The following is a 51,304-nucleotide window of genomic DNA, read 5'->3' as shown; positions in this document are numbered from 1 at the left end:
ACCACCAGGATGCACACGCCGGCCAGATACGGAGCGATCACCAACGCGCCAAGGCCTCCCAGGCCTGCTCCGAGACGCGACCACCGAGGCATCATGCCCATTCCTGCTTCGTCCAAAACGCGGATGCTGCCACGGGCACGTAGCTCACTCTCGGCGAGGACGATGCCAGGCCGGAAAATACGGTGTCTTGCTGCGGCGACTGCCAACACAAAGGAGGCGACGTGCTGAGGACTTTCGGACGTTGCCGAGCTCACGACATAGTGGGCGTTGCTTCAGCGGTGGTGGCTCGTGGCCTGACCCATCGCCGGCATAGCCGGCTCCCACACGAGGCGCGCCGCTGTTTATTCGGTCGCCGGGCGACGGACGTATACGTAGCGGTGCGCGAGCCACTGCCGCGCGGTGCCGTCGGCCAGGATGAAGTGCTGGTCTTTACGGGTCTCGTCGGCGGAAACCGTCTGGATCACTTCGTCCATACGCAAGAGCTGACCCACTCCCGTGGAAGCGCTACCCGGCATGGCGAACGGCAGGAAGGTCACTTGTATCCGGTTGGTCGGATCGCGTTCGAAGCTGTTGGCCGTCATGATGCCGACGGCCGCTACCCGCGTGTCCATGGACACGTAGTTCCAGCGGCCCTCTAGCCGATTGAAACCGAGGTAATCGATCCGGCTGACCGTCTTGTCCGAGAGGTCGTCCGACACGTGCAAGGTCTCCTCGAGCAGCGAGCCGATCATCCTGCGCAACGCGACGCCGTGCGTGACCGTGGGCTTGGCGCCCGGTGACGGCCATACGGTTTCGGTGACATCCCAAACGCCGACCTGCGTAGCGAGCGCTCTTGCTTCGACACCCCAGGCATTGAGGTCTTCCGGCTCCTGCTGGGTGCTCGCGTGAGCGGGAAATAAGAGGGTCGCGGCGGCTATCGCTCCAACGTGCACAAGCGTCTTTCGGTACCCGGCCATGTCGGCTCCTTCATCGAGGTGGTCCGCAGCATTGCGGTCGGACTCACTGTAGATTGACGCCGGTGAGCGATAAATCACCTAATTGGCGCGTCTTCTTCAACCAAGGGTGGATAATGGACCGGTTAACGAGCATGGCGACCTTCGTGAAGACCGTGGACCTCGGTTCCTTCACCGCAGCGGCCGAGGTCATGGGCATGTCCGCGCAGATGGCGTCCAAGCACATTCTGTCGCTGGAGAGCCGGCTGAAGACGAGGCTCCTCCTGCGCACCACCCGAACCCAACATCTCACCGACTTCGGACGCATGTATTACGAGCGCTGCAAACTCGTACTCGCCGAGGTGGACGCGGCAGACTCGCTGGCCGCACAGGCGCGCGTCGCGCCAATCGGCCGGCTTCGGGTGACCGCTCCGGTGAGCTTCGCGCAGGCGTTGGCGTCGATGGTGGCGACTTACCTTCGTCAATACCCCGAAGCGGAAATCGATCTGATACTGAACGATCGATTCGTCGACCTTGTCGACGAGGGATACGACGTCGGTTTTCGCATCGGCGCGCCCGCGTCGTCCGCCCTGGTGGCACGACCGTTGCGGCCTTTCAGGCTGGTCGCCTGCGCTTCGCCTGCCTACCTCGAAGCACGCGGGCGTCCCGTCGAGCCGAACGACCTCACGAAGCACGACTGCCTGCAGTATGCGTTCTTGTCGCGTCCCGTGGCCGACGAGTGGCGCTTCGAACGCGATGGTCGCACCTACGATCCACCAGTATCGGGACAGTTCCGTACGAACGACGCGCACGCGCTTCTTGCTGCCGCGGTCGGAGGGTTCGGCATCGCCTATCTCTCGGAAGATCTGGTCGGACCCGCGCTGGCCGAGGGACGTCTGCTGCGTGTTCTCGAGGACTATGCGACGCACGCGCGTCCGATGCATTTGTTGACGGTCGCCGATGCCCGGCCAACGACGAAGCTACGCACCTTCGTCGACGCCGCGTTGCTGGCGTTCGGCGCCGCGTGACGCGCGCCGCCCGGCGATCGGGCCAACGCACCAACGTGAGCAAGGCCTCGGCGACACGGTCTGTTATCTCGCATCATCGTGCGGCGTGAGGAGCTGGCTGCGCTTCGATGCGTCCTTTCAGACGCCTTCGATCATGAAGACCCGATAATCCGCGCCCTTGAACCGGTGCTCCTTGGCTTCGGTGTAGAGAGGACTGTCGTACCAGGCGAGGGCTTCGTCCTTGGTGGGAAAGCTGAGGATCACCGCTCCCTCGACGGGACTGCCTTCCAGGGTCTGGATATCGCCGTAGAAAGCGAGCGGCGTCAGCGGATGACCTTCGCCCGCATGGTGGGCCTTCTCGGCATAGACCGCCATTTCCTGCGGGTCGTTGGTGCGCTCACGGGTGAATACGACATAGGTCGTCATGGCTGCATTTCCTGGTGTGACCTCGGATAGATGGCTGGCCGTGCGCCTTGCACGGCCAGCCGGGAAAGCATTACCAGGGAAGCGTCTTGCCGAGATAGGAGAAGCTTCCCGTGGGGCCATCGGCTCCAATCAACGCCATGCCGACGCTGCTCTTGGCGCCTGTCGGCACGTCGATTTCACCTTGACCGCCGTTCATATCGGTCTGCACGTAACCGGGATGGATCGCGTTGACCTTGATCGGCGTGTCGCGCAGCTCATAAGCCAGATGCACGGTCCACGAGTTGATCGCGGATTTCGACGCGTCGTACGCCGGGATCTTGAAGTTGTAGATCGGGGAATTCGGATCGACATGCATGGCGATCGAGCCCAGTTGGCTCGACACATTGACGATGCGTGCCGCCGGTGCCGCCTTGAGCAACGGGAGGAAGGCCTGGGTCACTTCGACCACGGCGAACAGGTTGGTGTCGAACGTCTCGCGCCAGGCTTTCAGTGTCTGCGCCGACGGCGCCTTGCTCATGTCGTCGACGACGATGCCGGCGTTGTTCACCAGGATGTCGAGCTTTCCGTAGCGCGAGCTCACTTCGGCCACTGCCTTCGCGATGCTCTCGCTGCTGGTGACTTCGAGCAGGATCGGCTCGACCGGAAGGCCTTCGGCCTTGAGCTTCTCAGCGGCTTCCTTCGTGCGACCTGCGTCGCGGCCGGCGAGGAGCGTGGTCACCCCGGTCTGGGCGAGCTGACGAACCGTTTCAAGGCCGATGCCGCGTGTAGCCCCCGTAACGAGGGCGACTTTCTGTGTAGCGTTCATGGCGTGTCCCTATCGAAGAATGGCGAGGCGTCCCGGTAGGTCCGGGACACTGACAATCGACATAGGGACACCCTCCGGTCAGATAAAGGGGGCGCGGCGAAGACCCGGCGTGGACTCAGGCAGATAGCTGCTTCATCAGCACCGCCGCCGCTTCCGACGACGAGGCGGGATTCTGTCCGGTGATCAGCAGGCCGTCCGTGACGACATACGAACCCCAGTCCGGGCCCTTCGAGTAGCGGCCGCCCTTGGCCTTGAGTTCGTCTTCGACAAGGAAGGGCACGATCTCCGTGAGACCGACGCCTGCTTCCTCGGTGTTGGTGAAACCCGTGACCTGCTTACCGTCGACCAACGGCTTGCCGTTCGACGCCATGACATGGCGGAGTACGCCCGGCGCGTGACACACCAGAGCGACCGGCTTGCCGGCTTCGATGAACGACTCGATAAGCGCGATGGAGTGCTTGTCTTCGGCGAGGTCCCACAACGGGCCATGGCCACCCGGATAGAACACGGTGTCGAAGTCGGCCTGCGATACGCTGTCCAGGCGAACCGTGTTGGCGAGTTGGGCGTTCGCGGCGGCGTCGGCTTCGAAGCGACGTGTAAGGTCGGTCTGGAACGACGGCTCGTTGCTCTTCGGATCCAGCGGCGGCTGACCGCCCTTGGGCGAGGCGAGCACGATCTCGGCGCCGGCGTCCTTGAACGTGTAATACGGCGCGGCCAGTTCTTCCAGCCAGAAGCCGGTCTTGCGGCCGGTGTTGCCGAGTTCGTCGTGCGAGGTCAGAACGATGAGGACTTTCATGGTGGTTCTCCTGCATGCGGATGTGAAGTAGACCAGTCGTCTAGATGGAACGTACAAAAATAAGCACGTCTCGGTGGCGTGCTTTGAGCGACCCTCGCCCGTCAGGGCGAGAGCGCGAGCATGTGGCGCGTGGTCTTCATCGCCTTATCGAACGGCTCGGTGTTGCGGACGATCTTCACCATGACGCTCGCGCCCAGCCAGAGTTGATACAGGCTCTGCGCGACGTCTTCCGGCGCGTCGTCGACCGGCAGCGAACCATCGGCCGCGCCGGCCTGAATCGCCTGGGCAAGCTGCTCGATGATTCCCGAGGTGCCGCGCTGAAGCGACGTGCGCATGGCTTCGGACAGGTCCGCGACCTCTGCGCCGAGCTTCACCGCAAGGCATTTGCCCTGGCAGTCATGGAAGGATTGGTTGTCCTGCCAAGCCTGGAAGTAGTTCTCGAGTCGACGGGACATCGGACCGCCGGCCTGGCGCAGCGTCCGGTCCATGTCGGCCAGGTAATCCTCGAAGTAGTCCTCGAGTAGCGCCTCACCAAAGGCTTCCTTCGAGCCGAAGTAGTGATAGAACGAGCCCTTCGGCACGCCAGCCGCCGTCAGGATTTCGTTGAGACCAACCGCCGAGAAGCCCTTGCCGCCCATGATCCTCTGGCCGGTAGCCAGGATCCTGTCGCGGACGTCGGAGGATTCGGTGAAGGCGGCGGAAGGGCTCATGGGGAAAGGAGTGTACGGTGAATTAGACCGGTCGTCTAGTGTCGTGCCGACGAGCTGTTCAGTGCCGGAATGGTTGGAGGTTATAACGGGTCGCGCCCTGCGTGCACCAGGGCGTGACCACGTGCAGCCCACGCGTGTCCTGCTCGTCCACCCGTTGTGGATGACACGGAAACGACAGTGCGATGCCCAGGCTAAGGCTAAGGCTGTCGTCTTCCCATTTCTCTCAAGGAGACGCGCCTTGTTGTCACTCGGTCGCGAGGAATGCGCGTGTGTGACTTACATATTCAACGTGATGCTGGAAAAGAGCGCCATGACCCGCGTTCGGATAGATGATGAGCATTGCGTTCGGAAGGTGCGCAGCGAGAGTGAACGTATTGGCCGTCGGAATCATGCCGTCATCGATTCCGTTCGTGACGAGCACGGGGTGCCGTATCTTCGCGAGCTTTGCTGCAACGTCACCCTTCCAATTCGCCCATTCGATCATCGCCTGGAGCTGAGCCGGGGCAACGGCCGGAGTCGGAGCGAGGTCGGCCTCGGCCACACGCGACGCAAGGCGAGAAAGAAATGCGTCGGCAGCCTCCAGGGCTACGGGTGTCGTCGGAAAGAACAGACGCTTGAGTTTCTCGGACGGGGAGATTGCTGCGTCCGTATAGATTGCAATGAGCTCCGGGCGATCCATGCCGGCTCCCGGTCCGCCCTCCGGCGCACTTCCCGATATAACGAGACGGCCAACGAGGTCGGGCCGGGCAATTGCAATTTCCTGCGCAAGGAAACCACCGAGCGAGTAGCCGAGGATATGCACTTTCGACAGGCGGAGCGCATCGAGGAAGTGCAGTACGTGCTCGGCCATACCCGCGATGGTCGAAGATACCTCACCTCCCGAACGGCCCACGCCAGCGTTTTCGAACAGGATGACCTCGCGGTCCACAGCGTGCGCATCGACGATCGCCGGATCCCAGTTGTCCAACGTGCCCGTGAAATGCTGCAGGCAAAGCAGCGGCGTCCTTCCTGCCTTACCGAATCGGCGGTAGGCATAGCGCACTCCATTCGCTTCGATATAGAGGTTGTCGGCCGTCGCCGCAGTCATCTGACTCATGCTTATTGCTCCAGAATTGAAGTTGATTGGCGACTGTGGGTCAGCGAAGGGTGATGTCACTGAGCTCGATGGAGACGACCAGAGGCTCACTGAGCGACGTACCGTCAGGAAGTCGCGGGAAGATGCGTCTACGGGTCGGAATTCGAATACCTGAAACGTCGGCATAGTTGTCGACGTAGTGCGCGCCGGGCGTGTTACCCGCGATCTCCACGTCGTAATCAAGACGGCGCACCAGGCCGTCCGGGCCCACATAGATCGCCTGCGCCTTGCTGAAGACTTCGAGCGAGTCTGGATAGTGGACGCCGATCTTCCGCCAGGTCTCTCCGTTTTCCTCCCACGCGCCGGCATCCTCGGCAACCACACCATCCCAGGCAAGCACAAAAGGCGTGTTCAGATAGGTCCACATGGCGCAGCCGGCGAAGAATGCGAGTTGGATGTCGTTCCACTCCGTTTCGAGGGTGTGACCTGCGAACGAGGCGCGGGGATGGTCGGACGCGTCGATCACGGCGCCCGATGGATCCAGTAGTGCGATGCGTCGACCCGTGAACTCTGACCGCGCGGCAATGACACCAAAGGGGGCGTGCGACGCCCATTGCCGATCTGTCGCGACGGTGACGGACGTTTGGTCGAGCACCCCGGCCTTGCCTTTCAACCCCCAAAGCGCACCGCCCTGGGCGAGCGTCGCCTGAATCGTCCTGAAGCTTCGCCAGCGCTCCAGGCCGCCGTGTGCCCGAAGGACGTCATCGACGAGGGCGCTCATGGCCGCACCCCATTACCGTGCGGGCTCATCACGAGAACGGCGCGAAAGCGAACTTCTGCATTCATCATGAGCTTGTAGGCCTCGGCTGCGCGCTCGAGTGGAAAGACCTCGACCATCGGCTTGATGTCCTGCATCTGCGCGAAGGCGAGCGCTCGCTCGTTGTCGACGACCGTACCCGTCAGCGTGCCCTGGATGTGACGGCCGCCGAAGACCAACGTGACCGTATCGGCCGACACCGGATCCGCGGCTACTGCAACGACCATGAGGGTGCCCCGCGGAGCAAGACCCGCGATGATCTCGGACATGCCTTTGCCTGTCGGAGCCGTCGCAATGATGGCTTGTGCGCCACCGAGCTTCTTGAGGGCTGTGGCCGCATCCTCGGCCGACGAGTCGATGTAGTCGTGGGCACCAAGACCTTTGGCAAGCTCGTCCTTGTCGCCGCCGCAAGCGATGACGACGGTACGAAAGCCCATCTTCCGCGCGAACTGCACGGCGAGGTGGCCGAGGCCGCCAAGGCCGAGAATGGCCACGACGTCACCGGCGCGGGCACCGCTGTTTCGTAGTGCATTGAACGTCGTGAGCCCGGCGCACAGCAACGGTGCAGCCTCGGTTGCGTCCAGCGACTCCGGCACGCTGACCAGGCCGCGAGCTTCGGCAACCATGACTTCGGCATAGCCGCCGTCGATCGTCATGCCGGAAATCACGGGATTGTCGCAGGTGACGAAGTCGCCTCTTCGACAGGACGGACAGCTCCCGTCTTCTCCTGCGAGGAAGCCAACGCCGACGCGGTCTCCCACCTTCCAGCCGGCGACGGTGGCGCCGAGCGACGCAATGCGCCCGACGACTTCGTGGCCAGGCACTCGGGGAAATGGTATGCCGGCCGTACCCTCGACCGTGGCGCTGTCGGAGTGGCAGACACCGCATGCTTCAACGCGAATGAGTACCTGGCCCTCGCCCGGTGTCGGAACGGGGCGCTGCTGAATCTCGAGGATGCCCGGCGCGACCGCGACAGCGGCTTTGTAGGTCGTCATGGGAGGCACCTCAGCTGAAATGGAAGTTCGAGAGATCGACGCCGACAATCAGCGGCTCCGGGAGCGCAACGTTGTCCGGCGTGCGTGGATAGATGCGGAACCGGGTCGGCATCTTCATTCCCTGAACATCGATGTAGTCGCTGACGTACCGAGCCGCAGCGTTGCGTCCCTGTATGTCGACCTCGTAGTCGTGGCGACGCAGGAGGCCGTCGACGTCGAAGTAGAACGTCTGGACGGTGCTGTGGGTGCCAATGTCTACGGGAAACACGACCCTCAGACGGCGCCACGGAAGGCCATCGACCGTCCAGGGCGACATTTCCTCAGCCTCCACTCCTGCCCTCGCAAGCAGGAAGGGCGAGGTGAGATACGTCCACATGGTGTAACCCGCGAAATAGGCGAGTTGGGTATTGGTCCACGGCGTTTCCATCTCGAACCCCTCGAAGGAAGCGCGTGGATCATCCAGTGCCTCGACGAGAACGTCTTCCGGCGTACGCAACTCGACCCTTGACGGCGTGTAGATCGAATGGTCCTGACTGGGTGCGAACGGACCGTGGGAAACGCGCTGCTCGTGGAGTTGGACGGTGACCTTGCTGTCGGTCAACACACCGTCGCGCTGCTTCAGACGCCAGATGAGCCCCGAATGGTGCAGGCTCGCTGTCAGCGTGTTGAAGCTGTCGAAGCGTTCCATGCCACCTGCGGCATCCATGGCGAACTGGAGAAGACTGTTCATATGTAACCGATTCCTGTGCTCGAAGGGCTTCTTCCGGTCATGGTGCCGACGCACCGTCCGGCGGCAAAGGACAAAGACGTCCGCGTTTCCGGACACCTAAGCGCCGTTTCTACGAGTCCAGGGGAACAATCACACTGCTGCCGTGCAGTCATGCAATGGTGCGACGTCGAGCGGTGCACGGTCGGGTACACGTCTCCGCCACGCTCGTGGCGACACCCCCTCAAAACTTACGAAGGCTCGAACGAACTGCACCTGCTCAGGGAATCCGCAGACGGCAGCGACTTCGGCCAGTGATTTCGTGGTTTCCGCGAGCGTCTTCTTGGCGAGCTCAATGCGTCGCCATTTTCCCCATTGCATCGGAGTCACCCCATGGGTCAAGCGGAATGCCCGGCGGAAATCCCGGGCTGATAGTCCGCAGGCGCTGGCGATGGCACCGGTGTCGAACCCCGCGATCAGTTGCTCATTCATCAAGCGGATCGCCAGGTCATTCATGGTTGTGGTCAGCCCACGCTGCGCCCTGACCGATGCTGGGACGTGAGCGGCGCCGTGGGCAGCGCGCAGCGCCAGTGCGACCTCGGCAAACACCTGAGAGGGGAAGGGCTCCAGTGCGGCGATACGCGACAGCAAGGAGCAAAGCCTCGAAACGATCGAGCAGGACGGCCGCGCGCTGGCCGGTGCCACCTCTTCATCGATTGGGTGGATGGCATAACCGAGGTCCGGTCGCGTGCCGCGCCGTTCGGCATAGGCGATGAAAAGTGGGGTTCGCGAATCGGTATCGAGAGCGGTGAAGCGGACGTCGACGATACCGCTCCGACGCTTGATCTGTCCGGCGGCGCGCTCAAGCGTGTCACCGGACAGAGGGTCCGCTGCCGGGTACGTGCGATCGACACGAAATCCGTCGAACCCCATCTTGGACAGACAACCCGTCATCAGAACCCCGAAAGAACCAACTTCCCGCGCGCACGATGGCTATCGAGAAGCTCATGGGCCCTGCGCAGGTTCTCGGCGTTGATGACGCCTATGTGCTCGCCAAGCGTGGTCCTCAGCACACCTTCGTCGATGAGCGCGGCGACGCGCGCCAATAGCGCTTGCTGCTTACTCATATCGATCGTTCGGTACATCGAACGAGTGAACATGAACTCCCAATGCAGTGATATGGACTTGCGCTTGAGCGGCATCGCGTCGAGTGTCGCTGGATCGTCGATGAGAGCGAACTGCCCCTGGGGCTTGAGGAGCTCGACGATCTGGCCGTAGTACTGTTCCGTGTGCGTCAGGCTGATGACGTGGTCGACGACCGGGTGGCCCAGCGCAGCGAGTTGCGGCTGCAGCGGCTGCGCGTGGTCCACCACAGCGTGCGCACCGAGCTCGCGAATCCATGCCTGGGTTTCGGGGCGCGATGCCGTACCAATGACGGTCAGCCTGGTGAGCTTTGCTGCCAGCTGCACGAGGATCGAACCGACACCGCCGCCTGCGCCGATCACCAAGAGGGACTCGCCCTCTCCCCCCTGCTCGGGTATGCGCAGCCGATCGAACAGTAACTCCCACGCCGTGATGGTCGTCAAAGGCATCGCTGCGGCCTGGGGCGCCGACAGCGAGATCGGCGCGCGTGAGACGATGCGATGGTCCACGAGCGTGTATTCCGCATAGGTACCCGGGCGTGTGATATCGCCTGAAAACCAGACAACGTCGCCGATCCTGAAGTCCGCCACGGCGGCTCCTACTGCCTCGATCGTGCCCACGCCGTCCCAGCCGAGGGTACGCGGACCAGCGGGCTGAACAGCCGAACGAAGCTTGGCATCGACCGGATTGGCGGCGATGGCGGAGATGTGGACCAGGAGGTCGTTGTCGCCCGGAACGGGCGTGGGAAGATTTGCTTCGTAGAGAGAAGCGGGGTCGGACAGCGGGAGACCCGCCTTGTCGTAGACGATTGCCTTCATGGTTCGCTCCTGGGAAGAGGGTGCTGTGTAGTTCAGAAAACGACGATGGACGCCTGAAGGAGCCGAGCGTCCCGGCCGCGATGCCGGATGTCGGATGCCGCCCGACATATGAGCTGTCCATCCTGGAAATTTCTTGCGTCGTAGGCATCCGAAAGGTTGACGAGCAAGGAAATGCTCTCGTCTTCCTGAATCTTCCTCACGATCGCCGTGATCGCCACGGGACAGCTCGTATCAGCCTGGTAAACCTCGACCGATCTGCGGGTCCGGGTGGTCAGATCGTCGGCCAAAGCGTTCAAGCGACGTCGGTCCGCATCGATTAGGATGAGGTCGTAACCTTGCAAGGCGAGATGTTCGGCGCATGCGATACCCAGGCCCGAAGCTGCCCCGGTCACCACCGCTGTATGACATGGCGTAGACATCTCGTGCTCGTAGGCGGCAACTGCAATTCCTTGTGCCCGTGGACAAATGCTGCACTCAAGGGCCGGTTCCGCCAATGACACAGACCGCCCGTTTTTCGGACATTCCCCAGGTAATCGTGATGCATAAAATTGGGTATTTTCTGCCTGAAGGCTTTCAGGTCATGGCGATGGGAACGCAATCCGTTTTCGAGATGGCCAATATCGTCGCCCGCGAGCAGGCCTATCAGGTGGTCGACTATTCCCTCACGGGCGGGAAGGTGCGGTCGTCGCTTGGCACCATGGTCCTTACCGAACCTGCCCGGGACGCCGCGGTCGTCGACACGTGGATGATCTGCGGCGTGGTCAACCCATTGTCTATCGACCATTCGCCGGCACAAACGGACTTCATCGGCCACGTCGCGCGTAGCGCCCGGCGCCTGGCGGGACTCTGCACTGGCGCCTTTGCCCTCGGCGATGCCGGCTTGCTCGACGGGCGGCGAGTGACAACACACTGGGCGTTTGCAAATCAATTGCGTAAGCGTTATCCGGGCGCGCAGGTTGAGGAAGATCGGATCTTCATCGTCGACGGCTCGATCTGGACATCGGCCGGGCTCACCGCGGCCATGGATCTCTCGCTGGCCATGGTTGAGAAGGACCTTGGGCCCGAGGTCGCGAGCTCGGTCGCGCACGTTCTGGTCATGCACTACCGGCGCTCGGGCGGACAGTCGCAGCATTCCGAGGTGCTTCGGCTCGGCGCAAAGTCAGAGCGTATCCAGGCGGCGCTCGACTACGCCCGAAGGAATCTTTCTCAACCCCTGACGGTCGACGAGCTCGCGCAGACCGTGCACCTCAGTCCCCGTCAGTTCAGTCGGATTTTCCAGCTTGAGACGGGGCGCTCCCCACGCAAAGCCATAGAGCAGATGAGACTCGAGGAAGCCCGCAACATGATCGAGCGCGGGCGTCATTCGCTCGAGATTGTCGCGCGCGAAACAGGGTTCCGGGACAGGAAACATCTTCGGGAGGTCTTCGTACGGGGATACGGAATCACCCCCCAGGTGCTCCGGCGGGAGCGGCGGCCACTCCGAGGCCGTCAAGTCGAGGGCGCTCGCGCAGACATGCCCCGTGAGTCTGGTTCACGCGACACTTGAGCTCGTATGCCTTTCCCTAACGTGCCGCTCCGCTGTCGACCGGCGGCAGGAGTGTGCCCTGCGCCGCGCGGATCAGCGTGCCGATCATCACGGTGGCAAGAGCCAGATTCGTCATGACGAAGAGCGGCAGGCCAAGCTGCGGGATTGCGCCGACAACGCCACGGGAGGTCATTGTCATGGCGGTCCCCGAAAGCGCTGTCAGGCCGAAAGTAAAGGCCCAGTAACTCGGTGCAAATGGCTGCTCGGCTATCCACGGCATCAGGCGCAGCAGCACCAACAGTTGCAACATGCCGTAGCCCCAGGTTGCCTGGGCCAGCATCTCCGGAACGCCTTGGGTGTTCGCCAGCCATGCGGCGACGGCGACGACGGGAGGAGCCAGCTGTATGCCAAGCGTGGGACGAAGCGCTGTCGGCAGGGGCTGGGCGTGGAACAGCCGGTTGACAATGACGGACTCGAGGCCGAGCCACGCGAACAGTCCAGCGCCGAAGAACAACACTCCCCACGAAGGAAGGCCAAGTGTCCCGGCCGCGATGGCGGTGATGAAGTTGCCCGCGACCGAAGGCAGGTAGATAACGGGCGTCACCGTGGTCACCTCACGACCGCCCTTGAGCATGCCGCCCACACGCCAGACGCTGAAAAGTACATGACCGGCCCCTCCGACGATCAATGCAACCAGGGCGAGTAGATGCGCGTGCGGCGCGAGCACCACCGCCATCAGTGCTGTGGTTGCGGGTGCAAGCCCGATGAAGCAACACTGCACCGGATGGCTCGCCTCCTCGATCGCCGCGTCGCGGTGGGCGATCCATTTGAATGTGTAGGAAACGCTCACCGCGAGCCAGACAACGAAGGCGACCACCATGATGCCCTCACCAATCTCGGGAGGCAGTCCCCACAGGTGACTGGCGATGCGCCAGTTGCTGCCGAGCCCCACAAGGCCGAGGACCATGCCGAAGAACGAAGCGGGGATCGGGCGCAGCGAGGCCATGACACATCCAATGCGGAAACCGTTGTCAATGTCGCGGTGTATGGTCCCCGCGTATTGGAAATCCTTCAGGTCAGAAACCAAAGGGATCAGCAGGTGACGATGTCCCACATCCGTTGTTCGCTAGAACAGCTCCCCCTGCGGCGAAGCGACCCTCGGCGGCACGAACCGCGACGTATCCAACACCGTATCCCAAGCCCGATCCAATCCCGCCTTCCGCGTCGCCACCTGCACCCGCTTGCGGATAATGTCCGCAAGCACCCCCTGACCGCGCATGCGCGTCGCAAAGTTCGAGTCGTAGTCCTTCCCACCATTCATCTGCTCGCCAGGGCGGCGCGCGTCAGTCGCCACTTCTTTCGATCGGCTGGTACGGGTCGGTGTTGCTGCCATGTTGATCGGCTTGCACACGTAGCTGCGCTTCGCCAACTCGCCGCGGAGCACTTCCTCCAGGGTGGTCTTTGCGAAGAGCTTGGTCTCGAAATCCAGTCCAGCGGAGAGGTTGGGGTAGCCTTGCGATGTACGGGCGTAGCAGTAGATGCACCAGCACTTTATGACGATCTAGAAAGTGTTCAGTTTTTAGGTCGTGCTGCTTGAAGTAGCCAGCGGGCCCGTTCGCGTGATTCATTCACGCGCGCAATCAGCCTTCGAGCGGGGCCGCCCGGCGAAAACATGCGGCCGACGACTACTTAGAACACACACGAAACCGCAGCGCGGCTTGCCCCCTACGGCGCCTCGCGATCAGACCTGGAACAAGATGATAAAGAGCCACCCCAAGGTTACTGTGAGGCACAGGGCGATGATCGCCCAAGGCCTCGCCCGAGGGGAACCACCAACGTCATCCTCTCCAAACAACGGAAGACGCTTAAATGTGAAAATTTCATAATCAGGCTTCAGTTTCATTCGCCGAACATATTCCCCTGATCAACCGGGTACTAACTTACTTGGAAAACGCCATGGCTGCCCCCGTGTACTGCCGCGAGTGGTCATAAGCAATCGCTATCCCCCAAACCGCGACGACAAGAAAGAAGATGATCAGATCGATGCGGAGCGCGCGCCCGCCTTTTCGAGCTACTGCAATCAATAGGCCGGTCAACCAGGCCGAGTTGAAAACAAGCATGACGGCCATCAAAGGGACCAGATAGAAGGTCGTGATGATCGCATCGCCGGCCCCAGGGGGGAGTACTTCTTCGCCCCGCGGAGCCCAGCCCAGCGACGCAAGGACGATAGCGATGATGAATCCGACTAGATTGGCGAGGAGGAACCACCACACGGCACGGATGCTTCGTTTCTTAGTCATGGATATCCCGAGGGTAGATGGCCAGACGCCGCGGAATTCCAACCCTCGGCCCACCACTGGGACTGCGACGTCGAGCCCGCGTTGGATGACCTGATGATTGAGAAGCCGCCACCGATGCGCATTGTGTCACGCAAAGAATAACCCGCCCCATTCATGTAGACGCCCACAGCAAAGTTAGACGCATCGGTATATGACGGTAGAAAGTATCTACCCATCACCCCCGCATCAACTCGTTGAAAATCAAACTTTCCATAATGACCAACCGCCCCGTTGGTCGCGAATGGGTTCTTGCCATTCGCACGTCCGGTTGCGAGTACAACCGCGAAGTCCGCGAACTCCGGCGCGTAGAAGCTACGCCCGTCGGGCAGTACGTACAGTTTTGCACCGGGGCCCATCCCGTTTATGATGATTAGTCCGTCCTTTGCAACGCTTCGGACGTTGGCGACGGTAACGCCGCCTATCGTCATCGTCGTACCGCCCTGCGAGTTAGCATTCGCCAGTCCGCCACCATGATATGGCTCGTTGTTATGATCGTGACGCTCCTGTTCACGCGCCCGTTTGCACTCGACGTCGCATTTTTCCGAGCTGTCCTCCGAGTCACGACCGTCGGGGTCGATGAATCGAAATGGATTCAATGACGCATAGGTGTAGAGCCCCGCATCGCCTGTACTGATAGGGTCGACGGACAGGAATCGTCCGATTGAAGCGTCGTAGTACCGCTGCTGCATATAGATCAAGGCAACGTCGTCATCCCGGACGTGCCCGGCAAAGCCGACGCCACCGAAATCCCAACCCAATACCGACTCCCCGAAAGGACGATAGTCGTCCGAGCTGATGACATTGCCGGCGATATCCGCCGTCGCCAGGATGCTACCTTGCATATCGGTGTAGAAGTAAGTTACTTGCGTTCCTGCGTGAGCCTTGGCACTCAGAAGAAAAATCAGGATGAAGGCCGCGTATGGCGAGCAGACGTTTCTGCGCGCTCGGCCTTCTCCGGAAGTGATGCTTTTCTCTTGCATTCTCTTATTGCCCATCGAATATCGGCTCAGGCCACACGCTCCGTCGTGGTGGCTAACGGAGCGAGGACCGACGCTTCAGGGATTCGCTGACGCTGCAGCGCTCCAGGCGGAACAACCAACAGTGTTGCAGGCTCGAACGATGTAGATAAGCTGAGTCCCTGCCGCTTGCAAGCTGCTGTAGGTCAACGCCGTTCCGCTATAGACCAGCACGTTGTTCTCCATCAGTTCGTACCGCGTCGCGTAGGACTGCGCGACCCAGTCGACCTTCACCGTACGCTTGACTGTGTTGATCACGTGGATGGTCGTCGTCGGTCGCGGGGGCGGCGGCGGAATGTTCGCAACCGTGACCGCGACCTGATTGCTCCAGTTGGTACAGCCCGAACCGTTGCAACCCTGGACGAGGTAGTAGTACGTGCCGTCGGCCTTTCCCGCGGTGGACCACGACTGAGACGCGGAGTACTGGACCGCCGTCCAGCCAGTACCGTTCACGTTCTCCAACAGGTTGTAGACCGTCGCCCCCGGCGAGGCTGACCAGTTCAGGCCATACGCGCCGTTGTTGCTCGTGCCGCCGCCATTGAGTGTTGGAGGTGTCGTTGGGGGTAGGAGCACGGATACCGCCCCGCTTGTCGTATACCCACTGCAGCCATTGGCGTTGCAGGCGCGAACGCGGTAGTACCACCCGCCAGATGCGCCCTCGTTGAGGGTCGCCGACGTGGCTGCCCCGGCATACACCTCAGTCCAGGCGCCATTGCTCGTGTGCTCAAGACGGTAGACCGTTGCATAGGCGGACGCTGGCCAGCTGACGGGCACGGCGCCCGTGGACGTCGGCGGGACGGTGATGCTAGACGGCGCAGGCGGGATATGCGCGACCGTAACCGTGTTCGTGGGCGTTGGATCCCCGCAGCCGATGGCGTTGCAACCTCGTGCGCGGAATGTATATGTGCCGTCGGCCGGGTTGCTGATTGCCTTGTTCGTGGCCGTGCCAGTGTAGGCCGATGTCCATGTGGAGCTGCCGTTGTATTGCTGCTCGAGCTTGTAACTCGTGGTATTGGTCGTCGCCGTCCAGCCCACCGTGATGGTCGCAAGGTCTCCCGACAATGCCGCGCTTGCCGACGCGGGGGGAACCGGTGCCCGAACTGACGCCGGCATGTTGTACGTTCCCGAGCCGGTCAACTGGGTATCGGCACCACCGGTGATAGACATGCCGTTGACGTAAAGCGACTGCCCGACGAACGCGATACGATCCGCTTCGGCAAAGGCAATGCTGAAGCGATACGCGGTGCCGCTGGCGTGGCATGCCGTTTGGAGAGCCGCTTCGCTGGCCACGTTAGCGTGGTACACGCCCACGGACGTGCCCGTTCCCGCCGGCCCGCCCGCGTAGAGGTGGACGTCGAGCGAGGTGGGCAACCCTGTCGAGCAGGTCCATCCACTGAGTGACGCGCTTGCACCGTCGGTGAAGCCATCAATTGCGCCGATCACGACCGAGTTTGATGCCTTGCTGCTCGCGATGAGCTTCTTGCCGAGATAGATATAGTTCGTGCCATTCGTGGTCGCTGCGTCGTATTCGAACATCAGCTGGCCGGCAGCGTTGTACGCGTAGTATGTCGTTGCCGACGGCGTCGTCTTCTCGACTCGGCGGCCCGCCGCGTCATAAAGGTACGCACCCTTACCGGGGATGGCGGTGAGACGATTCGCCTGGTCGAAGGTCAGTCCCTGGCCATCCCTGATGACGGTATTTCCTCGTGCGTCGTATTGGAACGCATGAATTTGTGCGGCACCGTTACTTATCGATGCTAGAAGATTCGCACCGTCGTAGTTATAGGTGTTCGTACCACTGCTGTTGGTGAGGCTACGGATATTGTTGAGCGTGTCGTAGGTGTAGCTCTCGGTGCCCCAAAGGTTGCTTGCAGTGGCTGATGCAAGACGATTCAATCCGTCGTACGTCATCACCTTGGTGCGCTGGTTGTTACCTGCGATATCCGTGATCTGGCCGACGTTGCCGTTCGCGTCATACACGAAGTCTTCGCTGATGTTGAGGTTCCCACCCCTGGCATACGTGAAGTTACGTAGAAGGTTACGGGCGTTCTTCTCAGCCGAATAGGCCGCGCCATTGCCAAGGCTGTACGACTTGACATCCCCGTCCGGAGAATAGGTGATTCCCGTCGCATAACCCTCAACCGATGTCGGGCGACCCAGTACGTCGGGGTTGTAATGCACAATGTCGTTGTTGGGATAGCGCACGGTGCTCAAGGCGCCGTTGCCGTCGTATCCATAGCCAAGGGCCCAGCTCCAGCCCTGTACGGCGAGCACTTCCGCCGTGAGCACACCCAACTTGCTCCGGCCGAACGTCCACGTCACCGTGTCGTCGATCGACGTGCCGCTCGTCGAGCCGGCCAGGTTTCCCAATGCATCGTATGAGAACGTGCTCGGGCGCGTACCCATCGGGTAGATGATCGATGTGACGCGGTTCATCGCGTCGTAGCCACGCGTCGTCTTCGCCGCATCCGACACCTGATCCTGGCCGCAACCCGCGCCGTTATACGATGCGCCCGAGGTACTCCAGGCGAGGTTGTCCGCACCGTCGTAAGCCACGATCTCGCTGCCGGACTCCGGCTCCCACGTACGACACAGACGATGCTCGCTGTCGTATGTCATGGTCTTGGTGACCGACTGACCGCCTCCACCCTGCGTAATGGACACGGGGTTACCGTAGACGTCGCGGGTAATGGTCTGCTCGACACCCTCCTCCCCAACGACACGAACCGCGCTGTCATAGGACGGCTGATCGAACGCCTGCCCCCATGTCGAGGTCTGCTTGCCCTTCGGGTCGGTCGTGCGCTTCTGGCCACCTGGGAGGTACTCGGTCGTCGTATAGAGATCGCCTAGCTCCGAGTGCTGCCAGGATTGTGCCTGGCGGCCCATCGCGTCGAACCGCGTCGCCACGCCGAAATCCATGCCCGACAGATCCGGTGAACCGTCATAGGGGTACGACTGGAACGTCTTGCGCCCCTTCCAGTCATAGTCCGTACGCGCGCTCGTATAGAGCGCGCCATCGTTACGGTAGGTGTCGGCGATGACCGGACGCAACATGGCATCGAAATAGGTCGTCTGAACCTTGTAGCCTTGCGCGTCCGAACCCTGGCTCACTGATCGCCGCCAATGGCCAGCGGTGATGCCTCGTTCAGTGGTACCGACATACGCGTAGGCGAACGTTTTCGCATTCCATGGAATCGAATCGTCGGCCGGGTAGTTGATCCGGGCGATTCTTCCGATGGCGTCGTAGTTGTATGACGTTGTGGCACCAGCCTGATTGGTGATAGAGGCAATCTGCCCAAGATCGTCCACGCTCAACGTCTGCGTATGCGTATCCGGGTAGGTGATCGACTGTGGGATGCCGCGCTTGTAGTTGGAAAGGGCGGTGGCGTGTCCGTTGCCGTCGGTAAAGCTTGCCAGTTGGCCCTGGCCGTCGAACGTGTAGCTCATCTCCGGGCTTGAATTGCCGAACTTGTAGCGCTGGGAAAGCGTCAAATTGCTCAGATCGTAGACATTGCTACTGACCGTTTCCCCCGTGGTGAGGTTCTCTGATTTCAGGGGCAGGCCCAGCACCCAGCGGGCGAAGGCAGACGGTGCAGAGGTAGGATCGTCCTCCAGCCGCGTTGTCCTTTCCGTGACACCGTAGCCGAGCGAGCTATAGCGCTGCACTTCTTTGGGCTGAGCGAATGCGTTGTACGACACTGCGTTCCAGGTGTATGTATCGCCCTCGGAGGTCACGATTCGCGACGCCAGCGGAAAACGCTGCTGGTACTGGGCCCAGTTGACACGGTTCGATTCGGGGTAGCCCCATAGCTGTGGATACGCGCCGGCGCGCCCATCCACGGTCCTGTCGGGGTTTACATAGCTGTACTGGGTGAGGCGCCGGCGAGTCGTATTGTCCACTGCGCCATCGAAAACCTCTTCTGACTGCAGCAGGCTCTCGGTCCAGTCGTACACGTTGCTGAAGGTGCTGCGCTCGGCGTGCTGATCGGGATAAGTGACGACCGTCGAGATCGTGCTCGCGCAGCCGGTTGTGCAGTTGATTGACCAGCTCTCGTTCGCCGGTGAGTAGGCGTAGCTCCAGGTCTGGGTCGCCAGGCCTGCCCCCGTAAACTGCTTCGAGGTTATGCCCATGCCATAGGAGGCGTTGGGGATCGATGCATGCGTGCCAGGTCCAAACGGACTTGGGGACGTTCCGCCAACGCAGACGCGCGGTACGTGCGAGCGACCACGTTTGAGCGGCGTGACGTTAAACGTTCCGACCAGCCCTGACGGATGAGTTATCCGTCCCGTGTACATCGTTCCCAAATTACCCGGCGTTCCAATGGCGTCGCAATCGCCGGCCGACAGCTGCATGTCCACCCAGGCATTGAGCCCGAAGGTACCCAGGTCGAATGACCAAGCCGACCCATCGGGCTGTGTCACCGAAGTCAGCGTGTAGAGAAGGCTCTGCTTTGTATAGCTGTAGGCCCAGGTGCGCGTTCCCGCCGCGCCTCCCTGCACGGTGACGCTGGTGATCCGCGGCGTTCCCGCCTCATAAGCAACCGTGACGTGTCTGCCGTCACTAGCTGAGATATCGGTCACCTGATCGCCACTGTACGAGTATGTCACCCAGTTACCGAAGCGATCCTCGACACGAGTGACAAGCATGCGGCCCTCACGGCGGAGGAGCAGGTCCGAATCGAGAGCCATAGGCTTCACGACACCGCTCGTCCTCGCCATGAAATCCACCGGCCCAGAATCGAGCGGCCGCGTGATGTTCGGCATGTAGCGGTACGAAAGGTGGTCCATCCAGTACTTGGTGCCGTCCGGCGAGACGGCGAGGAATCCTTCGGTTGTGGGATCGTTGCTCGCTTGGGCAAGGCACCCCACTGCCCAATCCTGCTTGGTCACGATCGGATAGGACAGCCCCCCGACGCCCGGCGTTGCGGTGTTTTCCGCCGAGCGCGACAACAGCTCCTGACTTCCTTCACCGGGAATGCGTAGCTGATAACCGGTCCACCACGACGCCGGCTCCCAATCCGCACGTTGGGAGTCACCACCGGGCGCTGCAACACTTGGGGGCTCGCGAAAGCTACTGCAGATGGCCTTGGGGTTGGTTGATGCGACGAGCCATCCCTTGACGTTGTTCTGGTTGGCTGTGGTCGTCGTAATGACTGGGAGATCGATATCCCAATCGCCGAAGGCGCGGTTCTGCAAGTCGGGACGATCGTCCATGTTGTGCAGGACGAACTCACGGCCGACGGTAATGGTCGGACCGGTGCCGGTGACCGAGACATCCACCTGACGGAAGGACAGGCTGCCGTCGTAGAGACCGATGCGTTCGCCGAAAGGATTGTCGCCAAGAGGCTGAATGTCCTCGGACACTTTTATGAGTTTCTTGTACTCATCCTCCGGCTGCGCGTTGGTCTGGGCCTGCGCATGCGCCGATTGAGCGCTTGTAATTGCCAAGGCGATGACCAGAAAGGCCTTCGAAATCCGTTCGCCGAAAAGCACACGGCCGCGGGCCATGTCATGCACTGTCAATGTCATTCCCTTGTCCCCTGTACGCCGCCTCTACGAAGCCGGCCAAGTGTCTATTCGTGGTTGGTTTCGCCGTACTACTTGGGTTGTTCCGCGGCGGCTAAAGCCTCGATCAGGTGCATCTCACATGCCACGAGCAGTCTGGAATCGGCCAAACTCTCGTCCAACGGTACGTGGAGATACCTCCGTCCCCTCCCAATAGAACAACTGCATTATCCATTGGGCCGCATCTACATCCCCCAAGAGAAAAGCTCGGAGGTAGAACTTGGCAGCTGAGTTATAGCTTCTGCGCACTCCCCAACCGTTGTAGTACGACACGCCGAGATCGGAGCAGGCAGCAGCGACGTTCTTGTCGGCGGCAATGCGAAGCAGTCGATTGCCTTCCTTCAGATTCTTCCGCACATAAATGCCGAAAAGATGCCACGTGGCGAGTGCGTAGGTTGAGAGCGCATCGCCGTCAGCAGCAGCGGCCGTCAGCAGCGCATAAGCCTTCTCATGGTCGCCGCTCTTGTACATTACGGCCAAGGCCCGCTTATATCGAGGATCATCCCCTGGGGCACTCGCATATGCGCTAATTATTGGGTTCGGGTTTAGGCGGCCAGGGGCCATCGTGTCCCGGCGGTGGCTTGCGCGGGTATCGTCGGCCGTCATCGCCTTTCTCACCACCGCGGTCCCTTGTCCGTCTCGAATCGCCTTTTTCATGTTTTCCCTCGGTGCTCTTGCGCTTACCTTTGGTGTGCTCGGCCTGTTGCTGCGACGTAGGTAGATGCTGATTGGCTTCATTGATGGCGACGACAGTAGCTACGGTGGATGTTGTCACCGCCCCAGTGCAGAGGAAGCTAGCCGCGCATGCGGCGGCCATATCCATCACGGCAGGCGATCCAGTGACGGTCGCACCCGTAGCGACGTCGACCGTGATTGTGGCTGTTGCTGTCGTTGCTGTTGCTGTGGCAGCTGTCGCGGTGGCGCCGCCTGCAGTCAACACAGCGGCGCCCTCAGCTGTCGCTGCAACTTCCGTGACTGCTGCTGTGCCAGTAAGGAACTCGAACGCCTCGAACAAAAGGAATGCTTCACCGATGCAAGCATCCTCGATGCAACGCCCACTGGGGTCGGTATGAACCAGTGGTGAGTTCTCTGCATAGACAAAGCGGTTATGAACGAACAGATCGCCAGCGCTTGGCTGGACCGGATCGATGCTCAGGAACCGTCCAATAGCAGGATCGTAATATCGCGCCTGCATGTAGATGATGTCGCTTTCATCGTCAGCTACATGTCCTGTGTAACCAGGCTCGTTATGGGCAGATCCCATGACGCTTCGACCATAAGGCGCGTAGTCGTACGTCGCAATGATTGCGCCACTAGCGTCGGCCTCAGCGAGCGGCGTTCCTTGTGGGTCACTGAATACGTAGGTGGTGGTTTTCGTTTGTGCCGACGCGCCACCAACGAAGGATGCGATCAGCGTCGCCAGTAGCGCTACTCGGGCTCTGTCCATAAATATTCGACGGATCTTTCGCCGCACCCTGACTAAGCTCGCGTTAGCCGCCATGAAGTCTTCCCTGTTCAAGATTGAAATGCCCACGCTGCCATGCATTCGCAGGCTTCGGCCCGCGAATGTCTACTGCATGCGTTCAAACTGCCCCTGTTCTCGCCCAGCGATGGATCACCTGCTATCGCGTTTGATCATCGATCGTAAGAATTAGCTTAGTCAAGTCGCAAGTTTTTGCGACCAAGCTTTCTTGGTCAAGCTCGGATTGCTGACTTGGGGGTGCCTTCCTACCCTTTCATATCGGAATATCGGAATTAGGGTAGAGCCAAATTCCAGATCGAGGCAGGTTCTACGACTCGGCGATTCGGCGGACCCTTGTCTGGTCAGAACAGCTCCCCCTGCGGCGAAGCGACCCTCGGCGGCACGAACCGCGACGTATCCAACACCGTATCCCAAGCCCGATCCAACCCCGCCTTCCGCGTCGCCACCTGCACCCGCTTCCGAATGATGTCCGCAAACACCCCCTGCCCGCGCATGCGCGTCGCAAAGTTCGAGTCGTAGTCCTTCCCGCCATTCATCTGCTGAATCAGGCTGATAATGTGCGCCGCGCGATCCGGGTAATGCAGCTCGAGCCACTCGCGAAACAGCTGCTTGAGTTCGTGCGGTAAACGCACGCACGTATAGCCGATCGAACGCGCACCAGCGGCGCCAGCCTGTTCGATGATCGCCTCGACGTCCTTCTCGTTGAGCGCCGGAATGATCGGCGCAACAAGAACACCAACAGGCACACCGGCCTTACTCAGCGTCTCCACCGCCTTCATCCGCCGATGCGGCGCACTCGCTCGCGGCTCCAGCTTCGACGCCAGCTTGTTGTCCAGCGAATTGATCGAAACGAAGACATGCACGAGGTTCCGCTCGGCCATCGGCACCAGGATGTCCAGGTCGCGTTCGATCATCGCGTTCTTCGTCACGATGGTGCACGGGTGGTTGCACTCGTTGAGCAGCGCCAGGGCGGCACGCGTCAGTCGCCACTTCTTTTCGATCGGCTGGTACGGGTCGGTGTTGCTGCCGATGTTGATCGGCTTGCACACATAGCTGCGCTTCGCCAACTCGCCGCGGAGCACTTCCTCCAGGTTGGTCTTGGCGAAGAGCTTGGTCTCGAAATCCAGCCCGGCGGAGAGGTTGAGGTAGCCGTGCGATGGACGGGCGTAGCAGTAGATGCACCCGTGCTCGCAGCCACGGTAGGGATTGGTCGCCTGGTCGAAGCCGACATCCGGGGAGTCGTTGCGGCTGATGACGCTGCGCGCCAGCTCCTCGCGGACTTCCGTGGCCGGCCGGCTTTCGTCGTCGTCCCGGTGCCAGCCGTCGTCCTCGGCCTGGAACCGCGTGGATTCGAACCGACCCTCGGGGTTCGAGGCGGCGCCGCGGCCTTTGTGCAAACGGGTCATGGGGAGTGGCGAGGACATTGTACAAATGTACGACAAGCTAGTCTCAAACGGGGCGATTCGCCGACACGCAACGGCTTGCACCCTAACAGAAACTAAATCGCGCGATATTTCAGCGTGCACTATTGAAATGAAACGCCAGCTCGCCCGGTTTACTTGGGCAGGCGCAGGCACCGGCGGTCGAGTGGTCGATCCGCGGCATCTTCGCCCCCCAACCAAGGAGCTCCACCATGATCCGTTCCCTGATCCGCACCGCCTTGTTCGCGGCCATCGCCATCAGCCCGGCCGCCTTCGCCGCCGACAAGCCCACCATCGTTCTCGTCCACGGCGCCTTTGCCGATTCGTCCAGCTGGAATGGCGTCATCGGCCAGTTGCACAAGGATGGCTACACCGTGGTCGCCGCGCCGAACGAATTGCGCAGCGTGAAGACGGATGCCGCCGAAGTCGCCGCACTGGTGGACAGCATCAAGACGCCGGTCATTCTCGTCGGCCACTCGTACGGTGGTCCGGTCATCAGCGAAGCCGCCGAGGGCCGTGACAACGTCAAGGGCCTGGTGTTCGTTGCCGCCTTGTCCCCGGCCGCCGGCGAAACCACTGCCGGCCTGTCTGCCAAGTTTCCTGGCAGCACGCTTGGACCGACGCTCGCACCGCCGGTACCGCTCGCTACCGGCGGCAACGATCTGTACATCCAACGGGACAAGTTCCGCGCACAGTTCGCCGCTGACGTCCCGGCAAAGGATGCCGCAGCGATGGCCGCCGGTCAGCGCCCGATCACCGACACGGCGTTGAACGAAGCGGAAACCACGCCGGCCTGGACGCACGTGCCGTCGTGGCACATCTACGGCGACGCGGACAAGAACATCCCGCCGAAGGCCATGGCATGGATGGCTGACCGCGCGAAGTCGAAGAAGACCGTCGTGATCAAGGGTGCCTCACATGTCGTGATGGTGTCTCACCCGGTCGAAGTGGCAAAGCTGATCGAAGCTGCTGCAGCGGGTGAGTAATCGACCACCTCGGCGATGGCTCGCCGTGTCCTCGGGCGCGTCGAGCCAGCCACCCGGATCACTTGCGGTTCTCCCGTGGAATAAAGCCGGGGAGGCCGGTGTGTACGACGTCGTTGAGACGAATGTTGATGGTGATGCCGTCGCGGATTTCCTGCACGGCTTCCGGCGGTATCGGCGAGATCTCGAAGTTCTCGCGAATGTGTTCTGGGTTCGTCGATGTGGTCAGGAACGCCGTGCCACGTTGCAACGCCCAGGCCAGCGCGACGTGCGCCGGGGTTTCGCCGATGCGTGCAGCGATGGTCTTCAGCACGGGGTCGTCGTGGATGCTCGGCTCCATGCCGTGACCCAGCGGTGCGAAGGCGAGCAGGACGATGCCGTTGGCTTTGCAGAATTCGAGCAACTCCCACTCGGGAAGATACGGATGCGATTCGACCTGCACGATCGCCGGCTTGATGCGCGCGTGGGCGACGATCTCCTTCACCGTTTCCAGCTTCACGTCGGAAAGGCCAATGGCCCTGGCCAGGCCGTCGTCGACAAGCCGCTCCATCGCGCGCCAGGTATCGAGCAAGGTCACGCCCTTGTCGTAGGCCGGCGTGCCGTCGGCTTCCTTCGGGTACTGGTCGTCGCCCGGTGCGAAAGCGAACGGCGTATGGATCAGATAGGCATCGACGTAGTCGATCTGGAGTCGACGCAGGCTCGCTTCCAGCGCAGGCTTTACGCGCTCCGGGCGGTGATTGTTGTTCCATAGCTTGGTGGTGACGAAGAGCTCGTCGCGACGAAGCGTACCGTTGTCGATCGCCTGCTTGATCACGTCGCCGACGACGTCTTCATTGCGATACGCCTCGGCGGCATCGAGGTGACGGAAGCCGACTTCGAGTGCCGCCTTGATCGCGGCCCTTCCCTTCTCGCGATCGGGAATCAGGGTGCCGAAACCGACCGCCGGTATCGCACCGGTGCCGTGGGCCAGGGGAATCGTGGTGTTGCGAAACGTATCGAGGTCGCTCATGGTGTTCCTCCGGTGATAGGGTCGCCCGCCATCGACCGCTCGTCACGGTACGCCGCTCGCTGCTGGAAAGCTTCGTCGGAATTGCCGCCAAGGGCGATGGATAGCTGCACGGTGTCCTGGTATTGCGCGGTCTTCGCCTGGATCTGGCCGATCAGCGCCCGCTGGTATGAACGTTCGGCGTCGACGACCTGAAGCACGCCGGTTTCGCCCGCCTTGTAACCCTCCCGATTCAACCGGAGATTCTGTTCGGCTGCGTGGAGCGCGCGATCCTGCGCGGCGAACTCGTCGCTGTCGTGATTGATCGCCTGGAGCACATCGGCCACCTGTCCCAACGAGGTCACCACCGTTTGTTGGTAAGTCGCGAGCGCGGCCTTGTAGCCGTCCACCGCGCCCCGCTGATTGGCCTTGAGCGTGCCGCCGTTGAAGATCGGCACGCTCAGGCTGGCCGCCAATCCCCACAGCGTGCCGATGCCGGGCGCCGGGCCGACCCGCGTGAGCGATCCGGAGAGGGACAGGTGCGGATACACGTCCGAAGTCGCCACGCCGATCGCGGCGCTCGCGGCATGAAGCTCGGATTCCGCTTCGAGAATGTCCGGGCGGTCGTGCGCAAGCTCCGACGGCAGGGTCACGGGGAACCGGGTGGGAAGCGCGAAGTCGGCGAGATCGAAATCGGGCGCGACCCAGTCGGCCGGACCCTTGCCTGTCAGTACCGACAGCGCGTGGGATGCGGTGTCGCGCTGTTGCGCCAGAGGCGGAAGCAGGGTTTCGTCCTGGGCGAGCTGTGTCGTCGCCGTGGCGACATCGATCTGCGTGGCGCTGCCATAGCGGTGCGCGGTCCGCACCAGTTCGAGATTCCTGCGGTCGTTATCGAGCATGCTTTCGACTGCGGCGATCTGCGCGCGCGCCGAGGCGAGTGAGAGGGCCTGGCTGGCGACATGGCCGGTCACCGTCAGGTAAGCCGCGTCGAAGCGATGTCGCTGACGTTCGGCCAACGCCGCCTGTTCCTCCACACGGCGCTTCGTGCCACCGAACAGGTCGAGATCGAAGTTCACCCCTGGGCCGACGCCGTAGAAGTTGGACGTGGCCAGGCCACTGGCCCCATCGGCGCGCTGGCGGCCACCTTGCGCGCTGAAGCCGGCTTGCGGGCTCGACGCGCCACGCACGGATGCGACCGCCTCGTTCGCCTGGGCGATCGTGGCATCCGCCGCGGCCAGATCGAGATTGCCGGCGATGGCCCGTTGCATCACATCGTCGAGCTTGGGCGAGCCGAAGGCCGACCACCAGTCGCCGTCGATCTTCGTGTCGTAGTCGATATGTTGCGCACCGTTGCCGGCATGCGCTTGCTCCGCTTTCACGTCGTAGTGCTTCGAGGTGGGTGCGGCGGGCTTCTGGAAGTCCGGACCGACCATGCAGCCGGCGAGTAGCGCGAAGGTGGACGCGGCGAGTAGCGTTCTGACGACTTTCATGGGCGGCTCCGAATTCAGTTGACCGGGCGCGGTTTGCGAAGGAGAAAGACCAGGGGGCTCACCACCAGCATCGCGATCATCAGCAGCTTGAACTGGCCGATGATGGCGACGACGGCCGCCTGGCCGGTCACCCATTCGTTGACCACGGCGAGATGCGCTGCGGAATGATCGGCGACGAGCTGGGCGGAGGGCCCGTGCGCCCGCAGATGCTTCGCGAGGGCGAGATGCATGGCCTGCGTGTTGTTGTAGAAGAAGATCTGCACCACGGAAATGCCGATCGTGCTCCCGTACAGACGCGCGAGATTGAAGAACGCCGTACCTTGGGAACGCAGCGCCGGGCTCAGCGTGCTGAACGCGGCGCGCGTCAGCGCGGGCATGAGCACGCCCAGACCCGCCCCTTGCGTCGCCCCGGCAATGATCACGGGCCAGCGGTCCATCAGCGGCGAGTAGCCGAGCATCCGCCAGTTGCCAACCACCACCAGCGCCATCCCGGTAACGATGACGACACGGTTGTCGATCCACTTCGGGAGCCGCCAGGTAAGCAGGAGACCGGCGATCAACGCGGCACCGCGTGGGAGGGCGACATAGCCCGCGGTATCGGCCGGGTAGCCGAGCAGTTCCTCGAGCATCGGTGAGGTGAGCGCCAGCGTCGGCAGCAGGACAAAGCCGAACACGAAGTACATCGCCGACGAGACGGTGAAGTTGCGATCCTTGAACATGGCCCGGTTGAGGAAGTGCTCGTCCTTCGTCATCACGTGCACGGTGTACAGGTAGAAGCCGAGGATGGCGACGATCGCCTCGATGCGGATTTCCGTCGAGGCGAACCATTCCAGACGCTCGCCGCGATCGAGAAGCATCTGTAAACCCGCGATACCGAGAGAGAAGGTGGTGAATCCGAAGCCATCGAACGGCTGGCGGGTACCTGCCTTCTTTTCGCGAAGGAACAGGGCCATCGCAGCGAGGACCAGGATCGCCGCCGGCACGCTGGCCAGGAAGATGCTGTGCCAGCCTTCGTATTCGCTCAGGTAGCCGCCGATGGCCGGACCGCTCAGGATGCCGAGCAACGCGGTCACCGCCCAGACGATGCCGATGTGTCCGTGACGCAGCGCCGGTAGTTCGTCCAGCAGGATCGCCATCGACAAGGGCGCGAGCGTCGCGCTGGCGGCACCCTGGAGCATCCGTGCGGCGACGAACTGCAACGGCGTGGTCGCCATCGTGTCGAGGAACAAGGCGATGGTGAACAACGCCATCGATACCTGGAACACCGTCTTGCGGCCGAACCGTCCAGCCAGCCAGTGCGTCGTCGGCATGACGATCGCGCTCGCGGCGATATACGACGAGAAGATCCAACCCACCTCGTCGTCCGACATGGAGAGTCCGCCCTGGATATGCAGCAACGCCGCGTTGGGAATCGAGATGTTGACCGCCGAGAGAAAGGTCGCGACCAGTCCCGCACCGATGAGGACGCGATGTTCGCCCGGCGTGCTGTGAGGAGCGAGGGTGGCGTTCATGGCGCTTTCGCGTCGCTGCGCGTGTTCACCGTCGCGGTGACACTGACGCCGGAGTAGAGCGGCCACTTCGCATCCATGGCGTCCAGTTCCAGGCGAACCGGCAGGCGCTGAACCACCTTGACCCAGTTGCCGGTGGCGTTCTCCGGTGGCAGCACGGCGAACTCGGAGCCCGTCCCCGGACTCATGCTGACCACGTGTGCCTTGAAGCTATGCCCCGGATACGCGTCGACTTGCACCGTGGCGGGTTGTCCGGCACGCATGTGGGTGAGGCCGGTTTCGCGGAAGTTCGCTTCGACCCAGACATCGGAAGTCGACATCATCGAGAACACCGTCGTCCCACCGGTGACGAAGTCACCGACCTGGAGGTCGTCGACGCGGGTAACGATGCCGTCGTCGGGGGCGACGACGTCCGCGTAAGAGAGATCGAGGCGAGCACGATCCAGTTGCGCCTGCGCCTCGCGTACCGAGGGGTGCCTGGCGATGTCGATATCCGGATCGCCGTCCAGTCCAGCGACGGTGTTGGACACGGCCTGCTGCGCGGAGGCGATGTGCTGCCGAGCGAGCTTGACGTCGGTCTCCGCCCGTTCGAAGGAGGCCCGCGAAGCGAAATCGGAAGCGAGCAAGGCCTTCTTGCGGTCGTACTCCTTGCCGTCGAAGTCCGCCGAGTCCTTCGCCGTTTGCAGTTCCGCCAGCTGCTGTCGGTACGTCGCCTTCCGCGCTTCGATCTGGAGCCTGGCCGTGCCCAATCGGGCTTCGGCTTGCTCCGCGGCGATGCGATACGGCTGTGGGTCCACGCGGAACAGGAGCTGCCCCTTGCGCACCCGCTGGTTGTCCCGCACGGCGACCTCGATCACCTGGCCGGAAACCCGGGCATTGATCGAGTCCTTCGCCGAGCGGATGAAGGCATCGTCGGTCTCGATATCGCCGTAGCCGCCGAGATACCGGGCGCCGCCCACCCCGATCATGAGGAGGGGAAGGCCAGCCATCAGGGGCCAACGCAGCTTCTTGGCATTCATACGAGGCGACTACCGGTGAGGATTGACGGGGAATTGAATTTTGTACCGGTTCGTATAATATGTTTGGGCAAGCCCGACTTCAAGGGTTTTTATGCATGGCGGTACAAAAATGGACGAAACCGGAAAACGGCCTCGCGGCCGGCCTCGCGCCTATGAGCCCGAGGTAGCGCTGCGCCGCGCGGCGGATGCTTTCTGGAAGACCGGGTACTCCGGAACCTCCCTCGACGACCTTTCGGCGGCCACCGGCATGAACCGGCCCAGCCTCCGCGCGGCCTTTGGCGACAAGCACACGATTTACCTGCGCGCACTCGCCGACTACTGGGAGGTCAAGTTCGCCGTGATGCGCGTGGCGCTGGCGAGCCCCGGCACCCTGCCCGAGGTGCTGATGCGCGTTTACGACACGGCGTTGGATATTTATTTCTCCGGTGACGAGCATGTCCGCGGCTGCTTCGTCGTCGGCACGGCCGTTGCCGAAGCCGTGGGCGATCTGGAGATCCAGCAGATGATCACCATCGGCTTGCGACGACTCGACGCCGACTTCGAAGCTCGACTTCGCCAGGCACGCGACGCGGGTGAACTGAAGAAGGATGCCGACCCGGAGGCCCTCGCGATGCTGGTCTCCGCGACCATGCACACGATCGCCATCCGTGCGCGTGCGGGTGCGTCGCGCAAGGAACTCAGGACGCTCGCGGAGAAAGCGGTGAGTGTGATCGTCGGATGAGCGACGGTCTGCCGGACATCGTCGCCGGGCGGCTTTCCGTGCTGTTCTGCGGGATCAATCCCGGCATGGCGGCCGCGGCCGCCGGGCATCACTTCGAAGGTCGGGCGAATCGGTTCTGGCGCGTGCTTCACCTGGCCGGGTTCACGCCTGACGAACTGTCACCGCAGGAGGATCGTCGAATCCTCGACTATGGCTGTGGACTGACGACCATCGTCGGCCGGCCGACCGCGGCCGCCGGCGACTTGTCGAGGCAGGACTTCGTGGATGCGGCTTCCGGTTTCGAACGAAAGATCGCCGCCTATGCGCCGCGCTTCGTAGCCTTCCTCGGCAAGGCGGCGTACGCCGCACTCACGGGCGAACGGGATATCGCGTGGGGACGACAAGCGGTCGCCATGCACGATTCCACCGTCTGGGTGCTGCCCAATCCCAGCGGAAGGAATCGTTCCTTCACGCTCGAGCGCCTCGTCGGGGTCTATCGCCCGCTTCATGTGGGAGCCGCTTCAGCGGCGATGGCCGACCTTGTCGCTAGGACCTATCGCCGCTGAAGCGGCTCCCACACAACGAGACAGAACGGCGTCACCCCTCAACGGCGTCACCCGTCGATCAATGATCCAGCGGCACATCCTTCGTTTCCCGCACGAAGAACAATCCGATCACCACGGTCATGATCGCCACGCCCACCGGGTACCAGAGGCCGTAGTAGATGTCGCCCTTCCAGGCGACCAGCATGAAGCCGATGGTCGGCACGAAACCGCCGAACCAGCCGTTGCCGATGTGATACGGCAGGCTCATCGAGGTGTAGCGGATGCGTGTGGGGAACATCTCCACCAGCCATGCGGCGATCGGTCCGTAAACCATCGTCACGTAGAGCACGAGGATCGCCAATAGCACGATGAGCATCGGATAGTTGGACTGGGAAGGGTCCGCCTTCTCGGGGTAACCCGCCGTCTTGACCTGTGCCGTGACCTTCCCGGTGAAGTCCTTGCTCTTGGCCGTAAAGTCGGCTTTCTCGAGGCCTGCACCTTCGAAGGACTCGATCACCTCGTCGCCGATCTTCACCGTGGCCAACGTGCCGGCCGGCGCCGCCGCGTTGGTATACGGAATGCCCTTCTTCGCCAGCACGCTCTTGGCGACGTCGCACGAGCTGGTGAAGGTTTTCTTGCCGACCGGATCGAACTGGAACGAGCAGGCGTTCGGATCGGCGGTGACCACCACCGGTGCCGTGGCGGCAGCGGTTTCGATCGCCGGGTTACCGAAGTGCGTGAGCCCCTTGAAGATCGGGAACATGGTCAGCGCGGCGAGCAGGCAGCCGGCGAGCACGACGGGCTTGCGTCCCACCTTGTCCGACAACCAGCCGAAGAACACGAAGAACGGTGTGCCGATGAGCAGTGCCGCTGCGATCAGCAGGTTCGCCGTGGTGCCGTCGATCTTCAGGCTCTGGGTAAGGAAGTACAGCGAATAGAACTGGCCCGTATACCAGACCACGGCCTGTCCAGCGGTTGCACCAAGCAGGGCGAGAATCACCAGCCGCAGGTTCTTCCACTGGCCGAAGGCTTCCGTCAGCGGCGCCTTGGACTGTTTGCCCTCGGCCTTCATCTGCTGGAACACCGGCGACTCGTGCAGTTGCATGCGGATGTATACCGACACGCCCACCAGGATCGAGGAGAGCAGGAACGGAATGCGCCAGCCCCAGGCTTCGAAGCTCTCGGTACCCAGGCCCAGGCGCGTGCCGAGGATCACCAGCAGCGAAAGGAACAGGCCGAACGTCGCCGTGATCTGGATGAAGCTCGTATACAGGCCACGTTTGCCCGGAGGCGCATGCTCGGCGACATATGTCGCCGCACCGCCGTACTCGCCGCCGAGCGCCAGGCCCTGCAGCAGACGCAGGGCGATGAGCAACACCGGCGCGAGTACACCCATCGTCGAATAACCGGGTAGCACGCCGACCAGGAAGGTCGACGTACCCATGATGATGATGGTGATCAGGAACGTGTACTTGCGGCCGATCAGATCGCCCACGCGTCCGAACACGATGGCACCGAACGGACGCACGGCGAAACCGGCGGCGAAGGCAAGCAACGCGAAGATGAACTGGCTGGTCTCGTTCAGGCCGGTGAAGAACTGCTTGCCGATGATCGCGGCAAGCGATCCATAGAGGTAGAAGTCATACCACTCGAAAACCGTACCCAGGCTGGACGCGAGAATCACGCGTCGGTGGCTGGTTCCGATGGTGCCATCGGCACGAAGGCCGCTAGCGGTAGTTGCCATGGTGCTCTCCAATCAGAACCGGTACATGCCGTTGAGGGTGAGTTCGTTACCCGATGTCGTCTGCCGACCCAGGCCATTGGCCGTGGTCGAGTCGAGGTTGGAGTGGATCCACTCGACACTGAAGTCGAAGGGCCCGGTGGTGTACTGCAGGCTGCCGGCCACCTGGCGGTTCTTCAGCAGGCCCGGGGTGTTCGCCGCGCGCCAGCGCAGTACGTCGTCCGTATTCGGTTTGCTGGCGGAGGCGAAGGCGTACAGCGTCCAGTGCGGATCGAACTTGTAGCCCGCCTGGAGGTAACCGCCCTTGTCCTTGATATCGCCGAACTGCGAGAGATCGCCGAAGAGTTCGCCGATGGCCTTGCCCGAGTACAGCGCGCCCTTGAGGATGAACTGGCCAGGCGTCCACATGCCGCCGAGCTCGACGGCCGTACTGGTCAGGTTGGACTTGATCGGCGTCGGAGTGAGGCCGTCGACGCCTTTCAGGTCGAGCTTGCTGTAGTGACCGGCAAGGAAGGCCTGCCAGTTGCCGCCCTTCGCGGTCAGACGCGCTTCGACCTGCGGCTTGAAGCCGGCGCTGCCCGCGGTCTGGAAGTTCGTCGTACCCGTGGTGCCCGGACCGTTCCAGCTGCCCTGGAGCACGGCCATGTCGAAGCGCCACTTGGTGCCTTCGGATCCGTGGTTGAGATCCTGCATCCAGATCACGCCCGGATAGCGCCAGCCGATCACGCCGGTGCCATAGCCCAGCGGGAAGGCGATATGCGATAGCGACTGCGGGATGTAATCGAGCGGGAACATGAGATCCCACATCTGGCCGACACGGAAGGTGGTACCCGTGCTGGCGTTGGAGATGTCGAAGTAGGCCTGGCGCAGGCGCTGCTCGGGCTGCGAGCCCGCATACGCGCCGGTGCCGTTGAAGCCACCGAAGAAGTCCATTTCGATGCGACCGCTGCCCGACCAGTCTTCGTTGAATTTCGCGCCGGCGAAGTCGAGCCAGAAACGCGTGTTGCGCACGTCGACACCGCTGAGCCTGCCGTCGGCGCGCCCGGCCGCGCCCGGAGGCAGCGGGTATTCGGAGTTCTGGCCGTTGCCGTAGGTGTAGGCCTTGTTCTGGCTGAAGGCGCTGACGTCGATGAAGCCGTGCAACGCGAGCGAGACACCCGGCGCGGTGCCGGTGCTGAAGGCAGGCTTGGCCGGTACGCTGGCGACGACCTTCTCGACCTTGCTGACCTTTTCATCGGTCGCCTGCGCCTGCGTCTGCGCGGCCTGGGCCGTGGTCGTTGCCTGCGTGGTCTCGGTCTTCTGTTCCTGGATCATCGCCTTGAGCTCGGCGAGCTGCTGCTCGAGCGAGTTCACGCGGGCTTCGAGCTCCGCTTCGTGGCTGGTGGTCTTCCTGGACTTCGCTTTCGACTGGGCGTGGGCCAGATCCGGCAATGCGGCCATCGGCAGCATGAGGGCGCAGGCGACACTCAGGGCGATAGCCTTGCGGCCACCGTAACGGTTCGTCTTCATCATGGTCTCCCCAACCATTGGCGAGCCGAGCATGTGGCACGCCGGGCCGGGCATCCATTCGCCAAAGGTCGAACCTCGACCAAAGTCGTAGCAGGGTCACAGCCTTATGTTGCGCCGCGACGCTACACTTCGTGGCATAGCCACAAGCCCATCCGCAGGAAGAACGCATGTCCGATATCCACCCGGTCGATCCCGCCTTTGCCGCCAGGGCGCACATCCGCAAGGACGACTACCAGCGCATGTACGCCCGGTCCGTCGAGGACCCCGAGGGCTTCTGGAAGGACATGAGCGGCCGGCTCGACTGGGTCACGCCGCCGACGAAGATCAAGAACGTCTCCTACGACCCCAAGGATCTGCATATCCGCTGGTACGAGGACGGCACGCTCAACGTGGCCGCCAACTGCCTCGATCGCCACCTGGAGAAGCGCGGCGACAAGACGGCGATCATCTTCGAAGGCGACGATCCGAACGATTCGCGCAGCCTGACCTACCGCGAACTCCACGCGGAAGTGTGCAAGTTCGCCAACACCCTGAAGAACCTGGGCGTCGCCAAGGGCGACCGGGTCATCGTCTACCTGCCGATGATCCCCGAGGCCGCCGTGGCCATGCTCGCCTGCGCGCGCATCGGTGCCATCCATTCGGTGGTGTTCGGCGGCTTCTCGCCGGATTCGCTGGCCGGCCGCATCGCCGATTCCGGGGCCAAGCTGGTCGTCACCGCAGACGAAGGCTGCCGCGGCGGTAAGAAGATTCCGCTCAAGGCCAATGTGGACGAGTCGCTGACCCGGCCGCACACCAACTCCGTCGAGACCGTGATCGTGGTCCGTCGCACCGGCGGCGCGATCAACCTGCAATCGCCGCGCGATCGCTGGTATCACACCTTGATGGAAGGGCAGTCCAGCGACTGCCTGCCCGAGCCGATGAACGCGGAAGATCCGCTGTTCACCCTGTACACCTCCGGTTCGACCGGCTTGCCCAAGGGCGTGCTGCACACCAGCGGTGGCTACCTCGTCTACGCCAGCATGACCCACGAGCTGATCTTCGACCTGCGCGAGGACGATGTTTACTGGTGCACCGCGGATGTCGGCTGGATCACCGGTCATAGCTACGTCGTGTATGGTCCGCTCGCCAACGGCGCCACCGTGGTGATGTTCGACGGCGTGCCCAACTATCCGGATTTCAGCCGGTTCTGGCAGGTGGTCGACAAGCACGAGGTCACGCTGTTCTACACGGCGCCAACCGCCATCCGCGCCTTGATGCGAGAGGGCGAGGGGCCGGTGAAGAAGGCCTCGCGCAAGTCCTTGCGTCTGCTCGGCACGGTCGGCGAACCGATCAATCCCGAGGCCTGGAACTGGTACTACAACGTGGTCGGCGACGGACGCTGCCCGATCGTCGATACCTGGTGGCAGACCGAAACGGGCGGCATCCTCATCACCCCGCTGCCTGGCGCGACCGACCTGAAGCCGGGCTCGGCCACGCTGCCGTTCTTCGGCATCAAGCCGGCCATCGTCGATACGGACGGCAAGCCGCAGGAAGGCGCGTGCAGCGGCAACCTGGTCATCACCGATTCGTGGCCCGGCCAGATGCGCACGGTCTACGGGGATCACCAGCGTTTCGTCGACACCTACTTCAAGACCTACCCCGGCAACTATTTCACGGGTGACGGTGCACGCCGCGACGAGGACGGTTACTACTGGATCACCGGCCGCGTGGACGATGTCATCAACGTGTCGGGCCACCGCATCGGTACGGCGGAAGTCGAGAGCGCGCTGGTGGCCAACCACAAGGTGGCGGAGGCCGCGGTGGTCGGCTGCCACCACGACATCAAGGGTCAGGGCATCTACGCTTACGTAACCCTGGTCGCCGGCGAGAACGGCAGCGACGAGCTTCGCAAGGAGCTGATCGCCGGCGTACGCAAGGAGATCGGTCCGATCGCCGCCCCGGATTACCTGCAGTGGGCACCCGGACTGCCGAAGACACGTTCGGGCAAGATCATGCGCCGCATCCTGCGCAAGATCGCCGAGAACCAGCCCGACCAGTTGGGCGACATCTCGACGCTCGCCGATCCTTCGGTAGTGAAGAGTCTGGTGGAAGAACGACTGATCAAGTAGCTCCCCATGTCCGATGTCCTGATCGCCGATGACCATCCGCTGTTCCGCGATGCCCTGCAGCGCGCGGTCCTGGCTGCCTTGCCCGATGCGACGGTGCACACGGCGGACAGCGTGCCGGCGTTGTTCACGCTGATCGAGTCGCTGCCCGACGCCGATCTGCTGTTGATGGACCTGCACATGCCGGGCGCGCGTGGCTACTCCGCGCTCGCCCATATTCGTGGGCAGTATCCGGGATTGCCGACGATCGTCGTCTCCGGGCATGAGGAAGCGCAGGTCGCCAGGCGCGCGCTCGCGCATGGCGCGTCTGCCTACATACCGAAGTCGGCGGCGGTGGACGATATCGTCGAGGCCGTGCGCGCCGTGCTCGATGGCGACGTGTGGCTACCGCACAAACTGGTCGGCGGTAACGTGGAGCTAAGACCGGATGAGGCCGATGTTGCCGCACGCGTCGCATCACTCACGCCGCAGCAGTTCCGCGTGCTCAACATGATCGCCGAGGGCCTGCTCAACAAGCAGATCGCCTACGAGCTCACCGTGTCCGAGGCAACGGTGAAAGCACACATGACCGCGATCATGCGCAAGCTCGGCGTATCCAACCGCACCCAGGTCGCGCTCGCCGCAAGCCACCTCGACGTCGAGAGGGAAGCCTTTCCCACGAGCACGCCCGACGCCTGATCCGCGTTGCACGTGATTCATGATTCCGACCAAGCGATTGCCGATCGCTATGCCGCATGCGTACCCGTGCGCTTGGCCAGGGCCACCAGCAGCGCACGCAATGCCGCGGGTCTTACCGGCTTGTGCAACAACGGATAACCCAGGGCGCGCGCGCGCTGTTTCAGCTCCGTGCTCCCATCCGCCGTAACCATGGCCGCGGGCGGGATGCTGCCCAGTTTCTCCGCGAGGAAACTCAGCGCCTCGAGTCCATCGACATCGTCGGTCAGGTGATAGTCGGCAAGGATCAGGTCGACATGCGTGGTCGACAACGTATGCAATGCGCCGCCGACGTCCACCGCCACGCGGCAGTCGACACCCCAGCGGCCGAGCAACGCCTTCATGCCTTCGAGAATGGTTTCGTCGTTGTCGATGCAAAGCACGGTCAACGGCAGTTGTTCGCCGCCACCGGGCCGGGCCATTGCCGGCGCACGCTTGCGCGACACTGGTGCCGTCCGCGGAACGGAAATACTGAAGCAGCTTCCGCGGCCCACGCGCGATCGCAGTGCCAGGCGATGATGGAGAATGCCGGCGAGACGATCGCAGATGGAAAGACCCAGGCCGAGGCCTTTCTCGCCCCAGGGCGAAGGACGCTCCAGTCGCTGGAATTCACCGAAGACGCGTGCCTGCTGTTCGGTGGCGATACCCGGACCCGTGTCCCACACTTCGATGCGGATCTCATCCCCATGCCTGCGCGCACCGAGCAAGACGCCACCGGCACGCGTGTAACGCAAGGCATTGGAGAGAAAGTTGGCAACGATGCGACGAAGCAACTGCGCGTCCGAGCGAACCGACAGCGTCGTCGGCACGACGTGCAGCGAAAGCCCTCGTTGCTCGGCAACCACCGCGAATTGTTGCCGCAACGAATCGAACAGATCGGCGAGCGCGAACGGCGCGACCTCGGGCCGATAGCTACCTGCGTCCAGTCGCGATACGTCGAGCAGGGCATCGAGCAGGTCTTCCGCCGCGCGGAACGAGGCATCGATGCGCTCGGCGAGCTGCGCCGCCTCGGCATCGAGCCCCGGGTGTTGGCGCAAGGCCGACGTGAATAGCCGGGCGGCATTCAAGGGTTGCAGAAGATCGTGACTCGCAGCGGCGAGGAAGCGTGTCTTCGAAGCGTTCGCTGCCTCGGCTTCGCGACGCGCGATCGCCGTCGCGTTCAGGGCTTCGGAAAGTTCGGCGGTACGTACGTCGACGCGCTGCTCCAGTGTTTCGTTCGCGTCGATCAGTGCCTGCTCGACGGACTTGTAGGCGGTGACGTCGGTGAACGTCGTGACGAAGCCGCCACCCGGGAGCGCGCGGCCGCGCATTTCGATGACGGTGCCGTCGGGGCGAATGCGCTGGAACACATGTGGCGAGCCCGCGCGCATGTAACGAATGCGCTTGCCCACGTGCTCGTCCACCTCGCCGGGGCCGCATTCGCCATGTTCCGCATTCCAGCGGATGAGGTCGGCGACCGGCAGGCCGACATACACCATGCCTTCCGGGTAATCGAACAGTTCGACGTAGCGGCGGTTCCAGGCGACGAGTCGCATCTCGCCGTCGACCACGCTGATCCCTTGCGAGACGTTCTCCAACGTCGTCGAGAGCAACTCGCGATTGAAACGGAGTTCCTGCGACGCTTCGTCCATCAAGGCCATGGCTTCGGCGATGTCGAGCCCCGTGCCGGACAACGCGCCCATGAGGATGCGACGGGCACTTGCCGCGCCGACGGCGCTTGCCAGGAGGCGTTCGGTGAACTGGATGAGCGGACGGTCTGCCGAGTCCGCGGCGTTGAGCGCGACGCCGTGACGCTCGCCGTACTCGCTGAATGCTCGGGCGGTGACACGATCGCCGACGATGCGGCCGGCGATGGTACCGAGATCGCGCACGGTGACGCGGCCGCGCCAATCGCCGGCACCGGTGACGCTGCGTACGTAGGGGTCGACGAACAGTGCGGCATGCAGACGCTCGGCCACGCTCGGGCGGAATCGCAACGATATGAAGACGAGGCACGCGACATTGAACAGCAGCGACCAGAACGTACCGTGCGTTACCGGCTCCCATCCGCTTAGATGGAAGAGTTCGTTCGGCTTGAGCCAGCTCATGCCGAACGGGCCGTTGTCCACCCAGCCGCTACTCAGCCAACCGGCGCGTGTCATCGCTGGCAGCAGCAGGGTATAGGCCCAGACGCCGAAACCCGCGAGCAATCCCACGTAGACACCGACCCGGCTCGCCCCGCGCCAGTACAGCGCGGAGACGATCGCCGGTGCGAACTGCGCTACCGCCGCGAAGGAGAGTAGTCCGGTCGCGGCGAGATTCTCCGCGTTGGCGATGATGCGGTAGTAGACGTAGGCGAGTGCGGCAAGCGCCACGATCGAGATGCGCCGCACGAGCAGCACGATGCTCGACAGATCGCCACGGCGCTCGAGGTCGAGTCGACGTATGCGCAGCAACGCCGGCATGACCAGGTCGTTGCTGATCATCGTCGCCAGGGCGACGGCGGCGACGATGACCATGCCGGTCGCCGCGGAGAAGCCGCCGACGAAGGCGAGCAGGGCGATACCGCTGTCTCCCAGCGCGATCGGCAGGTTCAGCACCCACGCGTCGACATGCCCCTGGGTAACTCTGGGAATGCCCAGGCCAGCACTGACGATCGGCAGTACGGCAGCGGAGATGAGCAGCATGTACAACGGGAACAGCCAGCGCGCTTTGCGCAGGTCGCGCGGATCCTCGCACTCCACCACGCCGATCTGAAACTGGCGAGGAAGACAGAACATGGCGCAGAAGGCGAGCAGGGTCTGCGCGACGAAGCCGGGCGGCATGCTGCCTTTCTCCAGCTGCAACACCGGCGCATGCAGCGTCTGCGCGAGGCCGGGGCCGTGCAGGTATGCGTACACGCCGATCGCGACGAAGGCCAGCAGCTTGACCAGCGACTCCGCGGCTACCGCCAGCATCAGGCCATGATGGTGTTCGGTGGCGTCGATATTGCGGGTACCGAACAGGATGGCGAAGACGGCCAGCAGCGCCGCGCACCACAGCGCCGTGTCGCCGAACCACCACGCGGAATTGCCCGCGCCCAGGACGGCGAAAGACATCGCGACGGCTTTGAACTGCAGCGCGATGTACGGGATGATCGCCACCACGGCGATCACCGCGACCAGGGCGGCCAGGCCATGCGATTTACCGAAGCGCGCGGCGATGAAGTCGGCGATGGAGGTGATGTTGCGCTGGCGAGCCACGAGCACCAGGCGCTCGAGCAGACCGAAACCGAAGACGAACAGCAGCAGCGGGCCCAGATAGATCGGCAGGTAGGCGAGACCGGAGCGGGCCGCGGTACCGACCGCACCGTAGAACGTCCAGGAGGAGCAGTAGACGGCGAGGGCAAGGCTGTAGACCAGCGGTCGCAACCTGGGCTGGCGAGGGTAGAGCGGCCGACGGTCGCCAACGTAGGCAATGGCGAACAGCATGCCGACGTAAGCAAGCGCCACCAGCAGCAAAAGCCAGCCCGCAATCACGATAAGTGCTCCCCATTCGGCACAGTTCCGATTCTAGGGCCTCGCGCGGCGACTTGCAGGATTACCGTCGGCAAAGCAGCATGCGCGCATGAGTTCACTCGTTCCTGACCTTCCCACGCTGGCTGACGACGAGATCCACGTGTGGCAAATTCCGTGGACCGCCGGCGCCGGCGAGCAGCTCTTCGTGTCCCTGCTGGCGAACTACGCCGGGCCGGATGTACCCCCCGTGGCGCGTGGTGAACATGGCAAGCCGTATTTCCCGGCGCCGTTCGGTGGGCTGGGATTCAACTGGTCGCACAGCGGCGACAGGGCGTTGTTTGCGATCGGGCGGGGCGACGAGGGTTTCGAGCTGGGCGTGGACGTCGAGCGCGTACGTCCACGCCCGCGCGCGCTGGAGCTCGCACGACGTTTCTTTGCAGCCGATGAGGCAGCCATGCTCGCGTCGCTACCCGGCGACGCACAGCTGAATGCGTTTCTCCGTCTGTGGACCGCCAAGGAGGCCGTGTTGAAGGCCAATGGCGGCGGGCTTTCGTACGGCTTGCATCGCGTGGCATTCGAGATCGACGACAAGGCGGTCAAGGCCGTCGCTTTCGATGGTGAGATCGCGCCGTCATCGGCCTGGCGTATCGAGCCCCTGGACCTTGGCCTGGACTGCGTCGCGGCTGTCGCCTGGCGAGGTCGAGCACGGACGATCCGGGTCTTCACATATGCACTTTGAACCTTTTCTCAGTGGGGCGTGTCTGACGTTCTGTGAGTGCGCGTGTGTGGTGAGCCGTGCGCCAGACGGAGTTGGCGCGTTATGCTGGGACGACAGTCATTACGCACGTCGCGTTGGCGACGTGCGTTTTTTTATGGATAGACGATGACCCTACTGAGCGTAAACCTGAACAAGATCGCGGTGCTGCGCAATTCGCGCGGCGGCAGCGAACCGGATATCGCGACGGCGGCCAACACCTGCATCGACGCCGGTTGCGGCGGCCTCACCGTTCACCCGCGGCCGGACATGCGTCATGTCACCCCGGGCGATGTGCGCACGCTTGCGGGCTTGCTGCGCGGCCGTGTCGAATACAACATCGAAGGCAATCCCTTCGCCGGGCCGCGCGGTGCCTATCCGGGCCTGATCGAACTGGCTCGGGAAGTACGGCCGACTCAGGTCACGCTCGTACCGGACGGCGACGGCCAGATCACCTCCGATCACGGGTTCGACCTGACCAAGGACATCGAGATCCTGAAGCCCGTCGTCGCCGCGTTCCGCGAGCTCGGTTGCCGCGTCAGCGTCTTCGTCGACGCGGGTGGCGAAGGCTTCGCCGAGGCTGCCGCGATCGGCGTCCAGCGCATCGAGCTTTACACCGGCCCGTATGCCGAGGCTTTTGCCGAAGGCGATGCGCGCAAGGAACTCGCTTCGTTCGCGGACACCGCGCAGAGGGCACAGAAAGCGGGGCTCGCGGTGAACGCCGGACACGATCTGAGCCAGGCCAACCTGGGTACCTTCAAGTCGGCTATTCCAGGCCTGGCCGAGGTGTCGATCGGTCACGCACTGATCGGCGAGGCCCTCTACGAGGGGCTGTCCAAGACGGTGAAGAACTACCTCGAGATCCTTTCCTGAGCCGGCACCCCAGGAGCGAAACCCTGCCGTGTAGGAGCCGATTCATCGGCGATCCCGCGGCTGCAGCGTAGAACCCCGCGAGCACCCATTTGCCGATCAATCGGCTCCTGCAAGGAGCGCGGTGCCTACGTCGGGAGTCTCTTGAAACACAAAAAAAACCCCGCCGAAGCGGGGTTTTTCAGATCTTACCGGACGACTTCGATCAATTCGAGTTAACGAAACCGATCTTGGTCAGGCCCTGGCCCTTGGCGTCGGAAAGCACGCGTGCCACGACCTCGTACTGAGCCGCGTCATCCGCGTCGATCTGCAGTTCCGGCTGGTTCGACTGCTGGGCGATGACCGCGATCTGAGCCTTGAGGCCCAGTTCGTCAACCGGCGTATCGTTCCAATAGAGCGAGCCATCCTGGCGAATCTGCAAACGGACGGGATCCGGCGGATTCTCTGGGTTGACAACGTTCGGATTCGGCTGCGGAAGATCGATCTTGATCTTATGCGACAGCATCGGAGCCGTGATCATGAAGATGATGAGAAGCACCAGCATGACGTCGACGAGCGGCGTCACGTTGATGTCGGCCATCGGGCCACCAGAGTTGCCTGAGGAGAATGCCATGTTCGTTACTCCTTACCGGTCGACATAAAGCCGACGTGGACCATGCCGGCGTCTTTCGCATCGCCGAGGATCTTCTTGACCACTTTGTACTCAGTGGTGCGATCCGCACGGATCTGGAGCTCCGGCTGCGGCGACTTCGCCGCCGCAACCGCGAACTGTGCTTTCAGCTCAGCCTCGCTGACTTCGCCGTCATTGAGGAAGTACGTACCGTCCGGCTTGACCGCGAGATCCATCGGCTCGACCGGGGTGTCATCCTTAACGTTCGGATTAGCCTTCGGCAGATCGATCTGGACCTTATGGGACATCAGGGGAGCCGTGATCATGAAGATGATCAGCAGAACCAGCATCACGTCGACGAGCGGCGTGACGTTGATTTCCGACATCGGTCCGCCACTGTTGCCCCCGCTACTCATAGCCATGGGTCAATTCCTCACTTCTTGACGGAGACGACCGGACCCGAGCCTTCGACGCGGGCACCCGTGGCGAAGAAGTCGTGCAGGTCATGCGCGAATTCGTCGAACTGGGCGTAGGTCAGGCGGTTCGAGCGCATGAAGAAGTTGTACGCAAGCACGGCCGGGATAGCGGTGAACAGACCGAACGCGGTCATGATCAGAGCTTCACCGACGGGGCCAGCGACCTTATCCATCGACGCGGAACCGGAGGCGGCGATACCGATAAGTGCGTGGTAGATACCCCACACCGTACCGAGAAGACCGATGAACGGTGCCGACGAACCGACCGTAGCGAGCAGGGTCAGGCCGCCTTCCAGACGCAGGCTCTCGCGAGCAACAGCCTGGCGCAGGGCGCGATCGATGAATTCCGAACGCGACAGGGTCTCGGCGAGGCGACCACCGGCAGCTGCCTGGTGGTGAGCGACGGCCGAAGCGGCGTCGAGTGCGATCTTCGAGAACGGTTCGCCCTTCGGCTGCTCTTCGAGCACGCGAATGGCTTCCTGCGTCGACGCGGTGTTCCAGAAGCCCTGGATAACCTTGTCGGCGCGCGAACGCACCATGCTGTTACGGATGAAGTTGGCGACGATGAAGTACCACGAGAGCACGGACATCGCGACCAGCACCACGAACACAATCCAACCGAGGAAGTCGAAGTTGTGGATCAGGTGGTCGAAGCCCATCTGCTTGAGGGCATCGGCGTTGGAGTTTTGACCTGGATTAGCAGGCTGAGCGGAGGTGTCTTGCAACATAACGCTACCCTTGGGAAGTCAAGCGTGAACTTAATAGCTGTAAGTGAGGACTTACAGCTGGTTTAGGTTGAACGTAACGGGGACACGTGCATAGCCTTCGACGGCAGCACCGCCTCGCTTGCCCGGGTTGAATTTCCAATTCCTGGCGGCGTCTTCTGCTGCCTTGTCCAATTCGCGGAAACCGCTCGACTGGTCGACCTTGATGTCCTTCGGCGAACCGTCGACACCTACGAGGACCAGAAGTACCACCGTACCTTCATGCCGCTGACGAACCGCCTGCGGCGGATACTTTGGCGGGTTACGCTGACGGTACGACAGATTTTCGCTAGGCGCGATATCCGCAGGCGGTGCAGGCGGCGCGGGAGGCGCCGGCGGCGGAGCCGGAACGGGATTCGAAGACGCCTCGTCTACTGCCGGCGGCGGCGGAGCCGGCGGCGGCGGTGTCGGTGGCGGTTTCACCTGCTGAATGATTTTCGGCGGCGGTTGCTTTGGGGGCTCCGGCGGCGGCGGGGGGGGCGGCGGGGGCGGCGGCGGCGGTTCGATGAAATCGACTTGAACCACCTTCTCCTTCTGCTTTTCCTGCGACTTCGGCGGCGCCATGGGCGCGACCAGCAGCAGGAAGGCGAACGAGTGCAGGGCGATGGCTACTGCCAACGCGCTGGTGCGCCCCCAACTAAACGGCGCTTGGCCGGTTGATTCGTTACTTGAGGCCATCAGTCACTATCAAGAGCTAATCAAGCGGAAGTGAACCCGCACTGCTCTTCCGGCGTTCGGCGATTGACATACCGAAAACGCTGGTTTCTGCAAGCGGAAAGATAAGCAAATTACACCAGCATATGGCATTTGTATAGCACCTGAAGGGAAGAACGATGACTATCCCTTCCGGTACTTTACAAAGGCTTACTTGGTGTTCTCTGCCTTGTTCAACCAGGCGTTGGCCTTGGCAGACGTTTCAGGATCCTGAGCCGCGAGCTTCATGTCCGCGATCGCACCCTGCTTGTTCTTCTGACCACGCTTGGCTTCCGCGCGCACCATATAGGCAGTGCCTTTATGCTGAACGCCCTTGCTGATGGCATCCGTCGCCGACTTCTCGGCGGCGGCGTATTGATTCTTCTGGAGCTGCAGGCGCGCCACGCTGAGCGCGACGGAGCCATCGGTCGCGAGCGGTGCCGCCTTCTGGTACGCAGCGAGCGCACCCGCCTCGTCGCCGCCGGTAATCGCGGCGTCGCCCTGGAGCTTGTAAACCTCGGCCGAGGGCTTGATCGCGCCCTTGGCAAGACCGTCGGCAAGCACGGCCTCTGCCTTCTTGGCGTTGCCGTCCTGACGCTCGGAGTGTTCCTGCCCGTCGATCAGGTAGACCTTGGCGAGATTCACGTAGAGCTTGCCGCCGTTCTCGTCGTTGTGGAACGCACCGGCGGCGCGGCCCTTCTCGAGCAGCGCGATCGCTTCCGGATACTTCTGCGCCTGGATCAGCGAGGACGCGGCGTTCTGCATGGCCGTCGGGTCGTTCGGGTTCTTCGCCAGTTCGGCCGATGCGAGGTCGGCGGCCTTGTCGCCCTGGCCGGTCTCGGCGTAGCTGGCGGCGAGGATCTGGGTCCACGATGCCTGCGGCTTCGCATCCGGCATCGACTGCGCCTTGGTGATGGCGGCGATGGCTTCCGGATACTTCTCGAGGCGATAGTCGATATTGCCTTCGAGGCCGTAGGAGTCGGCGGTTTCCTTCTTGCCCTGATCGCGCCACTCATGCAGCGACTGCAGGGCCGGAGCGTACTGCTCGTCGGCGACGAGGAACTGGGTGTACATGTACTTCAGCTGGAAGTACGTGTCGTTCGGCATGACGCCGATGTCGAGGGCCTGCTTGAGCGTGGTGATCGCGCCCTTGATGTCGCCGTCGTTGTATTTCATGTTGGCCAGGCCCTGAAGGGCGAGCGCCTGCGCGTACTTGCTGCTCGTGCCCGAACCATCGGCGAGCGGCTGCAGGATCTGCTGCGCCTTTTCCTTGTCGCCATTGTTGGCGGCATCGAGGCCTTCGTTCAGGGCCTTCTGGTCCTTCTCGCTCTTCAGGTCGAGCTTGGGTTCCGTCCGGGTGGCATTCGGATACAGCGCCTCTTTCTTATCCTTGGGCGCACTGTCTTTCGCGACGACAGCGCCACTGGCAAGGGAAAGTGCGATCGCAGTAGCGAGCGCCATCTTGATCAAGGAACCCTGTTTCATTGACTGACCTCTGTTGAAGGAGTCGTCGCACAGTGACGTGCTCCGGGGGACTACAGAGGTTAACCCGATTCTATTCCTAAGAACAAGTCGCAGCGCCGCAAAAAATAAGAGTCAAAACAATGACTTGTTATATGAATGTTGGCGCTTACGAAATTAGACCAACTTTCGGCCCTTGAAATCGGGGTTTCCGTCCCACCTCATATCGGGTTGGGCAGGGCGAAGCGAACTTACAATTCGCGCGCGTATGGAGCAAAAAAACGCCCGGGCGCGACGCGACCGGGCGTTTTTTCCTACATGGACGTAGACCGCTGTCCGATACGTATCAGACGTCGAGGTTGGACGCCTTCAGCGCGTTCGCTTCGATGAAGTCGCGGCGCGGTTCGACGGCCTCGCCCATCAGCATCGAGAACATCTGGTCCGCGGCCACGGCGTCTTCCACACCGACCTGGAGCATACGGCGGGTTTCCGGATTCACCGTGGTCTCCCACAGCTGCTCCGGATTCATTTCACCCAGACCCTTGAATCGCTGGATGGTACGGCCCTTCTTCGCTTCGTCGAGCAACCAGGTGCGGATGTCGGAGAAGCTGAGCACGCCACGCGAACCGTTGCCGCGACGAACCACGGCGCCCGGCTGCAGCTTGAGCTCTGCCAGCTGCTGCGCGATGGACAGAATGGCGCGGAACTCGACCCCGCCGAAGAACGACTGCGGCATGATCCAGATGTGGCTGAGGCCATGCTGCATACGTTCGACTTCGATCGCCGCGCCCTGCTCGTTCAGTGCCGGGCGGAAACGCAGCGTGTAGGTCGGCTTGCCGAGACCGCTCGCGCTGAGGCGCTTGGCCAGGCCATCCAACCAGCCCTGCATGAGGGCTGCGTCAGTCCATGCTGCGTCGACCATCGGCGCATGCTCCAGCATCGCCGTGAGCGAGGCCACGTCGAAGCGATGGCTCAGGCGAGCGATCTGGTCGAGGGCCGTCTGGTAGTCGTGCAGCAGCTTCTCGAGGGCTTCGCCACCGATAGCCGGCGCACCTTCCTCCGGAAACAGGGAAGCATTGTCGACAGCGCTGGAGATGAGGTAATCGTTGAGGACGGCGTCGTCCTTGATGTACATCTCCTGCTTGCCCTGCTTCACCTTGTACAGCGGCGGCAGGCCGATGTAGACGTGGCCGCGCTGGATCAGCTCGGGCATCTGGCGGTAGAAGAAGGTGAGCAGCAGTGTGCGGATGTGGGAGCCGTCCACGTCCGCATCGGTCATGATGATGATGCGGTGGTAACGCAGCTTGTCCGGGTTGTACTCGTCCTTGCCGATGCCCGTGCCGAGCGCGGTAATCAGCGTGCCCACTTCGGCGGACGAGATCATCTTGTCGAAGCGCGCCTTCTCGACGTTGAGGATCTTTCCCTTCAACGGCAGCACGGCCTGGGTACGACGGTTACGGCCCTGCTTGGCCGAGCCACCGGCGGAGTCACCCTCGACCAGGAAGAGCTCGGACAGCGCCGGATCCTTCTCCTGGCAGTCGGCGAGCTTGCCCGGCAGACCGGCGATATCCAGGGCACCCTTGCGGCGAGTCATCTCGCGCGCCTTGCGGGCGGCGTCGCGGGCACGGGCCGCGTCCACGGCTTTGCCGGCGATGGCCTTGCTCTCGCCCGGATGCTCCAGCAGGAACGTGGCCAGCTTGTCGTTGATGACCTGCTCGACCGCGGTCTTCACTTCGCTGGAGACCAGTTTGTCCTTGGTCTGCGAGGAGAACTTCGGGTCGGGCACCTTGACCGACAGGACCGCGATCATGCCTTCGCGCATGTCGTCGCCGGACAGGGCGACCTTGGCGTTCTTGGCCAGGCCTTCCTTCTCGATGTAGTTCTGCAGCGTGCGCGTCAGCGCCGCGCGGAAACCGGTGAGGTGGGTACCACCGTCGCGCTGCGGGATGTTGTTGGTGAAGCAGAACATCGTTTCCTGGTACGCGTCCGTCCACTGCATGGCCACTTCGACCGTGATGCCTTCGCTCTCGGAGCTGAAGCTGATCACGTTGGGGTGCAGGGGATTCTTCAGTTGGGACAGATGCTGCACGAAGGACTTGATGCCGCCTTCGTAGGCGAAGATGTCCTTGCGCTCGTTGCGCTCGTCGACCAGCTCGATCGTGACACCGGAGTTGAGGAAGGCCAGCTCGCGCAGGCGTTTCGCCAGGATGTCGTAGTGGAACTCGATGTTGTTGGTGAACGTCTGCGCGCTGGGCAGGAAGCGAACCATGGTGCCGCGACGGTTGGTGTCGCCGAACACGGAGATCGGAGCCACCGGGTCGCCATGGGCGTACTCCTGGCGGTTTTCCTTGCCGTCACGCCAGATGGTCAGCCACAGCTTTTCGCTCAGGGCGTTGACCACGGAGACGCCGACGCCGTGGAGGCCGCCAGACACCTTGTACGAATTCGCATCGAACTTGCCGCCGGCGTGGAGCACGGTCATGACGACTTCCGCCGTCGACCTGCCCTCTTCCGGGTGGATTTCCACGGGAATGCCGCGGCCGTTATCGGCCACGCTGACCGAGCCATCCTGGTGGATGACGACCGTGACGTAGTCGCAATAGCCGGCCAGCGCCTCGTCGATGGCGTTATCGACGACTTCGAAGACCATGTGATGCAGACCGGTGCCATCGTCGGTGTCGCCGATGTACATGCCGGGGCGCTTACGGACGGCATCCAGTCCCTTGAGGACCTTGATGCTGCCGGAGTCGTAGGCGTTCGAATTGGTCGGATCGAGAGGTTCGTTCATGCGATGCCTGGTGATGGCGCAGGTTTCGGTCCCTGGCGGCGCGGACGCGCTGGGGACAGTCGGTCGATTATAGCAAAGCCGAGACGGCACCCTGTTCCACGTGGAACACAGTGACGGGCTGATCGATGAGGGCGGACGGGATCTCGGTTCCCGTCACAAAGACCTGGACGTCACGGCCGAGAAGCTGCGCGACGACCCACTCTTGATGGGTACGATCGAGCTCGGATGCAAGGTCGTCGAGGCAGACCACAGGCCATTCTCCGCGGATTTCCGCGTGCAACGAGGCCTGTCCCAGCAGGCACGCCAACGCGCAGAGTTTCTCCTGGCCACGAGAAAGATGTGCGCGCAGCGGAGCGTGCTCAAAGCCGACCGTGAAGTCGGCGCGATGCGGACCGACCGTGGTATGGCCACGTCCCAGGTCGCGCTGCCGGCGCTCTGCCAGCGTGGTCAGGAGGTTGGCGGCTTCGTCCCAGCCTGGTTTGTATCGGAGGGTGAATTCGCCCAACTCCGGAAGGACGTTTCCCATGAAACCCTGGATGTGAGGGAGAAGTCGGTCGATATAGTCCCGCCGGAACCCGGTTATGGCCTCTCCCGCCCCCGCGAGCTCCGATTCCCACGGTTCTATGAGACTCGATTCCACGAACACGCCTTGTCGAAGTAAGGCGTTCCGCTGCTTGAGGGCTCGCTGGTAACGACGCCACTGGCCGACGAAGGAATGTTCCACGTGGAACAGGCCCCAATCCAGATAACGACGGCGCTCGTCCGACGCTCCCGCAATCAGGTCGTGGGAGCCAGGTTCGAAACAGACCACGGCGCACTCCTGCACCAGCGCACCGAGCGAGGCTGCCGTGTCACCATCGACGCGGGCAACCCACCGGCCGCTTTCACGGCCCAGGCCGAGGCGCCGGATACGCCCATCATCCGAATGCACTTCGGCAAACACCGAGAGCGCGGCAGCGCCCCGCTTCAGCAGGACATCTCGCGAACCGGCCCGAAACGAGCGTCCGTGCGACAACAGGTAAGCCGCTTCCAGCACGCTGGTCTTGCCGGCGCCATTGGCGCCGACAAAGACGTTGATTCCCGCAGCAGGCGACAGCGTTACCCCATCCAGGCAACGAAGACCGGCAATTCTCAGCGACTCGAACTTCATGCCAAACGCGTCCCTATCCAAAACGAACGACGCCGGGGTGTCGAAGACATCCCCGGCGTCGTGGGCCGAACTCTAGCCTGCCTTGCCGTCAGAGGCGAAGCGGCATCACCACATGGCGAGCTTCATCATTGCCCTCTTCCTGAAGAAGACAGCTGGACTGAGCGTCGCGCAGGTTGATCCGCACTTTGTCACCGCGCAGCGCGCTCAACGCATCGAGCAGATAGCCCACGTTGAAACCCACGGCGAGGTCTTCGACCACGGTTTCGGCTTCGACTTCTTCCTGCGCCTCTTCCTGCTCAGGGTTGTGCGCGACGATCTTGATGCGACCCGGCGTCAGCTCGAGCTTTACACCGCGGTACTTTTCGTTCGACAGGATCGCCGCGCGCTGCAGGGCGCTTTTCAGCACATCGCGCTCGATCGTTGCCGACTTGTCCGCACCGAGCGGTATGACTGCTTCGTAATCCGGGAAACGGCCGTCGATCAGCTTCGAGGTGAACACCACGCCACCGCGACGAACGCGGAGATGGTTTCGGCCGAACTCCAGCTCCACCATGCCCTCACCCGATTCGAACAGGCCAATCAGTTCATTCACGCCCTTGCGGGGAATGATGATCTGGCGCCGAGCCGTCACCGAGCTCTCCAGCTTGGTTTCCTTCAACGCCAGGCGGTGTCCGTCGGTGGCTACGCAGCGCAGCGTGTGCTCCTGGAGATCCAGCAGCATGCCGTTGAGGTAATAGCGAACGTCCTGGTTCGCCATGGCGAAGGCCGTACGGTCCATCAGGTCGCGTAGGACTTCTTCCGGCAGCGAGACGCGTTCGACCAGCTCGATCTCGTCGACGACCGGAAACTCCGTGGCCGGCAGCGTGGCCAGCGTGAAGCGGCTGCGGCCCGCGTTCACCGCGATGCGTTCGCCGTTGAGCTTGACGTCGATCTTTGCGCCGTCGGGCAGCGCACGAACGATGTCGAACAGTTTGCGAGCCGGAATCGTGATTTCGCCATCCTGGACCGCGTCGGCGGCCGTGGTGGCGACCATCTCGACTTCGAGGTCGGTGCCGGTGAACGAGACCTCGCTACCGGAGGCGCGAACCAGAAGGTTGGCCAGTACGGGCAGGGTCTGACGACGTTCGACGACGCCTACCACTTGCTGCAGAGGTTTGAGCAGAACTTCCCTCTGGATGCTGAATTGCATGCGCCCCTTCTCCTGCTTTTAAGTTTTTAAGATTTTATAGTGGTTGTAGTAGGGCCGGTGGATATCTGGAGAAGCCTGAATTTCTATTGTTTTTCAGATGCTTACTGTTTGATATCGACTTAGCCCGACAGGCGCTTTCATGTGGGTGGCTTGTGGATAACTTCGAGGGTCAAAACCATCCTCCGTCCATCCACC

43 protein-coding genes and 1 pseudogene are annotated in these 51,304 nt (G+C 62.5%); 9 read left to right on the top strand and 35 right to left on the bottom strand.

The annotated features are described in order from the left end of the window. Positions 1–341 precede the first annotated feature (341 nt). Positions 342–956 (bottom strand): DUF1579 family protein, encoded by a 615-nt coding sequence (locus VM621_RS01370; protein ID WP_325467196.1) that lies wholly within the window; start codon positions 954–956, stop codon positions 342–344. A 131-nt stretch (positions 957–1,087) separates the two neighbouring features. Between VM621_RS01370 and VM621_RS01365 the strand changes: the two genes are divergently transcribed. Continuing rightward, positions 1,088–1,960, top strand: coding sequence for a LysR family transcriptional regulator (locus tag VM621_RS01365; RefSeq protein WP_325467195.1), 873 nt, complete (start codon positions 1,088–1,090; stop codon positions 1,958–1,960). Between the two features lie 117 nt (positions 1,961–2,077). Here the strand turns inward: VM621_RS01365 and VM621_RS01360 are convergent, their stop codons facing one another. The 11 genes from VM621_RS01360 to VM621_RS01310 form a co-directional block, all read right to left on the bottom strand. Then, positions 2,078–2,365, bottom strand: a complete 288-nt coding sequence (locus tag VM621_RS01360; protein WP_325467194.1) for a DUF1330 domain-containing protein — start codon at positions 2,363–2,365, stop codon at positions 2,078–2,080. Between the two features lie 70 nt (positions 2,366–2,435). Then, on the bottom strand, positions 2,436–3,170 hold the full coding sequence (locus VM621_RS01355) for an SDR family oxidoreductase (protein WP_325467193.1): 735 nt from the start codon (positions 3,168–3,170) through the stop codon (positions 2,436–2,438). Positions 3,171–3,285: 115 nt separating this feature from the next. After that, positions 3,286–3,966 carry a type 1 glutamine amidotransferase domain-containing protein gene (locus VM621_RS01350; RefSeq protein WP_325467192.1) on the bottom strand — a complete coding sequence of 227 codons (681 nt, stop codon included), beginning with the start codon at positions 3,964–3,966 and terminating at the stop codon, positions 3,286–3,288. Between the two features lie 101 nt (positions 3,967–4,067). Further along, positions 4,068–4,676, bottom strand: coding sequence for a TetR/AcrR family transcriptional regulator (locus tag VM621_RS01345; RefSeq protein WP_325467191.1), 609 nt, complete (start codon positions 4,674–4,676; stop codon positions 4,068–4,070). A 244-nt stretch (positions 4,677–4,920) separates the two neighbouring features. Continuing rightward, entirely contained in the window at positions 4,921–5,772 is an 852-nt protein-coding gene (locus tag VM621_RS01340) for an alpha/beta hydrolase (protein ID WP_325467190.1), read from the bottom strand. A gap of 40 nt (positions 5,773–5,812) precedes the next feature. Further along, positions 5,813–6,532 carry a hypothetical protein gene (locus VM621_RS01335; protein ID WP_325467189.1) on the bottom strand — a complete coding sequence of 240 codons (720 nt, stop codon included), beginning with the start codon at positions 6,530–6,532 and terminating at the stop codon, positions 5,813–5,815. Then, a complete protein-coding gene (locus tag VM621_RS01330) occupies positions 6,529–7,611 on the bottom strand; it encodes an alcohol dehydrogenase catalytic domain-containing protein (protein ID WP_325467188.1) in 1,083 nt (360 codons plus the stop codon). Before VM621_RS01330 ends, VM621_RS01335 begins: the two co-directional genes overlap by 4 nt. Beyond that, the gene (locus VM621_RS01325) at positions 7,574–8,293 is read right to left on the bottom strand and encodes a hypothetical protein (protein WP_325467187.1); all 720 of its coding nucleotides are present in this window, start codon (positions 8,291–8,293) and stop codon (positions 7,574–7,576) included. The genes VM621_RS01330 and VM621_RS01325 overlap by 38 nt, the downstream gene beginning before the upstream one ends. A 129-nt stretch (positions 8,294–8,422) precedes the next feature. Beyond that, positions 8,423–9,223 carry an AraC family transcriptional regulator gene (locus VM621_RS01320; protein ID WP_325467186.1) on the bottom strand — a complete coding sequence of 267 codons (801 nt, stop codon included), beginning with the start codon at positions 9,221–9,223 and terminating at the stop codon, positions 8,423–8,425. Beyond that, positions 9,223–10,230 carry a zinc-binding alcohol dehydrogenase family protein gene (locus VM621_RS01315; protein WP_325467185.1) on the bottom strand — a complete coding sequence of 336 codons (1,008 nt, stop codon included), beginning with the start codon at positions 10,228–10,230 and terminating at the stop codon, positions 9,223–9,225. Before VM621_RS01315 ends, VM621_RS01320 begins: the two co-directional genes overlap by 1 nt. Before the next feature lie 32 nt (positions 10,231–10,262). Next, the gene (locus tag VM621_RS01310; protein ID WP_325467184.1) at positions 10,263–10,649 is read right to left on the bottom strand and encodes an SDR family NAD(P)-dependent oxidoreductase; all 387 of its coding nucleotides are present in this window, start codon (positions 10,647–10,649) and stop codon (positions 10,263–10,265) included. 74 nt (positions 10,650–10,723) lie between these two features. Here VM621_RS01310 and VM621_RS01305 point away from each other — a divergent pair, with 74 nt between their 5' ends. After that, positions 10,724–11,776 carry a GlxA family transcriptional regulator gene (locus VM621_RS01305; protein WP_325467183.1) on the top strand — a complete coding sequence of 351 codons (1,053 nt, stop codon included), beginning with the start codon at positions 10,724–10,726 and terminating at the stop codon, positions 11,774–11,776. Between the two features lie 16 nt (positions 11,777–11,792). Here the strand turns inward: VM621_RS01305 and tehA are convergent, their stop codons facing one another. The 8 genes and pseudogenes from tehA to VM621_RS01265 all read right to left on the bottom strand — a co-directional run bounded on the left by tehA (position 11,793) and on the right by VM621_RS01265 (position 23,564). Beyond that, on the bottom strand, positions 11,793–12,761 hold the full coding sequence (tehA, locus tag VM621_RS01300; RefSeq protein WP_325467182.1) for a dicarboxylate transporter/tellurite-resistance protein TehA: 969 nt from the start codon (positions 12,759–12,761) through the stop codon (positions 11,793–11,795). Positions 12,762–13,110: 349 nt separating this feature from the next. Then, positions 13,111–13,298, bottom strand: a pseudogene (locus VM621_RS19555) (radical SAM protein); the annotation flags it as partial. Between the two features lie 397 nt (positions 13,299–13,695). Continuing rightward, positions 13,696–14,055: a hypothetical protein gene (locus tag VM621_RS01290; protein ID WP_325467180.1), complete on the bottom strand. Its 360-nt coding sequence runs from the start codon at positions 14,053–14,055 to the stop codon at positions 13,696–13,698. Then, positions 14,052–15,074 (bottom strand): RHS repeat-associated core domain-containing protein, encoded by a 1,023-nt coding sequence (locus VM621_RS01285; protein WP_325467179.1) that lies wholly within the window; start codon positions 15,072–15,074, stop codon positions 14,052–14,054. Before VM621_RS01285 ends, VM621_RS01290 begins: the two co-directional genes overlap by 4 nt. 75 nt (positions 15,075–15,149) lie before the next feature. Beyond that, entirely contained in the window at positions 15,150–20,639 is a 5,490-nt protein-coding gene (locus VM621_RS01280; RefSeq protein WP_325467178.1) for a hypothetical protein, read from the bottom strand. Positions 20,640–20,753: 114 nt separating this feature from the next. Next, positions 20,754–21,146, bottom strand: coding sequence for a tetratricopeptide repeat protein (locus tag VM621_RS01275; protein ID WP_325467177.1), 393 nt, complete (start codon positions 21,144–21,146; stop codon positions 20,754–20,756). A gap of 55 nt (positions 21,147–21,201) precedes the next feature. Next, positions 21,202–22,176 (bottom strand): RHS repeat-associated core domain-containing protein, encoded by a 975-nt coding sequence (locus VM621_RS01270; RefSeq protein WP_325467176.1) that lies wholly within the window; start codon positions 22,174–22,176, stop codon positions 21,202–21,204. 323 nt (positions 22,177–22,499) lie between these two features. Further along, on the bottom strand, positions 22,500–23,564 hold the full coding sequence (locus tag VM621_RS01265; protein ID WP_325467175.1) for a PA0069 family radical SAM protein: 1,065 nt from the start codon (positions 23,562–23,564) through the stop codon (positions 22,500–22,502). A 227-nt stretch (positions 23,565–23,791) separates the two neighbouring features. Here VM621_RS01265 and VM621_RS01260 point away from each other — a divergent pair, with 227 nt between their 5' ends. Beyond that, positions 23,792–24,565: an alpha/beta hydrolase gene (locus VM621_RS01260; protein WP_325467174.1), complete on the top strand. Its 774-nt coding sequence runs from the start codon at positions 23,792–23,794 to the stop codon at positions 24,563–24,565. Between the two features lie 58 nt (positions 24,566–24,623). On the opposite strand, the gene VM621_RS01255 is transcribed toward VM621_RS01260, so the two are convergent. From VM621_RS01255 to VM621_RS01240, 4 genes are read right to left on the bottom strand one after another with little or no spacing between them, the layout of a single operon-like run. Continuing rightward, positions 24,624–25,571: an aldo/keto reductase gene (locus VM621_RS01255; RefSeq protein ID WP_325467173.1), complete on the bottom strand. Its 948-nt coding sequence runs from the start codon at positions 25,569–25,571 to the stop codon at positions 24,624–24,626. Continuing rightward, entirely contained in the window at positions 25,568–27,037 is a 1,470-nt protein-coding gene (locus VM621_RS01250) for an efflux transporter outer membrane subunit (RefSeq protein WP_325467172.1), read from the bottom strand. Before VM621_RS01250 ends, VM621_RS01255 begins: the two co-directional genes overlap by 4 nt. A 14-nt stretch (positions 27,038–27,051) precedes the next feature. Beyond that, positions 27,052–28,548, bottom strand: a complete 1,497-nt coding sequence (locus VM621_RS01245) for a DHA2 family efflux MFS transporter permease subunit (RefSeq protein ID WP_325467171.1) — start codon at positions 28,546–28,548, stop codon at positions 27,052–27,054. Next, a complete protein-coding gene (locus tag VM621_RS01240) occupies positions 28,545–29,564 on the bottom strand; it encodes an HlyD family secretion protein (protein ID WP_325467170.1) in 1,020 nt (339 codons plus the stop codon). Before VM621_RS01240 ends, VM621_RS01245 begins: the two co-directional genes overlap by 4 nt. Positions 29,565–29,673: 109 nt before the next feature. On the opposite strand from VM621_RS01240, the gene VM621_RS01235 reads away from it, so the two are divergent. Then, entirely contained in the window at positions 29,674–30,285 is a 612-nt protein-coding gene (locus VM621_RS01235) for a TetR/AcrR family transcriptional regulator (RefSeq protein ID WP_325467169.1), read from the top strand. Continuing rightward, positions 30,282–30,830 carry a G/U mismatch-specific DNA glycosylase gene (mug, locus tag VM621_RS01230; RefSeq protein WP_325467168.1) on the top strand — a complete coding sequence of 183 codons (549 nt, stop codon included), beginning with the start codon at positions 30,282–30,284 and terminating at the stop codon, positions 30,828–30,830. The genes VM621_RS01235 and mug overlap by 4 nt, the downstream gene beginning before the upstream one ends. A gap of 58 nt (positions 30,831–30,888) precedes the next feature. Here mug and VM621_RS01225 read toward each other — a convergent pair whose 3' ends face one another. Further along, positions 30,889–32,553 (bottom strand): MFS transporter, encoded by a 1,665-nt coding sequence (locus tag VM621_RS01225; protein ID WP_325467167.1) that lies wholly within the window; start codon positions 32,551–32,553, stop codon positions 30,889–30,891. A gap of 12 nt (positions 32,554–32,565) precedes the next feature. Continuing rightward, complete coding sequence (locus tag VM621_RS01220) at positions 32,566–34,059, bottom strand: bZIP transcription factor (protein WP_325467166.1); 1,494 nt, start codon at positions 34,057–34,059, stop codon at positions 32,566–32,568. Positions 34,060–34,226: 167 nt separating this feature from the next. On the opposite strand from VM621_RS01220, the gene acs reads away from it, so the two are divergent. Both acs and VM621_RS01210 read left to right on the top strand, forming a co-directional pair. Continuing rightward, positions 34,227–36,167, top strand: a complete 1,941-nt coding sequence (gene acs, locus VM621_RS01215) for an acetate--CoA ligase (RefSeq protein WP_325467165.1) — start codon at positions 34,227–34,229, stop codon at positions 36,165–36,167. Positions 36,168–36,173: 6 nt separating this feature from the next. Continuing rightward, positions 36,174–36,842, top strand: a complete 669-nt coding sequence (locus VM621_RS01210; RefSeq protein WP_325467164.1) for a response regulator transcription factor — start codon at positions 36,174–36,176, stop codon at positions 36,840–36,842. Between the two features lie 47 nt (positions 36,843–36,889). Here the strand turns inward: VM621_RS01210 and VM621_RS01205 are convergent, their stop codons facing one another. Then, positions 36,890–40,375: a PAS domain-containing hybrid sensor histidine kinase/response regulator gene (locus VM621_RS01205; protein WP_325467163.1), complete on the bottom strand. Its 3,486-nt coding sequence runs from the start codon at positions 40,373–40,375 to the stop codon at positions 36,890–36,892. An 88-nt stretch (positions 40,376–40,463) separates the two neighbouring features. Here VM621_RS01205 and VM621_RS01200 point away from each other — a divergent pair, with 88 nt between their 5' ends. Together VM621_RS01200 and VM621_RS01195 are read left to right on the top strand one after the other, a co-directional pair. Beyond that, the gene (locus tag VM621_RS01200) at positions 40,464–41,093 is read left to right on the top strand and encodes a 4'-phosphopantetheinyl transferase family protein (RefSeq protein WP_325467162.1); all 630 of its coding nucleotides are present in this window, start codon (positions 40,464–40,466) and stop codon (positions 41,091–41,093) included. Between the two features lie 144 nt (positions 41,094–41,237). Beyond that, a complete protein-coding gene (locus VM621_RS01195; protein WP_325467161.1) occupies positions 41,238–41,981 on the top strand; it encodes a pyridoxine 5'-phosphate synthase in 744 nt (247 codons plus the stop codon). Between the two features lie 202 nt (positions 41,982–42,183). On the opposite strand, the gene VM621_RS01190 is transcribed toward VM621_RS01195, so the two are convergent. The 8 genes from VM621_RS01190 to dnaN form a co-directional block, all read right to left on the bottom strand. Further along, on the bottom strand, positions 42,184–42,591 hold the full coding sequence (locus VM621_RS01190; RefSeq protein ID WP_046969084.1) for an ExbD/TolR family protein: 408 nt from the start codon (positions 42,589–42,591) through the stop codon (positions 42,184–42,186). Positions 42,592–42,596: 5 nt separating this feature from the next. Then, positions 42,597–43,010, bottom strand: a complete 414-nt coding sequence (locus VM621_RS01185) for an ExbD/TolR family protein (RefSeq protein WP_072323402.1) — start codon at positions 43,008–43,010, stop codon at positions 42,597–42,599. A gap of 11 nt (positions 43,011–43,021) precedes the next feature. Then, the gene (locus VM621_RS01180) at positions 43,022–43,792 is read right to left on the bottom strand and encodes a MotA/TolQ/ExbB proton channel family protein (RefSeq protein ID WP_063571453.1); all 771 of its coding nucleotides are present in this window, start codon (positions 43,790–43,792) and stop codon (positions 43,022–43,024) included. A 51-nt stretch (positions 43,793–43,843) separates the two neighbouring features. Further along, on the bottom strand, positions 43,844–44,506 hold the full coding sequence (locus VM621_RS01175) for an energy transducer TonB (RefSeq protein WP_325467160.1): 663 nt from the start codon (positions 44,504–44,506) through the stop codon (positions 43,844–43,846). A gap of 186 nt (positions 44,507–44,692) precedes the next feature. Further along, positions 44,693–46,006 carry a tetratricopeptide repeat protein gene (locus tag VM621_RS01170; RefSeq protein WP_325467159.1) on the bottom strand — a complete coding sequence of 438 codons (1,314 nt, stop codon included), beginning with the start codon at positions 46,004–46,006 and terminating at the stop codon, positions 44,693–44,695. A gap of 322 nt (positions 46,007–46,328) precedes the next feature. Next, entirely contained in the window at positions 46,329–48,770 is a 2,442-nt protein-coding gene (gyrB, locus tag VM621_RS01165; protein WP_325467158.1) for a DNA topoisomerase (ATP-hydrolyzing) subunit B, read from the bottom strand. Between the two features lie 67 nt (positions 48,771–48,837). Continuing rightward, complete coding sequence (gene recF, locus VM621_RS01160) at positions 48,838–49,920, bottom strand: DNA replication/repair protein RecF (protein ID WP_325467157.1); 1,083 nt, start codon at positions 49,918–49,920, stop codon at positions 48,838–48,840. 88 nt (positions 49,921–50,008) lie between these two features. Beyond that, entirely contained in the window at positions 50,009–51,109 is a 1,101-nt protein-coding gene (gene dnaN, locus VM621_RS01155) for a DNA polymerase III subunit beta (RefSeq protein ID WP_325467156.1), read from the bottom strand. Positions 51,110–51,304: the final 195 nt, after the last annotated feature.

Origin of the sequence: Luteibacter sp., from assembly GCF_035539195.1 — a bacterium.
Lineage (GTDB): Bacteria > Pseudomonadota > Gammaproteobacteria > Xanthomonadales > Rhodanobacteraceae > Luteibacter.
The sequence above is the reverse complement of the archived record's forward strand: the minus strand, read 5'-3'. Positions and strand labels throughout refer to the sequence as shown.

What these genes read in the sequence shown, in the direction of transcription:
- VM621_RS01370 (WP_325467196.1), bottom strand. Translation starts at nt 956, where the DNA reads ATGGCCGGGTACCGAAAGACGCTTGTGCACGTTGGAGCGATAGCCGCC.
- VM621_RS01365 (WP_325467195.1), top strand. Translation starts at nt 1,088, where the DNA reads ATGGCGACCTTCGTGAAGACCGTGGACCTCGGTTCCTTCACCGCAGCG.
- VM621_RS01360 (WP_325467194.1), bottom strand. Translation starts at nt 2,365, where the DNA reads ATGACGACCTATGTCGTATTCACCCGTGAGCGCACCAACGACCCGCAG.
- VM621_RS01355 (WP_325467193.1), bottom strand. Translation starts at nt 3,170, where the DNA reads ATGAACGCTACACAGAAAGTCGCCCTCGTTACGGGGGCTACACGCGGC.
- VM621_RS01350 (WP_325467192.1), bottom strand. Translation starts at nt 3,966, where the DNA reads ATGAAAGTCCTCATCGTTCTGACCTCGCACGACGAACTCGGCAACACC.
- VM621_RS01345 (WP_325467191.1), bottom strand. Translation starts at nt 4,676, where the DNA reads ATGAGCCCTTCCGCCGCCTTCACCGAATCCTCCGACGTCCGCGACAGG.
- VM621_RS01340 (WP_325467190.1), bottom strand. Translation starts at nt 5,772, where the DNA reads ATGAGTCAGATGACTGCGGCGACGGCCGACAACCTCTATATCGAAGCG.
- VM621_RS01335 (WP_325467189.1), bottom strand. Translation starts at nt 6,532, where the DNA reads ATGAGCGCCCTCGTCGATGACGTCCTTCGGGCACACGGCGGCCTGGAG.
- VM621_RS01325 (WP_325467187.1), bottom strand. Translation starts at nt 8,293, where the DNA reads ATGAACAGTCTTCTCCAGTTCGCCATGGATGCCGCAGGTGGCATGGAA.
- VM621_RS01320 (WP_325467186.1), bottom strand. Translation starts at nt 9,223, where the DNA reads ATGACGGGTTGTCTGTCCAAGATGGGGTTCGACGGATTTCGTGTCGAT.
- VM621_RS01315 (WP_325467185.1), bottom strand. Translation starts at nt 10,230, where the DNA reads ATGAAGGCAATCGTCTACGACAAGGCGGGTCTCCCGCTGTCCGACCCC.
- VM621_RS01310 (WP_325467184.1), bottom strand. Translation starts at nt 10,649, where the DNA reads ATGTCTACGCCATGTCATACAGCGGTGGTGACCGGGGCAGCTTCGGGC.
- VM621_RS01305 (WP_325467183.1), top strand. Translation starts at nt 10,724, where the DNA reads ATGACACAGACCGCCCGTTTTTCGGACATTCCCCAGGTAATCGTGATG.
- tehA (WP_325467182.1), bottom strand. Translation starts at nt 12,761, where the DNA reads ATGGCCTCGCTGCGCCCGATCCCCGCTTCGTTCTTCGGCATGGTCCTC.
- VM621_RS01290 (WP_325467180.1), bottom strand. Translation starts at nt 14,055, where the DNA reads ATGACTAAGAAACGAAGCATCCGTGCCGTGTGGTGGTTCCTCCTCGCC.
- VM621_RS01285 (WP_325467179.1), bottom strand. Translation starts at nt 15,074, where the DNA reads ATGCAAGAGAAAAGCATCACTTCCGGAGAAGGCCGAGCGCGCAGAAAC.
- VM621_RS01280 (WP_325467178.1), bottom strand. Translation starts at nt 20,639, where the DNA reads ATGACATTGACAGTGCATGACATGGCCCGCGGCCGTGTGCTTTTCGGC.
- VM621_RS01275 (WP_325467177.1), bottom strand. Translation starts at nt 21,146, where the DNA reads ATGTACAAGAGCGGCGACCATGAGAAGGCTTATGCGCTGCTGACGGCC.
- VM621_RS01270 (WP_325467176.1), bottom strand. Translation starts at nt 22,176, where the DNA reads ATGGCGGCTAACGCGAGCTTAGTCAGGGTGCGGCGAAAGATCCGTCGA.
- VM621_RS01265 (WP_325467175.1), bottom strand. Translation starts at nt 23,564, where the DNA reads ATGACCCGTTTGCACAAAGGCCGCGGCGCCGCCTCGAACCCCGAGGGT.
- VM621_RS01260 (WP_325467174.1), top strand. Translation starts at nt 23,792, where the DNA reads ATGATCCGTTCCCTGATCCGCACCGCCTTGTTCGCGGCCATCGCCATC.
- VM621_RS01255 (WP_325467173.1), bottom strand. Translation starts at nt 25,571, where the DNA reads ATGAGCGACCTCGATACGTTTCGCAACACCACGATTCCCCTGGCCCAC.
- VM621_RS01250 (WP_325467172.1), bottom strand. Translation starts at nt 27,037, where the DNA reads ATGAAAGTCGTCAGAACGCTACTCGCCGCGTCCACCTTCGCGCTACTC.
- VM621_RS01245 (WP_325467171.1), bottom strand. Translation starts at nt 28,548, where the DNA reads ATGAACGCCACCCTCGCTCCTCACAGCACGCCGGGCGAACATCGCGTC.
- VM621_RS01240 (WP_325467170.1), bottom strand. Translation starts at nt 29,564, where the DNA reads ATGAATGCCAAGAAGCTGCGTTGGCCCCTGATGGCTGGCCTTCCCCTC.
- VM621_RS01235 (WP_325467169.1), top strand. Translation starts at nt 29,674, where the DNA reads ATGGACGAAACCGGAAAACGGCCTCGCGGCCGGCCTCGCGCCTATGAG.
- mug (WP_325467168.1), top strand. Translation starts at nt 30,282, where the DNA reads ATGAGCGACGGTCTGCCGGACATCGTCGCCGGGCGGCTTTCCGTGCTG.
- VM621_RS01225 (WP_325467167.1), bottom strand. Translation starts at nt 32,553, where the DNA reads ATGGCAACTACCGCTAGCGGCCTTCGTGCCGATGGCACCATCGGAACC.
- VM621_RS01220 (WP_325467166.1), bottom strand. Translation starts at nt 34,059, where the DNA reads ATGAAGACGAACCGTTACGGTGGCCGCAAGGCTATCGCCCTGAGTGTC.
- acs (WP_325467165.1), top strand. Translation starts at nt 34,227, where the DNA reads ATGTCCGATATCCACCCGGTCGATCCCGCCTTTGCCGCCAGGGCGCAC.
- VM621_RS01210 (WP_325467164.1), top strand. Translation starts at nt 36,174, where the DNA reads ATGTCCGATGTCCTGATCGCCGATGACCATCCGCTGTTCCGCGATGCC.
- VM621_RS01200 (WP_325467162.1), top strand. Translation starts at nt 40,464, where the DNA reads ATGAGTTCACTCGTTCCTGACCTTCCCACGCTGGCTGACGACGAGATC.
- VM621_RS01195 (WP_325467161.1), top strand. Translation starts at nt 41,238, where the DNA reads ATGACCCTACTGAGCGTAAACCTGAACAAGATCGCGGTGCTGCGCAAT.
- VM621_RS01190 (WP_046969084.1), bottom strand. Translation starts at nt 42,591, where the DNA reads ATGGCATTCTCCTCAGGCAACTCTGGTGGCCCGATGGCCGACATCAAC.
- VM621_RS01185 (WP_072323402.1), bottom strand. Translation starts at nt 43,010, where the DNA reads ATGGCTATGAGTAGCGGGGGCAACAGTGGCGGACCGATGTCGGAAATC.
- VM621_RS01180 (WP_063571453.1), bottom strand. Translation starts at nt 43,792, where the DNA reads ATGTTGCAAGACACCTCCGCTCAGCCTGCTAATCCAGGTCAAAACTCC.
- VM621_RS01175 (WP_325467160.1), bottom strand. Translation starts at nt 44,506, where the DNA reads ATGGCCTCAAGTAACGAATCAACCGGCCAAGCGCCGTTTAGTTGGGGG.
- VM621_RS01170 (WP_325467159.1), bottom strand. Translation starts at nt 46,006, where the DNA reads ATGAAACAGGGTTCCTTGATCAAGATGGCGCTCGCTACTGCGATCGCA.
- gyrB (WP_325467158.1), bottom strand. Translation starts at nt 48,770, where the DNA reads ATGAACGAACCTCTCGATCCGACCAATTCGAACGCCTACGACTCCGGC.
- recF (WP_325467157.1), bottom strand. Translation starts at nt 49,920, where the DNA reads ATGAAGTTCGAGTCGCTGAGAATTGCCGGTCTTCGTTGCCTGGATGGG.
- dnaN (WP_325467156.1), bottom strand. Translation starts at nt 51,109, where the DNA reads ATGCAATTCAGCATCCAGAGGGAAGTTCTGCTCAAACCTCTGCAGCAA.